The 57,671-nt window shown below is 67.9% G+C and carries 49 protein-coding genes and 1 tRNA gene (1 of these 50 only partly in view); 32 read left to right on the forward strand and 18 right to left on the reverse strand.

Annotated features, from left to right (window positions below):
* The 3 genes from L5G33_RS00270 to L5G33_RS00280 all read left to right on the forward strand — a co-directional run.
* Positions 1-51, forward strand: partial view of an acyl carrier protein gene (locus L5G33_RS00270; RefSeq protein WP_236996139.1) — the end only. It extends 198 nt beyond the left edge of the window; only the last 51 of its 249 coding nucleotides appear in the window; its start codon lies beyond the left edge, outside the window; the stop codon is at positions 49-51.
* Positions 48-1,307, forward strand: a complete 1,260-nt coding sequence (locus L5G33_RS00275; protein WP_236996140.1) for a wax ester/triacylglycerol synthase domain-containing protein — start codon at positions 48-50, stop codon at positions 1,305-1,307. The genes L5G33_RS00270 and L5G33_RS00275 overlap by 4 nt, the downstream gene beginning before the upstream one ends.
* 84 nt (positions 1,308-1,391) lie before the next feature.
* Positions 1,392-2,330, forward strand: coding sequence for a carbohydrate kinase family protein (locus L5G33_RS00280; protein WP_236996141.1), 939 nt, complete (start codon positions 1,392-1,394; stop codon positions 2,328-2,330).
* A 26-nt stretch (positions 2,331-2,356) separates the two neighbouring features.
* On the opposite strand, the gene L5G33_RS00285 is transcribed toward L5G33_RS00280, so the two are convergent.
* The 8 genes from L5G33_RS00285 to L5G33_RS00320 form a co-directional block, all read right to left on the reverse strand.
* Positions 2,357-3,760: a condensation domain-containing protein gene (locus tag L5G33_RS00285; protein WP_236996142.1), complete on the reverse strand. Its 1,404-nt coding sequence runs from the start codon at positions 3,758-3,760 to the stop codon at positions 2,357-2,359.
* Positions 3,757-6,030 (reverse strand): penicillin acylase family protein, encoded by a 2,274-nt coding sequence (locus L5G33_RS00290; RefSeq protein ID WP_236996143.1) that lies wholly within the window; start codon positions 6,028-6,030, stop codon positions 3,757-3,759. Before L5G33_RS00290 ends, L5G33_RS00285 begins: the two co-directional genes overlap by 4 nt.
* A gap of 79 nt (positions 6,031-6,109) precedes the next feature.
* The gene (locus L5G33_RS00295) at positions 6,110-7,537 is read right to left on the reverse strand and encodes a condensation domain-containing protein (protein ID WP_236996144.1); all 1,428 of its coding nucleotides are present in this window, start codon (positions 7,535-7,537) and stop codon (positions 6,110-6,112) included.
* Positions 7,537-10,998: a non-ribosomal peptide synthetase gene (locus L5G33_RS00300; protein ID WP_236996145.1), complete on the reverse strand. Its 3,462-nt coding sequence runs from the start codon at positions 10,996-10,998 to the stop codon at positions 7,537-7,539. The genes L5G33_RS00295 and L5G33_RS00300 overlap by 1 nt, the downstream gene beginning before the upstream one ends.
* A gap of 98 nt (positions 10,999-11,096) precedes the next feature.
* The gene (locus L5G33_RS00305; protein ID WP_236996146.1) at positions 11,097-12,425 is read right to left on the reverse strand and encodes a lysine N(6)-hydroxylase/L-ornithine N(5)-oxygenase family protein; all 1,329 of its coding nucleotides are present in this window, start codon (positions 12,423-12,425) and stop codon (positions 11,097-11,099) included.
* Positions 12,418-13,938, reverse strand: a complete 1,521-nt coding sequence (locus L5G33_RS00310; protein WP_236996147.1) for a pyridoxal phosphate-dependent decarboxylase family protein — start codon at positions 13,936-13,938, stop codon at positions 12,418-12,420. Before L5G33_RS00310 ends, L5G33_RS00305 begins: the two co-directional genes overlap by 8 nt.
* Positions 13,931-15,748 (reverse strand): IucA/IucC family protein, encoded by a 1,818-nt coding sequence (locus L5G33_RS00315; protein ID WP_236996148.1) that lies wholly within the window; start codon positions 15,746-15,748, stop codon positions 13,931-13,933. Before L5G33_RS00315 ends, L5G33_RS00310 begins: the two co-directional genes overlap by 8 nt.
* Entirely contained in the window at positions 15,745-16,350 is a 606-nt protein-coding gene (locus L5G33_RS00320) for a GNAT family N-acetyltransferase (RefSeq protein WP_236996149.1), read from the reverse strand. The genes L5G33_RS00315 and L5G33_RS00320 overlap by 4 nt, the downstream gene beginning before the upstream one ends.
* Positions 16,351-16,549: 199 nt before the next feature.
* Between L5G33_RS00320 and L5G33_RS00325 the strand changes: the two genes are divergently transcribed.
* Positions 16,550-18,406, forward strand: coding sequence for an ABC transporter ATP-binding protein (locus L5G33_RS00325; RefSeq protein WP_236996150.1), 1,857 nt, complete (start codon positions 16,550-16,552; stop codon positions 18,404-18,406).
* A complete protein-coding gene (locus L5G33_RS00330; protein WP_236996151.1) occupies positions 18,403-20,157 on the forward strand; it encodes an ABC transporter ATP-binding protein in 1,755 nt (584 codons plus the stop codon). Before L5G33_RS00325 ends, L5G33_RS00330 begins: the two co-directional genes overlap by 4 nt.
* Here the strand turns inward: L5G33_RS00330 and L5G33_RS00335 are convergent.
* Positions 20,132-20,830 (reverse strand): siderophore-interacting protein, encoded by a 699-nt coding sequence (locus tag L5G33_RS00335; protein ID WP_236996152.1) that lies wholly within the window; start codon positions 20,828-20,830, stop codon positions 20,132-20,134. The two genes, L5G33_RS00330 and L5G33_RS00335, sit on opposite strands and share 26 nt — an antisense overlap.
* 122 nt (positions 20,831-20,952) lie before the next feature.
* On the opposite strand from L5G33_RS00335, the gene L5G33_RS00340 reads away from it, so the two are divergent.
* The 12 genes from L5G33_RS00340 (at position 20,953) to L5G33_RS00395 (ending at position 34,642) form a co-directional block, all read left to right on the forward strand.
* Complete coding sequence (locus L5G33_RS00340; RefSeq protein ID WP_236996153.1) at positions 20,953-22,680, forward strand: (2,3-dihydroxybenzoyl)adenylate synthase; 1,728 nt, start codon at positions 20,953-20,955, stop codon at positions 22,678-22,680.
* A 7-nt stretch (positions 22,681-22,687) separates the two neighbouring features.
* A complete protein-coding gene (locus L5G33_RS00345) occupies positions 22,688-24,172 on the forward strand; it encodes an AMP-binding protein (protein ID WP_236996154.1) in 1,485 nt (494 codons plus the stop codon).
* Positions 24,169-24,447 (forward strand): acyl carrier protein, encoded by a 279-nt coding sequence (locus tag L5G33_RS00350; RefSeq protein ID WP_236996155.1) that lies wholly within the window; start codon positions 24,169-24,171, stop codon positions 24,445-24,447. The genes L5G33_RS00345 and L5G33_RS00350 overlap by 4 nt, the downstream gene beginning before the upstream one ends.
* On the forward strand, positions 24,447-25,625 hold the full coding sequence (locus tag L5G33_RS00355; protein ID WP_236996156.1) for an acyl-CoA dehydrogenase family protein: 1,179 nt from the start codon (positions 24,447-24,449) through the stop codon (positions 25,623-25,625). Before L5G33_RS00350 ends, L5G33_RS00355 begins: the two co-directional genes overlap by 1 nt.
* Before the next feature lies 1 nt (position 25,626).
* A complete protein-coding gene (locus L5G33_RS00360; RefSeq protein ID WP_236996157.1) occupies positions 25,627-26,811 on the forward strand; it encodes an acyl-CoA dehydrogenase family protein in 1,185 nt (394 codons plus the stop codon).
* A 6-nt stretch (positions 26,812-26,817) separates the two neighbouring features.
* Positions 26,818-27,699 (forward strand): alpha/beta fold hydrolase, encoded by an 882-nt coding sequence (locus tag L5G33_RS00365; protein ID WP_236996158.1) that lies wholly within the window; start codon positions 26,818-26,820, stop codon positions 27,697-27,699.
* Positions 27,590-29,242 (forward strand): long-chain-fatty acid--ACP ligase MbtM, encoded by a 1,653-nt coding sequence (gene mbtM, locus L5G33_RS00370; protein ID WP_236996159.1) that lies wholly within the window; start codon positions 27,590-27,592, stop codon positions 29,240-29,242. The genes L5G33_RS00365 and mbtM overlap by 110 nt, the downstream gene beginning before the upstream one ends.
* On the forward strand, positions 29,239-30,429 hold the full coding sequence (locus tag L5G33_RS00375; RefSeq protein ID WP_236996160.1) for an acyl-CoA dehydrogenase family protein: 1,191 nt from the start codon (positions 29,239-29,241) through the stop codon (positions 30,427-30,429). Before mbtM ends, L5G33_RS00375 begins: the two co-directional genes overlap by 4 nt.
* 153 nt (positions 30,430-30,582) lie before the next feature.
* Complete coding sequence (locus L5G33_RS00380) at positions 30,583-31,437, forward strand: MTB12 C-terminal domain-containing protein (RefSeq protein WP_236996161.1); 855 nt, start codon at positions 30,583-30,585, stop codon at positions 31,435-31,437.
* A gap of 50 nt (positions 31,438-31,487) precedes the next feature.
* Positions 31,488-32,459, forward strand: coding sequence for an ABC transporter substrate-binding protein (locus tag L5G33_RS00385; protein WP_236996162.1), 972 nt, complete (start codon positions 31,488-31,490; stop codon positions 32,457-32,459).
* A 75-nt stretch (positions 32,460-32,534) separates the two neighbouring features.
* Positions 32,535-33,533 carry a FecCD family ABC transporter permease gene (locus tag L5G33_RS00390; protein WP_236996163.1) on the forward strand — a complete coding sequence of 333 codons (999 nt, stop codon included), beginning with the start codon at positions 32,535-32,537 and terminating at the stop codon, positions 33,531-33,533.
* Entirely contained in the window at positions 33,533-34,642 is a 1,110-nt protein-coding gene (locus L5G33_RS00395) for a FecCD family ABC transporter permease (protein ID WP_236996164.1), read from the forward strand. Before L5G33_RS00390 ends, L5G33_RS00395 begins: the two co-directional genes overlap by 1 nt.
* Before the next feature lie 233 nt (positions 34,643-34,875).
* On the opposite strand, the gene L5G33_RS00400 is transcribed toward L5G33_RS00395, so the two are convergent.
* Positions 34,876-35,334 carry an HNH endonuclease gene (locus L5G33_RS00400; protein WP_236996165.1) on the reverse strand — a complete coding sequence of 153 codons (459 nt, stop codon included), beginning with the start codon at positions 35,332-35,334 and terminating at the stop codon, positions 34,876-34,878.
* A 222-nt stretch (positions 35,335-35,556) separates the two neighbouring features.
* Here L5G33_RS00400 and L5G33_RS00405 point away from each other — a divergent pair.
* The 3 genes from L5G33_RS00405 (at position 35,557) to cobF (ending at position 37,268) form a co-directional block, all read left to right on the forward strand.
* Positions 35,557-35,629: transfer RNA gene (locus L5G33_RS00405), tRNA-Arg, on the forward strand.
* 59 nt (positions 35,630-35,688) lie between these two features.
* Positions 35,689-36,513: an SDR family oxidoreductase gene (locus L5G33_RS00410; RefSeq protein WP_236996166.1), complete on the forward strand. Its 825-nt coding sequence runs from the start codon at positions 35,689-35,691 to the stop codon at positions 36,511-36,513.
* Complete coding sequence (gene cobF / locus L5G33_RS00415; RefSeq protein ID WP_236996167.1) at positions 36,510-37,268, forward strand: precorrin-6A synthase (deacetylating); 759 nt, start codon at positions 36,510-36,512, stop codon at positions 37,266-37,268. The genes L5G33_RS00410 and cobF overlap by 4 nt, the downstream gene beginning before the upstream one ends.
* A 16-nt stretch (positions 37,269-37,284) precedes the next feature.
* Here cobF and L5G33_RS00420 read toward each other — a convergent pair whose 3' ends face one another.
* On the reverse strand, positions 37,285-38,025 hold the full coding sequence (locus tag L5G33_RS00420; protein WP_236996168.1) for a 3'(2'),5'-bisphosphate nucleotidase CysQ: 741 nt from the start codon (positions 38,023-38,025) through the stop codon (positions 37,285-37,287).
* Between the two features lie 60 nt (positions 38,026-38,085).
* Here L5G33_RS00420 and L5G33_RS00425 point away from each other — a divergent pair, with 60 nt between their 5' ends.
* A complete protein-coding gene (locus tag L5G33_RS00425) occupies positions 38,086-38,982 on the forward strand; it encodes a DNA-formamidopyrimidine glycosylase family protein (RefSeq protein WP_236996169.1) in 897 nt (298 codons plus the stop codon).
* A gap of 143 nt (positions 38,983-39,125) precedes the next feature.
* On the opposite strand, the gene L5G33_RS00430 is transcribed toward L5G33_RS00425, so the two are convergent.
* A complete protein-coding gene (locus L5G33_RS00430) occupies positions 39,126-40,337 on the reverse strand; it encodes a glycoside hydrolase family 183 protein (protein WP_236996170.1) in 1,212 nt (403 codons plus the stop codon).
* 135 nt (positions 40,338-40,472) lie between these two features.
* On the opposite strand from L5G33_RS00430, the gene L5G33_RS00435 reads away from it, so the two are divergent.
* Together L5G33_RS00435 and pgi are read left to right on the forward strand one after the other, a co-directional pair.
* The gene (locus L5G33_RS00435; RefSeq protein WP_236996171.1) at positions 40,473-41,213 is read left to right on the forward strand and encodes an SDR family oxidoreductase; all 741 of its coding nucleotides are present in this window, start codon (positions 40,473-40,475) and stop codon (positions 41,211-41,213) included.
* Positions 41,214-41,258: 45 nt separating this feature from the next.
* The gene (gene pgi, locus L5G33_RS00440) at positions 41,259-42,941 is read left to right on the forward strand and encodes a glucose-6-phosphate isomerase (protein WP_236996172.1); all 1,683 of its coding nucleotides are present in this window, start codon (positions 41,259-41,261) and stop codon (positions 42,939-42,941) included.
* A 9-nt stretch (positions 42,942-42,950) separates the two neighbouring features.
* Here pgi and L5G33_RS00445 read toward each other — a convergent pair whose 3' ends face one another.
* A complete protein-coding gene (locus L5G33_RS00445) occupies positions 42,951-43,265 on the reverse strand; it encodes a chorismate mutase (protein ID WP_236996173.1) in 315 nt (104 codons plus the stop codon).
* Between the two features lie 92 nt (positions 43,266-43,357).
* Here L5G33_RS00445 and L5G33_RS00450 point away from each other — a divergent pair, with 92 nt between their 5' ends.
* Positions 43,358-45,217: a hypothetical protein gene (locus L5G33_RS00450; RefSeq protein WP_236996174.1), complete on the forward strand. Its 1,860-nt coding sequence runs from the start codon at positions 43,358-43,360 to the stop codon at positions 45,215-45,217.
* 10 nt (positions 45,218-45,227) lie between these two features.
* On the opposite strand, the gene L5G33_RS00455 is transcribed toward L5G33_RS00450, so the two are convergent.
* Positions 45,228-45,827 carry a hypothetical protein gene (locus tag L5G33_RS00455; RefSeq protein WP_236996175.1) on the reverse strand — a complete coding sequence of 200 codons (600 nt, stop codon included), beginning with the start codon at positions 45,825-45,827 and terminating at the stop codon, positions 45,228-45,230.
* A gap of 95 nt (positions 45,828-45,922) precedes the next feature.
* On the opposite strand from L5G33_RS00455, the gene L5G33_RS00460 reads away from it, so the two are divergent.
* Positions 45,923-48,442, forward strand: a complete 2,520-nt coding sequence (locus L5G33_RS00460; protein WP_236996176.1) for a UvrD-helicase domain-containing protein — start codon at positions 45,923-45,925, stop codon at positions 48,440-48,442.
* 162 nt (positions 48,443-48,604) lie between these two features.
* Here the strand turns inward: L5G33_RS00460 and L5G33_RS00465 are convergent, their stop codons facing one another.
* Entirely contained in the window at positions 48,605-49,540 is a 936-nt protein-coding gene (locus tag L5G33_RS00465) for a M23 family metallopeptidase (RefSeq protein ID WP_236996177.1), read from the reverse strand.
* A 222-nt stretch (positions 49,541-49,762) separates the two neighbouring features.
* Between L5G33_RS00465 and sucC the strand changes: the two genes are divergently transcribed.
* The 6 genes from sucC (at position 49,763) to L5G33_RS00495 (ending at position 54,444) form a co-directional block, all read left to right on the forward strand.
* Positions 49,763-50,926 carry an ADP-forming succinate--CoA ligase subunit beta gene (gene sucC / locus L5G33_RS00470; protein ID WP_236996178.1) on the forward strand — a complete coding sequence of 388 codons (1,164 nt, stop codon included), beginning with the start codon at positions 49,763-49,765 and terminating at the stop codon, positions 50,924-50,926.
* Positions 50,927-50,938: 12 nt separating this feature from the next.
* Entirely contained in the window at positions 50,939-51,841 is a 903-nt protein-coding gene (gene sucD / locus L5G33_RS00475) for a succinate--CoA ligase subunit alpha (RefSeq protein ID WP_236996179.1), read from the forward strand.
* A gap of 98 nt (positions 51,842-51,939) precedes the next feature.
* The gene (locus tag L5G33_RS00480; protein ID WP_236996180.1) at positions 51,940-52,464 is read left to right on the forward strand and encodes a hypothetical protein; all 525 of its coding nucleotides are present in this window, start codon (positions 51,940-51,942) and stop codon (positions 52,462-52,464) included.
* Positions 52,457-52,897, forward strand: a complete 441-nt coding sequence (locus L5G33_RS00485; protein WP_236996181.1) for an RDD family protein — start codon at positions 52,457-52,459, stop codon at positions 52,895-52,897. Before L5G33_RS00480 ends, L5G33_RS00485 begins: the two co-directional genes overlap by 8 nt.
* A gap of 59 nt (positions 52,898-52,956) precedes the next feature.
* Positions 52,957-53,592 (forward strand): TetR/AcrR family transcriptional regulator, encoded by a 636-nt coding sequence (locus L5G33_RS00490; protein ID WP_236996182.1) that lies wholly within the window; start codon positions 52,957-52,959, stop codon positions 53,590-53,592.
* 51 nt (positions 53,593-53,643) lie between these two features.
* Complete coding sequence (locus tag L5G33_RS00495; protein ID WP_236996183.1) at positions 53,644-54,444, forward strand: mycofactocin-coupled SDR family oxidoreductase; 801 nt, start codon at positions 53,644-53,646, stop codon at positions 54,442-54,444.
* A 16-nt stretch (positions 54,445-54,460) separates the two neighbouring features.
* Here L5G33_RS00495 and L5G33_RS00500 read toward each other — a convergent pair whose 3' ends face one another.
* The gene (locus L5G33_RS00500) at positions 54,461-54,787 is read right to left on the reverse strand and encodes a nuclear transport factor 2 family protein (RefSeq protein WP_236996184.1); all 327 of its coding nucleotides are present in this window, start codon (positions 54,785-54,787) and stop codon (positions 54,461-54,463) included.
* Positions 54,788-54,815: 28 nt separating this feature from the next.
* Positions 54,816-55,571 carry an SDR family oxidoreductase gene (locus tag L5G33_RS00505; protein WP_236996185.1) on the reverse strand — a complete coding sequence of 252 codons (756 nt, stop codon included), beginning with the start codon at positions 55,569-55,571 and terminating at the stop codon, positions 54,816-54,818.
* A 63-nt stretch (positions 55,572-55,634) separates the two neighbouring features.
* On the opposite strand from L5G33_RS00505, the gene L5G33_RS00510 reads away from it, so the two are divergent.
* On the forward strand, positions 55,635-56,324 hold the full coding sequence (locus L5G33_RS00510) for a TetR/AcrR family transcriptional regulator (RefSeq protein WP_236996186.1): 690 nt from the start codon (positions 55,635-55,637) through the stop codon (positions 56,322-56,324).
* Between the two features lie 93 nt (positions 56,325-56,417).
* On the opposite strand, the gene L5G33_RS00515 is transcribed toward L5G33_RS00510, so the two are convergent.
* Positions 56,418-57,533 carry a CaiB/BaiF CoA transferase family protein gene (locus L5G33_RS00515; protein ID WP_236996187.1) on the reverse strand — a complete coding sequence of 372 codons (1,116 nt, stop codon included), beginning with the start codon at positions 57,531-57,533 and terminating at the stop codon, positions 56,418-56,420.
* Between the last annotated feature and the right edge of the window lie 138 nt (positions 57,534-57,671).

The following is a 57,671-nucleotide window of genomic DNA, read 5'->3' on the forward strand; positions in this document are numbered from 1 at the left end:
GTCGGCGACCTCGAAGAAGCGATCCGCGCCAAGTTGGGCGTCACGCAGTGACTGCTGCCGCCGAACCGTCTGTCGCCGAATTCGGTCCTTCAGACTTCACCTATCTGCATTCGGACGGCCCGGGCGCACCCGCCCACTGGGGAATGCTGCTGACCCTGGCCGGCGGCGAACCGTTGACGCTCGACGCCGTGCGTCAGCGGGTGGCCGACCGTGTCGGACGGTACGAACTGTTCCACGTCGGTGTGCGGGGCGGACGCGACGAGGCCCCCGAGATCGTGGTCGCCGACGTCGTCGACGTACCCGCTCACGTCACCGAGGTGCACTTCGACGGGGACGTGGCGGTGCCGGTGGCCACTCTCCTCGAACAGCCGTTGCCGCAGCCGCGACCGTACTGGCACCTGACCCTGTTGACCTCGCCGGACACGCAGCACGTCCTGCTCAAGGTCCACCACAGTCTGTCGGACGGTATCGCCGGTGCGGCGTTCTCGGCGCTGCTCGCCGACGGGTCGGACGACGACCTGGCGAGTTTCGACCGCTTCGCCACCAGCCCTCGGTTCCGAGTCGGCGATCCCGACGAGGACGTGCTGGCGACGGCTCGGGCGGCGTTCGAGAAGCAGTGGATGGACGGTGCGGAAGGCCGCGCGTGGCCGACGCTCACCGGGCACGGGCGCCGCGAGACCGCGGTGTTCTCGGCGTCGACCCGTGCCCTTCGACGGGCCGCCCGCGCGCACGACGCGTCGGTCCACGAGTTCCTCATCGCGGCGATCGGGCGCGCCGTAAGCATCGCGCCGCCTGCCTCTGACGGTCCGCAGTCGTCGAACATCCGGGTCACGTTGCCCGTGACCCTCGACCCGGCGTTTCGGCACACCGGCAACGCCGTCGCAGTGTCCCTGCTCAACCTGCCGGGCGACGACGCCGACCTCGCCAGTCAGATCGCGCATGCCCGTTCGGAGTTGGCCCTCATTGACGAGGGACGGTTAGGCCTCGCGTTGGCCGCTGTCGACGGCGCTCCGCCGATCGAGTGGTCGGACATGCGCACGATCGTCGCCGAGTCCATGAAGCGGATGAGCCCAGACATCCACATCGGCATCAACCCTGGGTTCACTCGCGTGCACGCGGTGCTGGGGCGCGACATCGCCGAATTGACCGCGCTGTCGCCGTTGATCGGCTACTCGTTCTCGGTGACCGGCCTGATCCTCGGGACCCGGACGACGCTGGGCATCGTCGCCGACCCCGACGCCCTGCCGGGGTACCCCGCACGTTTCGTCGAGGTGCTGACCGAAGTGATCGCGTCCGCCTCTGCATGAGGCTGCACGTCGCGTCCCGTCGGCCGGATGCTGCGGCCCCGAACCCCGCGACGTGAGACGGTGGAGTCCGGAGGTGGTCGAGACATGATTGTGGTCGGTGGCGAAGCGCTGGTGGACCTGGTCCCAGTGATGGCAGACGACGGGGCGCCCGCGTTGCGGCCCGCGTTGGGCGGCGGTCCGTTCAACGCGGCGATCGCGGCGGCGCGACTCGGGGCCCGGACCGGTTTCCTGTCACGGATATCGACCGACGGTTTCGGTGACTCGCTGGTGGCGCGACTACGTGCCGAGGGCGTCGACCTCGGGCTCCTGCAACGCGGAGACGAACTGACGACCCTCGCGGTCGCGGACACCTCGGACCCGGGCGCGGTCCAGTACGGGTTCTACGTCGACGGCACCGCCGACCGGCTCATCACCGATCCAGGTGCGCTCCCCGACGAGGTGCGCGCCGTCGTGTTCGGCACGGTGTCGATGGTGCTCGAACCCGGGGCCTCCGTGTACGACGCGGTGCTCGCGCGCGAAGCAGCCGCCGGACGCGTCACGGTGGTCGATCCCAACATCCGAGCCGCCCTCGTCGACGACCCCGCCGCGTACCGCGCCAGGTTCGCCGAACGCCTGGCGCACACCACGATCGTGAAAGCCTCGATCGACGACATCGCCTGGCTCACCGATCGTCCCGAGGCTTCGACCTTCGACGACGTCGCGCCGACTCTGCTCGCGTGGGTGGACGCCGGGGTCGAAGCCGTCGTCGTGACGCTCGGCGGTGACGGTATCGCGGCGATCACGCCTGCCGGTGTGGTGCGCGTGCCCGGGGTGGCGGCGGAGGTCGTCGACACCATCGGCGCGGGCGACACCGTCGTCGGCGCCGTCGTCGCGCGACTCGATCTCGAACACGACCTGACTGTCGCCGGGATCGCGTCGATGTCCGCCGATGCGTGGGCCGACGTCCTCGGTTTCGCGGCGAAAGCAGCTGCGGTCACCGTCTCGCGTCCCGGCGCGGACCCGCCGCGAGCCGCCCAGATGTGAACTGGGCCGCGTTTACTGCGCGGCCGTCAGCCGACGAACTGTGCGAGAGGGACGTCGGCGGAGTCGGGGAGTCGTGAGGTCAGTGTGTCCACCACGTCGGCGACCTGCTCGGCGTAGGCGCCGTCGAGGACGTCGGTCCGGTACTCGAGTTCCAGATGCACCGCGTCGTGCTCGTCGAACTCGAACGAGATGCTCAGCGGATAGTGGACGACGTCCTTGAAGACCGTCTCACACGTGACACGAGCATCGTCGGGGACCGGGACGCCGCGCAACGGAGCGTTCTTGACCAGCGTCATGATCTCGGCGACGGGGAATCGTCCACCGGACCCACGCAGGGCCGTCAGGATCGTGCCGTAGTCGACCGATGAATGCTCCATCGACTCGAACACCGTCGCGACGGCGGACCGGACCGCGTCGCCGACCGTCGCGGCCGGGTCGAACGTGAACCGCATCGGCACGATGTTGCCGCTGTAGCCGACGCGGTCGACGGTCTCGGCTGGTGCGCGATTGTCGGCGGGCACCAGGATCACGAAGTCGGTCGTGCCGGTCACCGCGTAGACGGTGAGCGCCGACACCGCGACGAACAGTGAGTTCGGTGTCGCGTCGACTGTGCGGGCGAACCCGATCAGACGTGCGACCACCTCGTCGGGCAGCCGGCGGTGCAGGAGCGCGCCGCGGCCCTCACCCATCACCGACACCCAACTCTCCTCCGGAGTGGTCGACGGCAGTTCCCCCGACAGCGGATAGCGGACCCCGTCGGCGGCCCACGTGGACTGGGCATGGCGTACTGCGGCATCGGCGTGGACGCCGGTGCGTGTCGACGGGTCGACGGCGGTGCCGCCGCCCGACCACGAGGCGGCCCTTCCGGACACGAGAGCGGTCAGTACCGGCGGCAGGATCGTCTCGTCGCCGCCGATGTGGTGGATCACCAGGATCACCGAGACCGTGCCGTCGTCGAGCGCCCGCACCCGGACCCGCCACGGTTGTTCGCGCGTCAACTCGAACGGCGCCTGTGCGACGACCCGCGCGGAGGCGCCGACGTCGGCGGCGATGTCACCGAACTCCCATACCCGTCCGGGCACCGTCCACCGGCCAACGCGTGGCGCAGGGCGACGGCGCGGTCCGTCGTCGGTCACGTCGATCACCGATCCGACGACCGCGGACGAGGCGATGAGCTTCGCCATCGACTCGACGAGTCGCTCGAGCGTGTACGGCGCACCGAACGTCAGATGCACCGCGAAGTTGTGCGAGTCGGACGTCGGGTCGATCTCGTAGATCTTCCACATCCGGCGTTCGGCGATACCGAGCGTACCGTCGGCAGCCGCCGGCTCCGACGGTGCAGACGCGGTGTCTTCGACCGGTGCGTCGATGCCTGCCGCGGCCAACCGTCGACGCATCAGTTCGCGTTGGGTGTCGTTCAGAATGCTCACGAGATCTCCTCTGCTGCAGCGGTACGGGCGAGGACATCCCAATCGGAGACCACCCCGATGAGGTCGCCGCGCGCCCACACCCGTGTCTGGTCTTGAAAATGGTCGGACGACGGGTCGCCGCTCACGCCGAGCGGGACGATCCATCGGCTGGCGTCCCGGTCGGCGACGTCCCACACGTACCGGGCAACCGAGCCGAGACGGCACACGTGGGAGAAGCCGACGGCGCTCGCGTTCGCGAGCACGCATTCGGCGTCGCCGCCGAGCGGCACCTGCTCGGGCCGCATCAACGCGGACAATTCCGGATACGACGCGGTGACGCCTGCGAAGTCCATGCCGTGAAACGGGGCGAGCACGTGGACGTCGCCCCACGCGGTCGCGGTGCCCCCAGTGTCGCCCCCGGTGTCGACCGCTAGCTCTTCGAGAACTCGCACGGCGATGGCCTGCACATCCACACCGATTCGTGGTGCTCCCGCGATTGCCGCGTCGAGGCCTGCGGCGATTCGTGTCCCGGCCACGAAGTAGGGGGTCATCCACAGCGGAAAACCGTTCGGCTCGCCGAGCGGGGCCAGCGCGTCGTCGGCGGTGATCGCGGTGACGAACCTGCTGCGGAACTCGGCGAACAGATACGCGTCGACGCTGTCGGGGTGCATCGCACCGTCCCACGAGGCCAGACGCGACTGAAGTCTGGACGCGTCGTCGCTCAGATCGCGCAGTCCGGACACCAGGCCGATGAGCCCGCGGACGTGCCCGTTCGCGACGTCGCGGTGGATGTCGGCGCAGCCGTCCACCGACACCGGAACATCGTCGGAGAGCAGGGCGTCGATTCGCTTCGCGCGCGCGTCCGGAGCGCACTCGGTGGTGATCGGTTGCATCGGCGGGCATTCGGCGATCCGCTGGTTCGCGATCACGGCGTGGGTCGGCACGTCGGCGTCGTAGCCGCTCAGCGACGTCGCGGCGTACCCCTGCCAGGTGTACCGCTCGTCCCACCCGGGCACCGGCAGCCAGTAGTTCTCGTCGGCGCGGACCGGGTACCGGCCGACCGTGTGGTGGCGCAGGCCGCCGGACGAGTCGCCGATGACGATCCGGTTGGGTGGCTCCACCCAGTTCGTCAACGCCTGTTCGACGTCGTCGATCGACGACGCGAACAAGAGATCGAGGACCGCGTCGAACGTCGACGCCGCGTCGGAGAGCATCGGCGTCCGCAGGCTCATCGCCCACCGGTCGTCCGCGCCGCCGACGATCACCGAACCGTTGGCGGTCGCGATGATCTCCACATCGACTGGGTCGCCGCCGCGCACTCGGACTTGTTCGATCCACACCTCGCACGGTGCGTCGCCGTCGGAGGTAGCCGCGACGATCGACTCGCCGACTCGTCGCAGCTTCTCGACATAGACGTCTTGGTAGTCGGCCATCGCATTGGTGATGCCCCACGCCACCGACGACGCGTGTGCGAAGTGGGGGAGGCCGGGGACGCCCGCGAACGAGAGTCCGACGACGTCGAACTCGTCACACGCCAGGTGATACTGCTGGTAGACGCCGGGGATCTCGATGAACCGGTGTGGGTCGCCCGCGATCAACGGTGCGCCGGTGTCGGTGCCCGCCGCGGCGACCCCCCACGCGTTGCTGCCGGAGATCGCGTCACCGAGCGCAGGCACGTCGGGCTCGGGCACGTCGGGGTCGGGCACATCGTCGTCTGGGTCGGGCGCGGTCAGCGGGATGTGGCGAAGCAGCTCGTCCATGAACTCCGCGGACGGCATCGCGGGGACACGGTCGTGCGAGGGTTCGCCTGCCTCGGTGTTGAGCAACGCCAGCGCGTCGGCGCCGAGCACCCGCCGTGCGTGCAGCCGCCACAGCTTGGTCGCGAACCGACCGAACATCAGATGCTGGACGATGAAGATCGCGATCGGCGTCCACGGACTCCACGCGGTCGGCTCGTGATCGAACTCGGTCAGCTCGACGGCGTACGCGTCGGCGTGCGACCGGTTGACGCCGTCGGCGTACGCCCGCAACAGCGTCCGCGTGCGGTCGGACGACGCGTCGTGGATCCGTCGGGCCGCCCGATCGATCTGGGCCCGCCGGGCGAACTCGTCCCAGCCGACGCCGGCCGGCCCGAACACCTCCGCTGTCCGACCCTCGGCGCGCAGACGCAGGAACTCGACCTGCCATGCGCGGTCGACACCTGTGGTGTACCCCTGGGTGAAGATCGCCTCCCGGGCGGACGCGGCGCGGATGTGGGGAATGCCGTGGGCGTCACGGAGGACAGTGCTCATGCTGGAACGGTCTTTCGTCGGACTGGTGGAGGTGTCGGGTAGTGGAGCGTGGCGGGGCCGAGATGTTCGCGGGCCGATGTCAGTGGGCAGTGACCGTCGCTGCGGCAGACGGCGTCGAGACCGCCGCCGTGCCGAGCACGTCGTCGATCAGGCCGTGCAGCCGGTCGATGGTGGACGCGTCAAACAGGTCGACCTGATAGCCGATCTGCACCTCGGTGCGATCGGGGTGCATGAACGCCTCGACAGTCAACGGCAGGGCGACGCGCCCCTTGTCGGCGAGCTCCCACGTCATCGTCGTGTCGGGGATATGTATGCCGTCGATCTTCTGGTCGAGGAACAGCACCAGCGAGTCGAAGGGGTACGCGTTCTCGTCACCGGTGACCTGGCGCGCGATCTCGATGATCTCGTCGAACGGGAACGTTCGATGCTCGAACGCCGCATCGGTCACCGCGCGCACCCGCCGCACGAGATCGCCGAACGTGTCGTCGGCTCGGCCACGGATGCGCAGGGCGATCGAATTGCTGAAGTTGCCGATCAAGGCTTGGGCGCCGTGCTCCTCGCGGTTCGCGACGGTGCTGCCGATCAGCAGATCGTCGCGCCCCGACATCTGGCGCAGCGCCAGGTAGTAGGCGGCGAGGAACACCGAGAACGGCGGCATCCGAAGTTCTGCGGCCAACGCGCGCAAGCCCTTCTCCGCGGCCGGGCTCAGTGTTCGGTCCGCGCGGGCGCTCACCTCTGACGGATTCTCCGGCCGCCGGTCGTAGGGGAGCGACGCGGTCGCGGCGTCGCCGCGGAACTGGTCCTCCCAGAATGCGACGTCCGTCGAATGGTCGGTGTCGTCGAAGCGGTCGCGTTCCCAGTCGGCGAAGTCGGCGATCTGCGGCGACAACGCGTCCACCGTCAACTCCTGGTCCGGAGCCTCGCGAGCTGCCGTGTAGAAGCGCGCGACGTCGCGTGCCATCGCGGGCAACGTCATACCGTCCCAGACGATGTGCTGCATCGCGATCACCACCGCCAGCCGCTTCTGTCCGTCGGCGGGCGGCAGCGTCACGAACGTCAACCGAATAGACGACTCGGTCGCCAGATCGAATACCTCGGTCGCGGCGTCCTCGACGAGACGTCGAAGACGCTCGTCCGGGTCGGCCGCGTCGCCGAGGTCGACGGTCACCACCGGCGGAGGGAAACTGGCGTGGATCCGCTGAAACGGTTCGCCGCCGTCCTCACCGGGGTGATAGGTCGTCCGCAGGACCTCGTGCCGCTGCACTACCGCGAGCAGCGCGCGTCCGAGCGCGTCGGCGTCGACATCACCGGTATAGGTAAAGGTGAGGCAGATGTTGTTCGCGGTGCTGTCGGGGACCCGCTGCTGATGGGCCCACACCAGACGCTGGCTGAACGACAGCCGCGCCCGCTCGGGGTCGCGTCGCGTCGGGACACCCGATTCGACGGTGATCCCGGCATCAGACAGTCGGGCGGCCATCGCCGCCTGCAACTCGTCGAGAGTCGGCATCAGTTCGACGCTCCGACCAGATCGCCCGCGGGCGCCTCGACGCCCGCCACCTCCAGGAAGATCTCGGCGACCTGGGCGAGCTGGCCGGGGACCGGCTCGCGGTCGGCCAGGAGCGCGGCGAACCCGCGAACGGTCCGCGCCTTGAAGACCGCAGTGATCCCGACGCCTTCCACGGCGAGCAGGCTGCGCACGTTCGCGACGAATGTCGTCGCCAGGATCGAGTTGGCGCCCGCGTCGAAGAAGTCGGTGCTCACTCCGAGGCGATCGACGCCCAGCACCTGCTCGGCGATGTATGCGACGGCTGCCTCGACGGCGTTGCAGGGCGCGACGTATTCGCCCGGCGTGGTGCCTGCGACGGCCCGCTGCAGGGTGCCGCGGATCGACGCCCGATCGACCTTGCCGTTGGCGGTCAGCGGGACCTCGTCGACGGCGAGGACGATCTCGGGGACCATGTAGTCGGGCAGCAGCCCGCTCAGCGATTCGGTCACCACGTCCGGGTCGGGCGCGGCGCCACCGTGTTCGCCGGTCGCCGCGAGACTGAGCCGTCCGCCGATCAGCGCGGCGACCGCGTCACCGACGCCGTCGACGCTGCGTGCGGCCGACTCGACCTCGCCGAGTTCCACGCGGTAGCCGCGGATCTTGACCTGATGGTCGGCGCGCCCGAGGAACTCGATGGTCCCGTCGGGACGGTAGCGGGCCAGGTCGCCCGTCCGGTACCAGCGGATCCCGTCGACGGTGACGAACCGGTCGGCACTGCGTTCGGGGTCCCCGCGGTAGCCGTCGGCGACACCGGCGCCACCGATCCAGAGTTCGCCGGTCACCCAGTCGGGGGCATCCTCGCCGCGCTCGTTGACGACTCGGCACGCCGAGCCCGCCATCGGGCGGCCGTACGGGACGGTGTCCCAGTCGGCTGGGAACTCGTCGGTCACTTCGAACACCGTCGAGTGGATGGCCGTCTCGGTGGTACCACCGAGGCCGGCGAAGCGCAGTCCCGGGACGGCGGCGCGCGCACGACGCCCCAGTTCGGCGTCGACGCGGTCGCCGCCGGTGATCACCGTGCGCAGGCTCGCCAGCTGGTCGTTCGACGCGGTGTCGAGCAGCATGCCGATCAGGCCGGGCGCCGCGTTGAGGACGGTGACGCGATGCGCCGCGATCTGCGCCGCCCACGCTTGTGCGTCGCGGGTCCGCCCGGCGTCGATGCAGACGAGGGCTCCACCGAGCGACAGCGGGCTGAACACGTCGAACACCGACAGGTCGAACTCAAGGGCAGACAGACCGATGGTGCGGTCGTCGGCGCGGAGACCGAACTCGTGGGCGATCGCGTCGAGTGTGTTCGCCGCGGCCCGATGGCTCACCTCCACACCCTTCGGCTCGCCCGTCGACCCGGAGGTGAACAGCACGTACGCGAGACCTGCCGGGTCGCCAGCACGAACGTCGTCGATCGGGTCCGCGGCGAGCGCGGTGGCGAACGAGATGGGCTTCGGCTCGCTCGGAGAGGCGTCCGTTTCGTCACCGATGACGACGGCCTTCACGTCGCCGCGCGCGAGGATCCGATCGCGGCGTGCCGCGGGCTGGTCGACTCCGATTGGGAGGTAGGCGGCCCCGGCGGCGAGGACGCCGAGCACCGAGATCACCTGGGCGTGTCCCTTCGGCACGATCACCGCGACGGTGTCGCCTCCGACCACGCCGTCTGAGGCGAGTGCACCGGCGATCGCGCGGGCCTGCGCGGCGACATCGCCGTAGGAGAGTTCGCGGCCGTCCGCGGTCACCAGCGCGACGCGCTCGGGTTCGCGGGCGGCCACGTCGAAGAACGCGCCGTGCAGAGTGCGCGGTTCGCTGACTGCCGCGGTCGAGGTGACCGTGTCCCGGACGTCGCGTTGTGCGCTCGGGAGCGCGATCGACAGCGTGTCGTTCCAGTCGGCGTCCTCGGCGACGAGGCCGGTCAGGATCGCGCGAAACTCGGCGAACATCGCGTCCATCACGCCGTCGGGCAGTGCGTCGCGGCGCACGTCCCAGTTGACGAGCAGACCGCCGTCGAGCTCGACGACCTGTGCGTCCAGGTCGACCTGCGGGCCCTGGGAGAGGATCCACACCGGCTCGCCGAACAGGGTGCGGACGCGGTCGGAGAACAGTTCGCCGAAGCCCAGACCGGACGTGAACACCAGCGACGGCGTAACGGGCGCTCCGCGGAGGCGACCCAGGTCACGGAGGACGTCGAGGCCCTCGTACGCGGCGTGGCCCGCGCAGTCGTGCAGTTCGCGCTGCAGCCTGCGGCCGCGGTCGATCATCGACTCGGTGTGGGAGGCGTCCGCGTCGATCAGCACCGAGTTCGTGAAGTCGCCGACCACCTGGTCGATATTGGCGTGTGTCGGTTCCCGGTTGAACAACGGGACGTTCAGTAGGAAACGCTGGTGGGTCGACCAGCGGGCGATGACCTCGGAGAACACTGCCGCGAACGTGACGGCGGGTGTAATGCCGTTGTCGTAGGCCACCGCGTACAGGCGGTCCTTCTCCTGCGCGTTCAACTGGTGGTGGTAGCGGACACTGCGATCGGGTTCGGCACGGCGGTCCTCCGGGATCGTCGGGAGCGTCGGAGTGTCCGGCAGCGTCGGCTCCTTGGCGGCCCACCACTCACGGGCGCCCTCGTACTCGTCGGCCGAGATGTGGTCGCCGCGGGCGGCGAGGTATTCGCGGAACGTGTAATCCGTCGACGGCAGGGCGGCGTCGGTCTCGTATGCGGTCGCGAGATCGTCGAGGACCCGGCGATAGCTCATCGCGTCGGCGGCAAGCATGTCGACGTCCAGGTGCAGCCGGTGACGGCCCTCCGGCAGCAGCGTCAAGACGAACTCGACCACACTGCCCGCCGCGGTGTCCAACAGCTGATGGCTCATCCGGTCGCGGGTGCGCTCGGTCTGCGCGTCCACGTCCACGCCGTCGCGCAGGTCGACGACGCTGAACACCGGGGTCGGCGGAGCGTCGAGGATCCGCTGCTTACCGGTGTCGCCGAACGCGGCCCGGAGCATCTCGTGACGGTCGACGACGTGTCCGACTGCGCGCTCGAGCCGAGCGGCGTCGACGCCCTCCCCGTCGAACTCGGCGAACAGGTGGGCGGCGACACCACCGAGCGCCTGACCGTCCTGCCGCCCCACCCAGTACGCGTGCTGCATGGTGGCCAGCGAGAACTCCGGGTCGTCGTCCTGCGTCGCGGGCACCGGAGCGGGTGCGGGTTCGGGGGTCACCGTGTGGGCGCCCAACAGCGCCGCCCACGCCTCGATCGTCGGATTCTCGGCGAGCTGCGAACTGCGCACCCGGTGCCCGGCGCGACGCCACGTGCTCGTCAGCTTGATCACGAGCAGCGAATGCATGCCGTGACGGACCAGGTCGTCGGTGTCGCTGATCGTCTCGGGATCTACGTCCAGCAGCGATGCGACGTCGGCGCGGATCTGTTCGAGGGAAATCACGTCAACTCCTTGTGAGTCTTCAGGTGGTCTGTGAGTCTTCTGCAGGTGGTCTGTGTGTCGGTCGAGCGGGTCCGGCCCCGCTCACGCGGCGGAAGCCGTCAGGTCTGGGCGGCGGCGAAACTCGTGAACGCCGTCTTCTGGGGCAGCCGGTACACCTCGCGGCGGGCGACGGTGTTGAGGATGCGAGCGTTGCGGACGGCGCCGATATCCAGATTCGGTGCGGAGACGCCGTGGGCGTGCATCTCGGCGTTCACGACGAACACGCGGTCACCGAGGGGGCCGTCGGCGACGACCGAATGGTTCGCCGCGATCTCCCGGCGCCCCTGCGAATCACGGTGCAGCCGGGATTCGATCGGTGCCAGAAACGGTTGTGCCCGTTCGCGGTAGCCGGTGGCCGTGACGACGAGGTCGGCGTCGTGGGCGAGCGTGTCGCCGGAGTCGAGGTGCCGGCCGCGGACCGTGAAGCGTCCGCCGCCGCTGTCGAGTCCTTCGACCACGACACCGTTGCGGAGTTCGACCGGAGCGAGCCCGTCGTGCAATTGACGCCGATACAGCAGGTCGTGGATCCGGTCGAGGGTGTCGGTGGAGATGCCCTTGTGGAACTGCCAGTGGCCGTCGCGCACGCGATCGCGCGTCGCCTCGGGCAGGGAGTGGAAGTAGTCCATGTACGCGGGCGTCGTCATCTCCAACGACAGTTTGGTGAAGTCGAGCGGCGCGAACCATGGCGTGCGAGTCCACCACGTGACCGCGGGCCCTCCGTCGAGGTTCGCTTCGAGCAGGTCGACGACGATCTCGGCGCCGGACTGGCCGGACCCGATCACGGTCACCGCGTCCGCGGCGTGCGCGTCGTCTCGCCGGTACAGGTACTCGCTGCTGTGCAGCACGCCCGCCGCATCCGAGTCCATCGCAGCGGGGACCGACGGCTCGGTTCCGACGCCGACGACGACGTGGCCGGCGTGGATCACCGACTGTGCCCCGCCCGAGGTGACGAGCACGTCGAAACGGTGCGCGTCGTCGTCCCAGCGGACTTCGTCCACCGTGGTGCCGAACCGGAGCGAGTCGAGCTTGCCGACGACCCACAACAGGTATGCCTCGTACTCCCGGCGGGTCGGGAAGAACTGTTCGCGCACGAGGAACGGGTACAGCCGGTCGACGTCGGCGAGGTACGCCAGGAACGACATCGGATGTGTCGGGTCGACGAGGGTCACCAGGTCGGACAGGAAGCTGACCTGCAGGGTGGCCTCCTCGAACAGGAGACCGGGATGCCAGCGGAACTCGTCGACCGAATCGACGACGAGGACGTCGACGTCGTCGGCGGTGGCGGCCATCGCGGCCAGACCGAGGTTGAACGGGCCGCAGCCGATGGCCAACACGTCGACGGCTAGAACATCGACGGGCAGAACATCGACGGGGGTGGGGTCACTCATGCGCGCGCACCTTCTCTGTGGTCGCGTACCCGGGCCCGTCGATCGTGCTCTCCGACTCCACTTCGAGAGCGTGGCGCAGGAGCTCGTCGAAGAGCTCGTCGATGTCCGTCCCGGTGGCCGTCGGGTTGAGCAGGGTGAGTTTGAGGCACGTCGACGGCTCGGCGTCACCGGCGATCTGCACACGGGTCCGACCGATCAACGCGGTCCCCGAGCTGATCAGGCGACGCCGGAGTTCGGCGTTCACCGCGTCGAGGTCCTGGCAGCGGTACCGGAACACGACAGTCGTCAAGGTGACCGACGCGACCAGTTCGAGCTGCGGTTCGGCGACGATGCGGGCTTGGGCGTGCCGGGCGACGTCGTGGCATGCCTCGAGCATCTCGCCGAGTCCCGAACGTCCGTAGGCCAGGAATGTGGTCAAGACCTTCAGGACGTCGGGTCGGCGCGTGGTCTGGAGGGTGTGGCCGAGGAGACCGCCGAAGCCGGCCTCCTCGTCGTCCTCCGGGTTGAGGTACGCGACGTTCCGGTTGAGGGCCGCGAAGAGATTCTCGTCGCGCAGGAGCAGCAAGCTCGCCGCCGCGGGCTGCCAGCCGATCTTGTGCAGGTCGAGGGTCACCGAGTCGGCCCGGTCGATGCCGTGCACGAGGTGCGCGAGGCGGTCGGAGAACAACGACCCGAATCCGTAGGCAGCGTCGACGTGCAACCACACGTCGTGCCGCGCGGCGATGTCGGCGATCTCCGGAAGCGGGTCGACGGTCCCGAAGTCGGTCGTGCCAGCCGTCGCGACGATCGCGACCGGCGTCCCGTCAGTGGAGGCGAGCGCGGCGTCGAGCGCGGCGGGGATCATCCGATGGTCCTCGTCGACGTCGACGGCGACGACGGCGGCCTCACCGAGACCGAGGGTGGCGCACGCGCGGTTGATCGAGAAGTGCGCGATCCGCGAGCAGAACACCACCGGACGCGTCAGCCCGGCGACACCGTGATGCCTGGTGTCGATACGGAGTTTGGCGGCGGCGTGGTCACGGGCGATCAGCATGGCGAGAAGGTTCGAGAACGATCCGCCCGGCCCGAAGACGCCGCCCGCGGAGGGGCCGAACCCGGCGAGGCGGGCGAGCGCCGCGATCGTCCACTTCTCGATCGCAAGAGTCGCGGGGCCGGAGTCGTAGGTGTCGAGCGACGCGTTCGTGGCGCTCGCGAGCGCGTCTGCCGCGACCGACACCGTCAACGGTGGCGGTTGTAGGTGCGCGGCGGTGAGCCGGTGCGTCAGATCCAGGCCGTAGACGGCGACGAGCTCGGCGACCCTCGTCAGCGCGTCGTCCTCGCCGATGCCGTCGTCGGGGAGGCGCTGAGGACCGAGCACCGCTGCGACGGCGCCGAGCATGTCGCCCGGGGCGCCGTAGGGGAGGGGCGATCCGTGGTGGCGTCCGGCGACGGCCGTCGCCATCCGGGTCAGGGACGCACCGACGTCCGACCATCCGACGCCTGGCGTCGCGAAACGGTTGAAGTCATCAGACACGGTGAGCCCCTTGAGGATCGGCGGGTGGATCGGCGAGTGGATCGGCGATCGGGTTGGTCAGTCGGTGGTCGGCGTCGAGGATGGAGCCGTACGAGTCGCCCGCGTTCACCATCCGACGGTTGTCACCGAGCTGCAGTCCGTTCAGATGGACGGCGGGGAACGTCGGCGCGAACAGGTCCCACGCCGCGAAGCGATCGGACAGGTCGGGATGGTCGGCGACGAATGCACGCACGCTGTCGGCGACCACTGCCCAGAACCGCGCATCGTCGAGTAGCCCGTGGCGGTGCATGATCGCGGCGAGCGGCCGCAGGAAGTCGTCGAACACGTCAGAGAGGACGCCGAGGTTTCTGATGGCGTCGGGTTCGACGGTCAGCGCGCGTCGGCACGACTCGGGGAGGTCAGCGGGCTCATCGAAGATGCAGACCTCCTCGCCGATGTCCTTGAGGATTGCGCGGATCGGGACGCCGTCGCGCAGGACGAGGATCAGGTTCTCGCCGTGTGGAGAGAATTTGAGCTCGTACCGGTAGAGCAGATACGCGATCGGGTGCAGGTAGGCGCGCAGGTATCGGGCGAGCCACTCGTCGGCGGCCAGCCCGGACCGGTCGATGAACGCGCCGACCAGCGGTGCGCCGAGATGGTCGATGTGCAGCAGGGCGGCCATCGTGGCGAGCTGCTCGTCGTCGGTGACGCGGGGGACTGGGCTCTGGCGCCACAGTGCCGACAACACCTTGCGGTACTCCGAACCCGGCTCGGTGATCGCGGTGAACATCCGGTTGCGGTAGCCGACCGCCGCCACCTCGTACAGCATCTCGAAGCCGAGCACGCGCAGGTACTCGTCGTCGCCGACACGAGTGCGGACCCAGTCGTTGATGAGCGGGGTGGTGCGCATGTAGTCGGCCGACATGCCGCGAGTGAATCCCATGTTGACGATCGACAGCGCCGTCTTCACGTAGTGGCGCGTGGGGGTCGACGCGTTGAACTGGGTTCGGATCGACTGCTGCGGCTGGTATCGGTCCGGCGACGGACCGAGGATCACCAGCCGCTGCCGCGCGATATCGTCCGCGTACAGGCGCGCGGCCTTCTCCGTCCACTGCCACGGGTGCACCGGCAGATAGGTGTAGTCGTTCGGATCGAGTCCGTGGAACAGCAGGACGTCGGAGAACTTCTCGAGGGTCTCGCCACCGAGTTCGTGACGGAGCAGGTCGTCGTAGGAGACGTCGCTCATCGACGCGAAGTCGCAGTCGTCGCGGAGCGCGGCGACCCAGATGAGGTGGTAGCGACCGCCCGATTCTGGGGCGTACGCCACCACGTCGTGCGCGCTGAAGCCGAGTCGGCCCGCGTTGGCGACGAAGCACGGGTGGCCTTCGGTCATCGTGCGCTCGATGGTCTGGAAGTCGGCCGTGGCGAGGTCGGCGGCGCTGATGCGTCGGTCGTCGGACCGGTCCGCGCCGATCGCGACCGTGTGCACGAGTTCTTCGAGATATTCGGGCAGCTTCTCACGGGTGATGCCGAGTTGCTCGTGCAGATCGACGACCAGTTCGACCGAGCTCACCGGCAGGTCGCGCCCGGCGCGGGTGCGACGCACCGACGTCTCGTCGACTGCCCAGCTGTCGAGCGACAGGAGGTCGGCGGTGAACGCGTACTCGGTCCGGCGGTCATCGGAGAAGAGGATGAACTGGCCGGGGCCCGTCTCCAACGGCGCGAGAGCGCGTTCATGACAGAACTCGGCGATCACCTTGGCCGCGATCCGGCGGTCGTAGACCTCGCGCAGTGAGCGCGCGGCGATGCCGGTGTCGGGAGAAGCACTCATCGGACGGCCGCCCGTTTGCCGATGTCGACCCTCGTGCCGTTGTCGGTGACGCGGACGAAGTCCGCACGTGTGCAGTAGCTCAGGCGGCCGGTCTTGTTCCCCACCGGGTAGTCGCCCGCCACCTCGAATCCGACGGCGGCGTTGAGCGCCTGCACGTCGACGTTGCGCTCGTCCGGCTCGACGACGACGCGCGCAGTGCCGACGTCGAAGAAGGCGGTGCGCATGATGTGCAGCATCACTTCGCCGGTGAATCCGGATATCGGTCGGTCGGCCGGCGCCACCAGCAGGTGCATGCCGATATCGCCGTCGGCGTGCACGTACCCGGTGTCGGGCTCGGCGAGTTCGCTGGTCAACGGGTCGTACAGCTCGAACATGAACTCGTCACGGCCGTCGGTGCGACCGATGCGCAGACCGTAGTCGGTGCCGTCGGCTGCGCGCATCGTCTCGTCGAGAAAGGCGTGGACCTCGTCGACAGACGACGACAGCATGTCCCAGTACTTCGACTTCGGATGGGTCAGCCAGGTGTGCACGAGCGGTGCATCGCGATCGGCGTCGATCCTGGTGGACGACAGGTGCCGGATCGACACGGGAGAAGAACTCATCGGCCCCACTTCGGTAGAGGAACCGCCTCCGGGGCGTGCGTGGAATGCACGTTCGGAGCACGGTATCGGGCGATTACTTAGGTTAGGCTACATCACTTAGGTTAGGCTAACGGATGCGTCTCCCTATACGGTCAGGGGGTGCGCGGACGTCACCGGTTCGCGCGGTATCGCACACCTCGTGACCGACAGGAGACTTGAGATGGCCGAGACCGTCGAACAGGGCGACGGCTGGAATCTGACGAGCGCGTCCGGCGCGCGGATTCCCGACCAAGTCGCCCTGCGCGCCCAGGCGAAACGAGACAAGATCGCGGCCAAGGATCTGCTGGCCCCGGTCAGCTCGGCGATCTCACTCGCCTCGATCCTCGTCGCGATGTCGGCCGTCGCCTCGGTGGTGCCATTCATTCTCGTCGTCGAGGTCTGCAGGCAACTCCTGCGCGACGACACCGACACCGGCACCGTCACCGCTCTCGTCGTCGCCGCCTTCGTGGTGGCCGTCCTCCGCGGGTTCCTGCAGATCATCGGACTCGTCTGGACGCACCGAGTCGACGCAGGCTTCCAGCTCACGCTGCGTCGTCGTCTCGCGGCGAAGGCGAGCAGGCTGCCCCTGGGGTGGTTCAGCGCCCGGACATCCGGCGACGTCAAACGGCTGCTGTCCGACGACGTCGAAGCGCTGCACTATCTGATCGCCCACGTCCGGCTGGAGTACGTGAACGCGATGGTGACGCCACTGGTCATCCTCGTGTACCTGTTCGTCGCCGACTGGCGGCTGGCGCTCGTCACTCTGATCCCCGTGATCGGGTATGCGTTCGCACTGAAGGCCATGACCAGTCCGGAGTTCACCCGGCTGCTCGGCGGTTTCACCGCGGGCCAGCGCGCCGTCGACAGCACCGCGGTCGAGTTCGTCGACGGCATCGCCGTTATCCGCGCGTTCGGTCAGACGCGCAAGGCGTCCGCGGCGTTCTCCGCAGCCGTCGACGGTTACGCCGACGCGCTCGACGCGTGGAAGACACCGATGACACGGCTCCAGGCGATGGCCGACATGCTGTTGGCACCCGTCTTCTCGACGCTCGTCGTGACCGCCGCCGCCGTCGGCATGACCACCCTCGACTGGATCGACCCGCTCGACCTCATTCCGTTCCTGCTCGTCGGCGTCGGACTGGGGGCAGGGTTCCTCGGCTTCGCGTACGCCGGGCAGTCGCTCCGCCAAGGGGCGGCCGCCGCGCGCCGGATCACCGAGCTCGAAGCACTGCCCGAACTCGCGCAGACCGCGGCGAGCTCCGGTGTCGTCGACGTCGCCGGGGCTGTTCGCTTCCACGACGTCACGTTCGGATACCACGTCGACACTCCGGTGCTCCACGGCATCGATCTGACGCTCGAACCGGGCACCGTCACCGCACTCGTCGGCCCGAGCGGCTCCGGCAAGACGACGCTCGCGCGTCTCCTCGCGCGGTTCCACGACGTCGACGCGGGCACGATCACGATCGACGGCCGCGACATCGCGGCCATGCCGCTCGCCGACCTGTACTCGATCGTCGGATTCGTCTTCCAGGACGTGCACTTGATCGCGGGCACCGTCGCCGACAATCTCCGTCTGGCGCGACCGGACGCGAGCCCCGTCGACCTCGAGGATGCGGCGCGGCTCGCGCAGATCCACGATCGGATCGTCGAACTCCCGCGCGGCTACGACTCGGTGATCGGCTCCGACGTGAACTTCTCCGGCGGCGAGGCGCAACGCCTGTCCATCGCGCGCACGCTGCTCGCAGACAGCCGGGTCCTGGTGCTCGACGAGGCGACCGCTTTCGCCGACCCCGAGTCGGAGGCCGCTGTGCAGGACGCGCTCGCGTCGGTGATCGCCGACCGCACGGTCCTGGTGATCGCGCACCGTCTGCACACCATCACCGACGTCGACCAGATCGTGGTGCTCGACGCCGGAGCCGTCGTCGAACGCGGCGTCCACGACGCGCTGGTGGCTTCCGGCGGCCTGTACCGACGACTGTGGCAGTCCAATGAGAACGCGATGGCGACTCTCGCCGACGAGCAGGAGGTCCCCCGATGATCCGCAGAGCTTTCGAGCTGGTCCCCGCCGACCGGCAGCATCTGATTCCGTTTCACCTGGTGGCGACGCTGATCTACGGTGTCGCGCAGGCCGCGGCCTTCGTCCTGCTCATCCCGCTGCTCGAGTCGCTGTTCGACGGTGACACCGGCGCGGCCGGGGTGTGGCTCGCCGTGATGGCCGGCGTGGTCGTCGTCGCGGCGGTCGCAGGCTACTTCCAGTCACTGCTCGGATTGAAACTGGGCGTCGGCATGCTGCGCGGTGTCTCGCATCGTCTCGGCGATCATCTTGCGGCCTTGCCGCTCGGCTGGTTCTCCGGTCGCACCACCGCGTCGATCACACGCACGGTGGTGGCGGACGTCCGCGAGATCGTCGAGTTCTTCGCCCATCTGCTCGCAGTGATGGTGACCGGCGTCGTCGTCCCGATCGGCATCGGGATCGGCGTCCTGTTCATCGACTGGCGCCTCGGAGTCATCATGCTCGTCTCGCTGCCCGTCATGGCTGCGGTCGACAAGCTGGCGGGTCGCTCGTACCGGAGCGCCGACGACCGGCTGCACGCGAGTGCCGCCGAGGTGGACGCTGGTGTCCTCGAGTTCACCACCGCTCAGCCGGTCCTGCGCGCGTTCGGCGCGGTCGGCGAGCGTAACCGTGCGTTGGAGTCGGCGCTGGCCCGGCATCGTCGTGCGTCGGGCGGATTGATCGCGGCGAGCGTGCCCGGGCTGGCTGCTTTCGCGATCGTCGTGCAGATCGTGTTCGTCGCGCTCGTGTACGCGGTCGCGGTGTGGGCGACCGACGGCGACTTCGCCGCCGCGACGGCGGTCGGCTTGATCGTGGTGGCGTCGCGGTTCATCGATCCGGTGTCTGCGCTCGCGCAGGTGTCGACGTCCACGCGCCGTGCGAGCGCGGCGGTCGACCGCGTCCACGATCTGTTGGCCGCGCCCGAACTCCGTGACCCGGCGCAGAGTGCGGTGCCGGTAGACAACTCGCTCTCTTTCGACGGCGTCTCGTTCGGGTATCAGCCCGGCGTCCGGGTGGCGTGCGACGTCTCGTTCACGGTTCCGGCGGGTACGACGACGGCGATCGTCGGGCCGAGCGGATCGGGCAAGACGACATTGCTGCGGCTGGCGGCTCGGTTCTACCCGGCGGACGGGGGAGCGGTCCGGATCGGTGGCGTCGACGTCGCCGACATGTCGTTGGAGGATCTGATGGCGCAGGTGTCGCCGGTCTTCCAAGACGTCTACCTCTTCAATCAGACTATCGAGGAGAACATTCGGATCGGTCGGCCGGACGCGTCCGACGAGGACGTCCGCCGGGCTGCGCGGGTCGCCGCCGTCGACGAGATCGTCGAACGGCTGCCGCAGGGGTGGGAGACGATGGTCGGCGAGCGCGGCGCGAACCTGTCCGGTGGTGAACGCCAGCGGGTGTCGATCGCTCGAGCGCTCCTCAAGGATGCGCCGATCGTGCTGCTCGACGAGGCGACGAGTGCGTTGGATCCGCACAACGAGGCGGTGGTGGTGCACGGCCTGCGCGAGTTGACGCAGGGCAAGACGGTCGTGGTGGTGGCCCACAAGTTGTCGACGGTCGCGCACGCCGACCAGATCGTGGTGGTCGACGACGGCACAGTGGTCGACCGCGGAACGCATGCCGAGCTCGCGTCCCGGGAGGGGCGTTACGCCGACTTCGTCGCCCAGCGCGACCGTGCCCGCGGCTGGCGCCTAGCTGTACGGCCTACTTCCAGTAGGCGCGGCCCTTGATCGAGGCCTTGTCGATGCCGTGGCCGCGGAGAGACTTGGTCACCGACCGAGTGGTCATCGCATCGCAGGCGACCCACGCGAAGGCGCCGGGGGCCGGGGTGAGCTGGTCGGCGGCTTCGCGGAGGAGTTGGCCGTCGTTGACGCGCTCGACCCAGGTGACGTCGGTCGTCGGGGTCGCGCGGAGCGGGAGGCTCTGGTCGGACGGGTACTGCCATTCGATCCAGACGCGCGCGGGTACGCCGCCGATCGCGTCGAGCAGCGAATTGATCGCGGGGAGCGACGCGGTGTCGCCGAAGATCAGGTACTCGCTTGGCGTGACGGTGGGGATCTCGAACTTGGATCCCATCACGGTCGCGGCGATCTCGTCGCCGGGCTCCGCGGCGAGCGCCCACCGGGCCGCCGGGCCGTTGTGGATCGCGAACTCCACGTCGAAGGTGTCGGCGTCGGCATTCGGGTCGCACAGGGTGTAGCCGCGCTGCGCTACGTCGTCGCCGTCCGGGATCCAGAGTCGGACCCACTGGGTCGGATGAATCGGATGGTCGGCCAGCAGTCCGCCGCCGGTGAAGCCGAGGCGCACGTACTCGTCCGTGATCTTCTGCGTGGATGTCACGGTCAGGACGTAGTCGCTGCCGCCCATCGCTTTCAAGACGAGCCCGCTGAAACCTTTACCCATGAGGCCACCCTAACCTGACTTCGATCGAGATGCTAAGTTTAGGCTAGCCTCATTCCCTCATTCGGGGTCGGGCTGGGTGGCAACCCGACTTCACGCTCCCTCTCACGCAGAAAGGCTGACCGATGACCACTGTCGACGATCACGCGCAGACCGCTACGATCCGGAGCCTGATTCCGGACTGGCCCGCTGACTTCGCCCAGCGCTACCGCGATCTCGGGCTGTGGGAGGGCAAGACCTTCAGCACTCGCCTCGACGAGTGGGCCGACCTCTACGGGGAGTCGACGGCGGTGGTCGACGGCGACCGCCGGTTCACCTACCGCGACCTCGCGACGCGTGCGACGCGTCTCGCGCACGGCCTGCGGAACATCGGCGTCGGCCGGGGCGACGCCGTGCTCCTCCAGTTGCCGAACTCGGCCGAGTTCGTCATCGGCTGGTTCGCGTTGCAGCGTCTCGGCGCGGTGCCCGTCCACACCCAGCCCGGACACCGCCACCTCGAGGTCAGCTACCTCGCCGGCGCGACTCGGGCCGTCGCGTACATCACCACCGACGAGTTCGCCCGCTTCGACCACCGTGCCCTCGCGAGCCAGGTGGCCGACGAAGTGGAGTCCATGACCTCGGTGATCATCGCCGGTGATCTCGGCGACCACGCCGCCGACGACCGCTTCCACACCTTCGACTCGCTGTACGTCAACGACGACAGGGGACTGGGCGACGACAGGGGGCTGGGCGACGACAGGGGCCTCAACGACGACGGGGGGCTCAACGACGGTGGGCTGGGCGACCCGGCGGACCCGTCGGACATCGCCCTGCTCCTGCTGTCCGGCGGAACGACGGGCATGCCCAAGCTCATCGGGCGAACGCACGACGACTACGCGTACAACTCGCGGGTCGCGGGGGACCGGAGCCGTCTCGACGCCGACAGCGTGTACCTCGCGATCCTGCCGATCGCGTTCAACTACACCTGGAACTGCCCGGGCATCCTGTCGACGTTCCGCGTCGGTGGCACCGTGGTCCTCGCACCGAACCAGGATCCAGCGGTGTGCTTCGAGCTGATCGAACGCGAGAAGGTCACCATGACCGCGATCAACCCGCAGCTCGCGCCGATGTGGCTCGACGAGCGAGAGTTCACCGAGAACGACCTCAGCTCCCTGAAGATCATCGAGATCGGTTCGGCACGTCTGGCCGACTACGAGGCCCGCCGCATCATCGACGAGTTCGATGCGACGCTCCAGCAGATCCTCGGCATGTCCGAGGGACTGTTCTGCGCCACCCACCTCGACGACGACCCCGAACTTCTCGCCACCACCCAGGGCGTCCCGGTTTCCGAGTACGACGAGATCCGCGTGATCGACGCCGAGGGCGTCGTGGTCCCGAACGGCGAGATCGGCGAACTGACCGTCCGCGGCCCGTACACGCTGCGCGGCTACTTCGACGCTCCGGAACAGACGGCGAAGGCCATCACCGCCGACGGCTTCTACTGCACCGGCGACCTCGTCCGCCGACTCGACAGCGGGCACCTCATCGTCTCCGGCCGCATCAAGGACCAGATCAACCGCGGCGGCGAGAAGATCGCCGCGACCGAGGTCGAGGGTGCGCTGCTCGAACACCCCGACATCCGAGCGCTGGCGATCCTCGGCGAACCCGACGAGACGCTCGGCGAGCGGTCGGTGGCCTTCGTCGTCATCGACGACGGCGCCCCCGAGCTGACGCGTCGGGACCTCCAGACGTTCACCGAGTCGGTCGGCCTGTCCGCCTATAAGGCGCCCGATGTCGTGCGGATCATCGACGAGATGCCGTTGACGCCGCTCGGCAAGATGGACAAGAACGCGCTCCGCGCCCATCTCGGCTGAGACGCACATGGACACCCTCTCGACTTCTTCGACGGTCAGTGAACTCGCGACGATCCTCGGCGCCGCCGTGGCCGACCATCCCGAACGCTGCGCGATCGCCACCGAAGCGGAGCGCATCACCTACCGTGAATTGGGGACACGGGTCGCCGATCTCGCCGGGCGCCTCCGTGAAGCGGGTATCGGCCCCGGCCGTGCCGTCGCCGTTCACGTGCCGCGTTCGCCTTCCGCCCTCATCGCGATCCACGCCGTCATCGCCACCGGAGCCGTCGTCGCACCCCTGGACGTCAACGATCCGTCCGAACGCGTCCGCGCGCTCCTGGAGCAGGCGGGCATCTCGCATCTGCTGGTGCGCAGCGGCGAACCGTCGTCCGTCGACGTCGGGGAGGGGCTCGCCGTGGTCGTTCGCGACGCGTCGCCGTCCCGCCTCGAGGGCGGCTACCTGCTGTTCACGTCGGGCAGCACCGGCGTCCCAAAGGGGGTGCTCCTCTCGGGTGAGGCCGTCGCGCACTTCGCGCGGTGGGCCGCCCGATCCGCCGGCCTGACCTTCGAGGACCGGGTGGCTGCCCAGGCCGCCCTGACCTTCGACCTCAGCACGTTCGACGTCTTCGCCACGGCGGTCGCCGGAGCTACGGCCGTCATCCTCCCGGACTGGTTGAAGCCGTTCCCCGCGGACACCGTCGACTGGCTCGCCGAACAACGGATCACCGCCGTCTACGCGGTCCCGACCCTGATGAAGGGGATCGTCGCGGCAGGCGGACGGTCGGCGACGCTGCCCGCGCTGGCGACCATCATGTTCGCGGGCGAACCGTATCCGGTGGCCGCGCTGACCGACCTTCTCGCCGCATTCCCCGACGCCCGAGTACTCAACTGGTACGGGCCAACCGAGACCAACGTGTGCACCGCGCAAGATGTCCGGCAGTGGCGGCCCGGGACGCCGGTGCCCATCGGCGAGGCCGTCGACGGGGTGCTCGTCGAGATCGTCGACGCCGAGCTCGTCGTAGCCGGTCCCACGTTGCTGACCGGCTACGTCGTCGACGGAGTCGTCTTCGATCCCGCCGTCGACGTCGTCTTCGGCGACGGGAAGTGCAGACGCGCTTACCGGACCGGCGACCGCGCGTACCGCGACGATGACGGTCGCCTGGTTCTCGTCGGTCGCGTCGACCGCCAGATCAAACGTCGCGGCTATCGCATTGACCTGTCCGGGATCGAGGCGATCGCCGCCGAAGCCGGTGCCACACACGGGGCGGCCGCCGTCGCCACCGGCGCCGACCAATACCTCACCCTCTTCGTCGACGTCGATGCGACGTCGCCGACCACTGTGCTCGACACCGTCGAGCACGCTCTGCGAGAACGGCTGCCAACCTATTCGCAGCCCGACCGGGTCGTCGCGCACTCCCCGTTGCCGACGAACCGTCGCGGCAAGGTCGACCGGCCCCGCTTGGAAGAACTCGCAGCGGACATGCTCACCAACCAGCAGGAGGCACACTCATGACGCAGGACGATCTCGGACAGCTCGCCATCGACGACGTGTGCGAGGTGGTGTCGGAGGCGATCGTCCGCAGGCACGGCAAGGCCGAGCCGATCGATGCGGACACGCAGATGCTGATCACCGGCATGCTCGACTCGCTCACCCTGGTGAACATCGTCGCCGAACTCGAGAAGCGGCTCGGTCGGAAACTTCCCGAAGACATGGTCGTCGCTCGCAACTTCCGCACGCCGACCACGCTGCACACCGCGGTGACCGCCGTGCTCGCGGAGCGCGTCTGATGACGGCGGTGCCTCGTCTAGTCGAGGCCTCCCCAGCCGCTGTGCCCCCAGCCGATGTACCTGCAGCTGTAGAGGCGGAGGCCGCCGACATCGCCGCGGCCTTGGCCGACATGAGGTTCCGGGACGCGTGGCGCGCCTTGCTGGCCCTCCCGTCGGTCTCGGCTGTCATGGCCGACTCGCTGCGCGGTGCGACCGGCGACGGCATAGTCACCAACGCGGTCGCGGTGATCGAAGGACTCGGCCGCGCAGGCGTTCCCGCCGGCCTCTGCTATGCGTTCACGTCGCAGATCTTCGGCATCCAGTGGCCGCTGGCGTCGTCGGCGCGCAACCCGCTCGCTCCCTACGTCGACGGTCTCATCGACGGCTCGCTCGTCCTGTGCCACGCGCTCACCGAGGAGACCGGCGGCTCCGACCCGCTGTCCATGCGGACCGCGGCCACGGTCACCGACAGCGGGTACCGGCTCGACGGCCGCAAGGCGTATGTGACCGCCGCGCCCGAAGCCGATCTGATCCTGACGTTCGCGCGCACCGACGAGGCGCGTCACCCGTTCGCGCTGAGCGCGTTCCTGATCCCCTCGGGTCGAGCGGGCGTCGTCCGTTCCGAGCCGTTCGCCAAGGTCGCGCTCACCGAAGTGCCGATGGGTGCCGTCGACTTCGACGGCGTCGCCGTGGCCGATGCTGACCTGGTGGCTGCGGAAGGATCAGGGCTCGCCTTCCTGTCGAGCACGACGACGTGGGAGCGCGCGTTGCTGATGAGTTACGCACTCGGCGGCATGCACGCCACGATCGAACGGGTCGTCGGGTGGCTGCGTGATCGGGAGCAGTTCGGCCGGAGTCTCGGCTCGAACCCGCTTGTCGCGTCGCGCGTCTCGGACCTCGCGACCATCCGCTACCGTGTCCGCGCCCTCGTCTACGACATGGCACGCCGCATCGACGAGGGCGCCACCCCGCTGAGCGCGCTGTCGACGGACGCGGCACAGGTCAAGATCTCCTGCGCGCAGGACCTACTCGCGTTCGAGACGGCTGCCGCGCCGCTGTTCGGCGCACGCTCGGTGATCGCCGATTCGGGATACGGAATCAACATGACGAGTGCGATCGCGGCATCCATCTATGCGGGCACCAACGACCTGTTGCGGGTGTCCATCGCCCGTGACCTCGGACTTCCGGTGGAGAACTGACATGACGATCGCTGTACACCCGGTCGACGCCGCGCTGGACCTCGCCGCGTCGATCACGCCGCGCCTGACCGAACTCGCCGATCCGATCGATCGGGGCGAGACGCCGCCACAGGAGGCCTACGACCTGATCCGGGAGTCCGGACTGCTCGCCGCGATGATCCCGATCGAGAACGGCGGGCTCGGCCTCGACTTCGCCGACTACACACGGCTTCTCGCCGAACTCGCCGCCGCCAACGGTGCGATCGCGCTCGGCTTCAACATGCACAACGTCGCGATCGGATCCCTGTTCGAAGCCGACGTCGACGCTCTCGGATCGACCGGTGTCGCCTTCCGCGACTGGGTGATCGACCAGGTCGTGGTAGGCCGCACGATGTTCGCATCGGCGGCGTCCGAGCCGGCGACCGGCGCGCGCCTGCGCGGCATCTCGACCGTCTACCGCCGCGACGGCGACGGCTACGTCCTCGACGGACACAAGTCGTTCGTGTCGCTCTCCGGAGTCGCCGACCACTATGTGGTGACCGCACGGCCCCACGACGACGACTCCGACGTCGAGGTGTCGCACTTCGTGGTGAGCGCCGGTGATCCGGGCGTCTCCTTCTCGACGGAATGGGCGGGTACCGCGCTCCGCGGCACGTCGACTGCACAGATGTTCCTGGCCGACACCAGGATTCACGCCGACCGGTTGTTCCTCGGGGTCGAGGGGATGTCGCTGTTCAAAGCCGTCCGTGACCCGCACTGGATGGCGGCTGGCTACCTCGGGGCCTATCTGGGCCTGTCGGAGGCGATCGTCGACTTCGCGGCGCAACGACTCGGCGCCGACGAGCGACGACGGAGCCAGGCCGCCGACGTCCAACGTCTCGGCGCGATGACGGTCGCGCTGCAGGCGACCCGAGCACTGACGACGGCTGCTGCGCGCGGCGTCGTCGACCGGCGCTCGGATCAGGCGACCAACGCGACCGTGTACGCGGCCAAGCATCACCTGGGCGAGACCGCGCAGTCGCTGGCCGCGCAGGCCGTCGCCCTCGTCGGATCGGCGGCGATGGCCGCCGACCAACCGCTGCAGCGACTGCTCCGGGAAGTCCAGTTCTGCTCGATCATGCCCGCGAAACCCGCCGACTGCCTCGACTACGTCGGCAAGTCGACGTTGGGCGCCAACATGTTCGACGTCTCCAACCACGGGTGGTGACGCGCGATGCCGACTCTGCCGCACCCGCTCGGTGACCTCGAATACGTGTTGCTCGACGGCGACCCCGACTTGCCGACCCTGGTGTTCCTGCACGAGGGACTCGGATCGGCCGGCCAGTGGGGGCGGCTCCCGTCGCTGGTCAGCGACGCCACCGGGATGCGTGCGCTCGTCTACTCGCGCCACGGGTACGGCGGTTCGGCCGGCGACGGTCCGCAGGGCGCCGACTACCTGCACCGCGAGGGGACCGACGTCCTCCCGGAAGTGCTCGACGCGCTCGGCATCGACACACCGTTCCTCGTCGGGCACAGCGACGGTGCGTCGATCGCGGTCGTCAACGCCGGCACACACCCGGTGCGGGCCGCCGTGCTCATCGCGCCCCACCTCGTCGTCGAGGACACGACGTTGACCGGGATCCGCGCCACCGCGGCCCGCTTCGACGAGCAGGTCCGTCCGTCGCTGGCGATGTTCCACGACGATCCCGACGGTCTGTTCGCGCGATGGTCTGGCGTGTGGCTGTCCGAGGAGTTCGCCTCGCTCGACCTCACCGATTTGCTGCCGCGGATCGACGTCCCGCTGCTCGTCGTCCAAGGAGTCGACGACGAGTACGGCACTTCGATCCACCTCGACGCCGTCGCCGAACACGCGTCGGGGCCGGTCCAGACGCGCCTGCTCGCCGGCCACGGACACCATCCGCACCTGAAAGACCCCGAGGCGATCGCCAGGCTGATCGCCGACTTCGCACACGCCCCCTCTCGATGGGTTCGACGAAAGAAGCGCTATGACGCCGACGACTGTGATCGACGAGACCGGAACGCCCAGCGCGTTCACCGCACCGTTCAGCAGGGCCATGCTCACCAGCGACCGGTCGCTGTCCGTCCTCGACTCTGAGACGGGTGCGTGGGAGACCCGCACCTGGCGCGACGTGCACGCTCGCGCCGTCGAGATCGCCGCGACCCTCGTCGCGGCGCGGGGCGATGAGGGGCAGGTCGAACACGTCGGCTTGATCGGCGACCCGACCGTCGACCTGATCGCCGCGATCCAGGGTGCCTGGCTCGCGGGCGCAGCCGTGGCGATCCTGCCCGGTCCGATCCGAGGTGCCGACGAGAATCGGTGGGCGCAGGCCACGTACACGCGGTTCGCGGGCATCGGCGTCGGGACGGTCCTCGGCGACGGCCCGCAGTTCGATCTCCTCACGGCCGTCGACGGCGACCTGCACCTGGCTCCGGCCCGCGAGTACGGGGTCGGAGCCGACACCGCCGGGTTCGTCCCGGTCGTCGCGGGCCCCGACGCGCCGGCCGTCCTTCAGGGCACCGCGGGTTCCACCGGCGACCCGAAGACGGCCGCGCTGCCGGAGTCCTCGGTCCACACCAACACCGGCGAACTCGTCGCCCGTCTCGGCATGCACCACAGTCGAGACATCGGATTCAGTTGGCTTCCGCTCTATCACGACATGGGCCTGACCTTTCTGCTTGCGGGCATGGGGGCGGGATTCCAGACGTACATCGTGCCCAACTCAGCGTTCGCGGCCGCACCGTTCAAATGGTTGGAATGGCTCACCGAGACCAAAGCGACCGTCACTGCGGCGCCCAACTTCGCCTACGACATCCTGGGCCGCTACGGGCGGCTCCTGCAGTCGGCTGACCTGAGCAACCTGCGCGTCGCGATCAGCGGTGGCGAGCCCATCGACCCGGATGCCTTCGACAAGTTCCTCGCCGAGACCGAACGCTTCGGGTTCGACCCGGCCGCAGCGGCGCCCGCGTACGGCATGGCCGAGTCGACCTGCGCGGTCACCATGCCCGCGACCGGCGAAGGCGCGGCCTACGACGAGGTGACCGTCACGCCGCCCGGCGACGGCTCTGAACCCCGGCGTCGCCGCTACGCGGTGCTCGGAAAGCCGTTGGACGGCATGGAGATCCGCATCGTCGAACCCAACGTCGATGTTCCGCTGATCGATGACCGGGAGGTCGGCCGCGTCGAGATCCGCGGTACGTCGATGATGAGCGGCTACCTCGGCCACCCGCAGCTCGGCGAGGACGAATGGTTCGACACCGGCGACCTCGGCTACCTCCTCGACGGACGTCTCGTGATCTGTGGGCGCGCGAAAGAGATCGTGATCGTCGCCGGACGGAACCTGTTCCCCGTCGAGGTGGAGCGAGCCGCGGCGTCGGTCGACGGCGTCAAACGCGGCGGTGTGGTCGCGATGGCGCGCGACGAGGACTCGTCGCGACCGGGGCTCGTCGTGGTCGCCGAGTACCGCGGTTCGGACCGTGTCGCGACCCGGTCGGCGGTCGTCTCGGCGGTCGCCTCCGAATGCGGCATCGTCCCCGCCGACGTGATCCTGCTCGATCCCGGCACCGTGCCGCGCACGACGTCGGGCAAGCTGCGTCGACTCGAGACCAAGCAGATGGTGACCGCGGGAGCCCTGTCATGACGATGCCGCTCGACGAGTATCGCTCGCTCCTCGACGACGTCTTCGACGACGAGATCCGATCGTGGGTCGAGGAAGCCGAGACCGCGGAGCGCTTCCCACGCAAGCTTCTGGAGAAGCTCGGCGCCGCGGGCGTCTTCACCCACAAGTGGGGCGACGACAAGAAGCCGGATCTGGCGAAACTGTTCGCCCTGGGCAGCAGCCTCGGCCGTCAGGGGTCGGCCGGGATCAGTGTCGGTGTGAGCCTGCACGATTCGGCGATCGCGGTGCTTCGCCGTTTCGGCGGACGATCGCAGACATTGAGCCGGGTCGCCGAAGAAGCAATTCGCGGGGAGTCCGTGCTGTGTCTGGCCGCCTCGGAGTCCTCCGGCGGATCGGATCTTCAGATCGTCGAGACGACCGTCCGCACCGGCGACGACGGACTGCGCGTCGTCGGACGTAAGAAGTTCGTGTCGCTCTCGCCGATCGCCGACTACATCCTGGTGGTGGCCCGCAGCGTCGAGCACGACCCGAACAGCACGCACGACCCGAACAGCACGCACGGGCCGGACAGCACGCACGGGAATGTGGCGCTCGTGCTCGTCCCGACGTCCCAGGTCGTCGTCGAACCGCCCTATCGCAAGGCCAGCGCGGGACCCCTGGACACCGCAGCCGTCAGCATCGACACCGTCGTGCCGACCGACCATCTGATCGCGCGGGCCGGAACCGGGCTCGCCGCTGTCAGCTGGGGTCTCGCGCACGAGCGACTGTCGATCGCGGCGCAGGTGGCGTCGTCGTGCGACACCGTGATCGGCGTGACGCTCGCGCGGATGAACGATCGCACCCAGTTCGGCAAGACCTTGTTCGAGCACCAGGCATTGCGGCTGCGCGTCGCTGACCTGCAGTCGCGTGTCGACATGCTCCGGTACGCGCTCGATGGAATCGCGGCGGGCCGCAAGATGGACCTGCGAACCGCTGCAGCTATGAAGGTGTCCGCGGCGCGGCTGGGGGAGGAGGTGGTCTCCGAGTGCATGCACCTGTTCGGCGGTTCGGGATTCCTCACCGACGAGACGCCGCTCGCACGGTGGTGGCGGGATATGAAGCTCGCCCGCGTGGGCGGCGGCACCGACGAGGTGCTCTGGGAACTCGTCGCGGCGTCGATGCGCCCCGACGTCGTCGGCTACCGACGGTTCGCGGGATCCATCACGTGACATCCCAGTCGTGCGACCGCGGCCGACATGTGACGCGGATCGTATTGCTCGAATCCGACAGGTCGGGTTTGAATGTTACCTGAGATTCAGGTTAGCCTGACCTATATTATGCGAGCGGGGCTTTCGGTGCCTCGACGATGAATGGAGACGCACATGTCGCAGGGAGACTCGTTCGGGGAGCAGCCGTACGCTGACGAGCCCTACGCGCAGCCGGGGGAGTACGCCCAGCCAGGGGAGTACACGCAGCCGGAGCGTTCCGCCCAATCCGAGGGATCGTCGGGCTCGAAGGTCAACGTCCCAACCATCCTGGCGTCTGCGGGCATCGCGGCCGTCATCTCGGCGCTAATCGTCACCATCGGTGTCGTCGGGCTCGCCACGTCGGACAAGTTCGGGACCGACACGGCGGCCGCTCAGCCGACGGTTGTTAACCTCGGCAACGCTCAGGGCACGCAGACGCCCAACGGGGTCACCACCCCGCAGAACACCGGCGACCAGGCGGCCGGCACGCCGATCGCCGGCGCGCCGACGGAGAACGTCCCCGAGAGCAATGGTGACGCGGGCACCGGGACGGGCACTCAGGGCACCCAGGGCACCGGCACCGCACCGCAGACGGGCGACGCAGGTCAGAACGCTCCGACACAGCCGCAGTCGTCGACGCCCGCACCGTTGACCGCGGGACAGCTCAACACCAAGGTCAAGACCATCATGAACACCGGCGCGTCGAACGCCACCCGTGCCGATGAACTCCAGGGCGGTCAGCAGGCTGTCGGTTCGGTGAACGCCGTGGCTCAGATGCTGAAGGTCAGCGGAGCCGGATTCAGCTACAAAGTCGTCGGGCCGATCACCCAGAACGGTACCACCCTGAACGCTCGCCTGCAGATGTCGCTGGTCGGTAACGGCTCGCGCTACCTCGATCTGAGCTGGGTGTGGACGGACAACAAATGGAAGCTGTCCAACACGAGCGTCTGCACCATCGCCGAATACGCGATGCTCAAGTGCACGGTCTGACCCATCGAATCGGTCGTCTCTCGAGGCGTCCCTAGAGTAGGAGAATCCCGATGACCAGGCTGAAGTCGAGTCTCGTTCTCATCATCGTCGCAGTCGTCGCACTCGTCATCGGCGGATGCTCGTCGCCGGACGACGCGGATGCCGCGCCCGTCAAGATCAATCTGCCCGACGGCCGCACGGTCGACATCCCGGATACGCCGACACGCATCGTGACGCTCGGCGGACAGTGGACCGACGTCGCGTTGTCGTTCGGTGTCACACCCGTCGGGTACTACGACGCGCAAGAGGTCCAGACCGGGAAGAAGGCTCCGTGGTTCGGTGACAAGCTCAACGACTCGGTATTGGTGAACCCGAACGACGACGTCGTCGGATCGGTCGCCAAGCTCGAACCCGACCTGATCCTGGCTCCCGGCTTCGCGTCCATGGCCGAAGGCTTCGACAAGCTCGAGGCGATGGCTCCGACGATCGACAAGATCAGCGGTCAACAGGTCGATCCCTGGCAGGACATGGTGACTCTGATGGGCACCATCTTGCACCAGCCGGAGAAGGCCAAGGAGATCATCGGCGGCGTCGACGCCAAGATCAAGGCGCTCGCCGACGAATTTCCCGGTCTCAAGGGCAAGACCTACTCGTTCGCGTACCTCTACGGCTCGGACCAGATCTCGGTTCTCGGAGACGAGTCCGACGGATCGGCCAAGCTGTTCTCGCAGCTCGGTCTGAAGATGTCGCCGACGGCGATCCGCGAGTCGACCAAGACGGGGCAGCCGCGTTTCCAGATCAGTACCGAGAACGTCAACCTCCTCGACTCCGATCTCCTCGTCGCCGCTAGCCAGACGCCGAAGCTGCAGGAGCGGGTCGAAGGCCTACCCGGCTACAAGAACCTGACCTCGGTGAAGACCGGCGCGGTCGCGATGCTGTCGACACTCGAGATCACCGGTCTCAACGAGCCGTCGCCGAACTCGATCCCGTACGCCTTCGACCACATGAAGCCGGCTCTGCAGGCCGCGTCCGACGCGAAGTAGCGTCGTCTGCTGGTCGACGCGAAGGCGAGACACGCCAACCATCGCGCGCTCACCGATAGACAAGGTTCGTACACGTTGGGAAAGACGCCACAGAGACTCGGCGGACTGCTGTTGCTCCTGGCAGCTCTGGTCGCGGCGGCGGTGGCGTCGATCGCTTTCGGTTCGCGGGCGATCCCGGTCGGAGATGTCTGGCACATCCTCTGGAACGAGGACGGCACTGACATCTCCGGCATCGTGCACGGTCTGCGGATCCCGCGGACCGTGCTCGGTCTCGTCGCAGGCGCCGCGATCGGCGCCGCGGGAGCGCTGACTCAGGGGCACACGCGTAACCCGATGGCCGATCCGGGTCTGCTGGGCGTCAACGCGGGCGCCGCGTGCACGGTGGTCGTGGGCGTCTACGTCATCGGCATCACGACGCCGATCCAGTACATGGCGTTCGGGCTGGTCGGTGCGTTGGTCGCGTCGAGTCTGATGTTCCTGATCGCGTCGGCGGGCAAGGGTGCGAACCCGTTGACGTTGATTCTCGCGGGTACGGGTCTGTCGGTGCTGTTGATGGCGATCACGTCGGCGATCGTCCTGATCGACACCGCGTCGTTGGACGCGTGGCGTTTCTGGCAGGTCGGTTCGACGGAGGGGCGCGGCTGGGACGTCATCGTCGCGACGTTGCCGTTCATCGTCCCGGGCATGGTCCTCGCGGTGGCGAGCGGATTCTTCTTGAACATCCTGTCGCTGGGCGACGACATCGCGCACGCGTTGGGCACTCGGGTCCGGCAGGCTCGCATCATCGGGATCATCGGGATCACGTTGCTCGTCGGCGCGGCGACCGCGGCGTGCGGCCCGATCGTGTTCCTCGGCCTGGTGGCTCCGCATATCGCGCGGTTCATCACGGGCCCCGACTATCGGTGGATCGTCCCGTATTCGGCGTTGATCGGCGGACTGTTGCTGGTCGGCAGCGACGTGGTCGGCCGCGTCATAGCACGTCCGGGCGAAGTCCAGGCGGGCATCATTCTCGCGGCGATCGGCGCCCCGTTCTTCATCGTTCTGGTCCAGGCGAAGAAGCTGGTGGCCGTCTGATGGACCTCACGAAGCATTCCGGCGATGAGCCGGTCGCCGTCGAACGCCCGCTCGACGCTCCGCGGGCCCGCCGCACGATCGTGCGGGCGGGCAGTGTGCAGTTCGTCGTCAACCCGTGGGCTGCGGGTCTCGGCGTGGTGCTCGCCGCCGTCGCCCTCGTGCTGTTCGCAGTGAGTATCGGCACCAGTTCGTTGCCGATGACGCCGATCGACGTCGGGCGGATCCTGCTCGGCGGCGGCACCAAGTTCGAGAACGTCGTCGTCTTCGACTCGCAGCTCCCGATCGGTCTCGTGAGTCTCCTCGTCGGGTTCGCGCTCGGCGCGTCGGGCGCATTGACACAGGTCACGCTGCGCAATCCGCTCGCTACCGCAGACATGCTGGGCATCACCTCGGGGGCCAGCGCGGGGGCTGTCGTCGTCATCACGTTCGGTGCGACGTGGGCGTCGTGGCTCGCCGACCTCGGGTTGACGGTGGCCGCGCTTCTCGGCGGGCTGTTGACCGCACTCGCGATGTTCTTGATGACGTGGCGGCGCGGCATCGATCCGATCCGGCTGGTCCTCGTCGGTGTCGCGATGACCGCGGGCATGCAGGCGTTCATCGCGTATCTGTTGACGCGTGCCGAGGTCAATCAGGTGCAGCAGGCGCAACTGTGGATCGTCGGCTCGGTGTCCGGGGCGACGTGGAGCAAAGTGTGGCCGCTGGTCGCCGTCGTCGCGGTCGCGTTGGTGATCATCGCCGCCAATGCGCGGAACCTCGCGATCATCAGTCTGGGCGACGAGGTGAGCCGCAGCCTCGGCGTCCGCACCAGTGCGGTGACGGGCGTTGTCTTCGTGACGGCGGTCGTCCTGGCTGCGGTCGCGGTGTCGGCTGCGGGCCCGATCGCGTTCGTCGCGCTCCTCGCGCCGCAGGTCGCGGTGCGCCTGGCGCGTGCCGAGATCCCCGGTGCGATCACGTCGGGGCTGATGGGTTCGGTGCTGGTGATCGGCGGCGAAGTACTCTGCCGCACCGTCCTGCCCGCCGGTCTGCCGGTGGGTGTCGTCACTGCGGGCGTCGGTGGTCTCGCGTTGATCTATCTGATGGTTCAGATCACCCGGAAGGCGTCGGTGTAGACCGGCGTTCGACCGCCGGTGGTGCTGAGATCAGTACGCTCACTGCCCCGTTTCGGCTATTTGCCGGAGCGGAGCGATGAGACGACTGATCTCAGCGGTGCAGGGCATCAGCCCTTTACGCACATCAGCGTCGTCAGACGGGTGACGACCTCGACGAGCGGCGACGGACCGGTTGACTGCGCGTCGATCACCGCCCCAGAAAGTTATGCCCCAGAAAGTTATGCCCCAGAAAGTTATGCCCAAGTAGGGCGGTATGGCTCCCACAGCAGGCGGATGCCCGCTTCTTCAGGGGTCCGATCGCCTTTGGCCCAGTTGCACGGGCCGCACGCGGCGACACAGTTCACCCAGGTGTTGCCGCCGCCGCGTGACTGCGGCATCACGTGGTCCCACGTCTGCGCGTGTTCGCCGCAGTAGGCACAGAGGTGTTTGTCGCGCCGTAGCACCTTCTCGCGAGTGGTGTGCTCGCGTTCGACGTACGGGCGGTACACGTATTCGCGCAGGATCACTTCGCGGGGGACTTCGACCTGCATCGAGACCGAGTGGGCGATGATCGGCGGGTCGAAGCGCTCGACCATCCACATCTTGTTCTCGAGGAGGTTGGCGACGACGTCGCGGAACGGCCGACGGTGCAGCACAGCGTTGTCGGCGTTGCGGACTATCACAGGTATCGCATCGATCGCTTGAATCGCCATGGCGGGCCTACCTCCCCTCAAGAAAATAGCCCAGACGAGGCCTTCTCGCTGGGTAAGGCGGCGACGGCGCGTTCGCGACGTAGAAACGTACGGGGACGGCCGACTCCGGTCAACGGGTTTTTCTGCCTGATGCGGGATTGATTCGAGCGGACGGCGGTGCGGGCGTCGCCTGCACGCTGTCGTAGACTTCTCGCGACGGCCGAATCCCCACCACGGCCGCCTGCTCTCGTAGCTCAGGGGATAGAGCACCGCTCTCCTAAAGCGGGTGTCGCAGGTTCGAATCCTGCCGGGAGCACAAGTTCGGCCGCGGATGGTCGTGCCACCCGCGTGCGATCCCCGGATACGGTAGACGCCATGACTGCACAGACATCGGGCGCACTCACGGTTCTCGTGACCGGCGCCAGCAGCGGAATCGGCGCGGACGTGGCACGGCAGATTGTCGCTGCCGGCCACCGCGTGTACGGCACGAGCCGCAATCCGGCCACCGTCGAAGACCCGATCGCGGGCGTCACCTATGTGCGGCTCGACAACGCCGACTACGCCTCGGCCGCCGCATGTGCCGCCGAAGTCGGCGCCGTCGACATTCTCATCAACAACGCGGGAGAGAGTGCGGCAGGCGCCTTCGAAGACACCCCGATGGACGCCGTCGAGCACCTGTTCGCCGTCAACGTGTTCGGTCCCGTCGCACTCACCAAGGCCGTCCTTCCCGGCATGCGGGAACGAGGCCGCGGCACCGTCGTGATGGTCGGCTCGATGCTCGCGAGCTTCCCCGTCGCCTTCCGCACCAACTACGCCGCTACCAAAGCCGCGCTCAAGGGGTACGCGATGGCGTTGCGTCGAGAAGTCGCGCCCTACGGGATCCGCGTCGTGACCGTCGAACCCGGCACCATCGCGACCGGCATAGGGGAGCGACGTACCATCCACATCGGTGACGACTCGCCGTATCGCGCCGAGTACGAGACGGTCGCCGCAGCCACCCGCGCCAACGAAGCCAAGGGCATCTCGAGCACCGCGATGGCGAAAACCGTCGTGCAGGCTGCGCTCTCGGAACAGCCGAAACCGTTCTACGCCAGAGGAAACCGTGCGCCGGTCGTGTTCGCGCTGCAACGGGTCGCGCCGCGTCAGCTGGTACTCGACCTCACCGCGCGCATCCACGGCCTCGCGAAGATCCGTCCGTGAAGCCGGTAGTCCTCCGCGTCATCGGAATAGGCCCCGGAGGGCCGCGCCAGATCACGCTCGACGCTGTCGACGCCATCGCCGCGACGGACGTGTTCCTGATCCTCGACAAAGGCGACCGCACCTCCGAGCTGACCGGTGTGCGGCAGCAGATGCTCGACGCACATGCTGCGCCCGGGCACACCGTCGTCGCCGTGCCGGATCCGCCGCGCGACCGCGACCCCGCCGACTACGCGGCCGAAGTGCGCCGCTGGCACGCCGCCCGAGTCGACGCCATCGACGCCGCCCTCACCGCGCACTTGCCCGACGGCGGGACCGCGGCGTTCCTCGTCTGGGGCGACCCGGCGCTCTACGATTCGACGCTGCGTCTGACCGACGCCCTCGCGCGCCGGCGTCCGCTGTCCGTCGACGTCGTCCCCGGCGTCACGAGCGCATCGGCGCTCACCGCTGCGCACGGGATCGTCGCGCACGCGGTCGGCGAACCGATCCTCACCACTACCGGCCGACGACTCTCGTCCACACCGGACGGCGCCGACCAGAACCAGATCGTCATGCTCGACTCGTCACTCGCCTTCCGCGAGACCGCGGACCCCGACGACACCGTCTACTGGGGCGCCTGCCTCGGCACCGAGCACGAGATCCTCGTCAGCGGCCGCGTCGCCGACGTGGCCGATGAGATCGCCGCCAAACGTGCGCGAGTCCGCGAAGAACTCGGCTGGATCATGGACATCTACCTGCTGCAGAAGGGCCGCGGATAGGGTCTCGAGCTCCGAGCTACCAGGGAGTGGACAGGGCGTCGAGGACGGCGTCGGCGATCTCGCTGCGGCAGATGACGAAGTCCGGCATGTAGGGCTGCGGATTGTTGTAGGTGATCGGGCGGCCGTCGATCCGGCTGCAGTGCAGGCCCGCGGCGAGCGCCACGCCGACCGGAGCGCAGTTGTCCCACTCGTACTGGCCACCGGAATGCACGTACGCGTCGACGTCGCCGCGGACCACGGCCATCGCCTTCGCACCGGCCGAACCGATCTGCACCGCACCCATCCGCAGACGGTCGGCGACGGCGGCCGAATGGTACGAATGCCCGTACCGCGAGACGGCGAGCCGACCGGTGAGCGGCCCCGTCACCTCGTCGACCGTGTCGCTGCGGAACAATTCGCCCTGCGCGGGCAACGACACCGCAGCCACCTCGGGGTCGCCGTCGACGGCGAGCGCGACATGCACCGCCCAGTTGTCGGTACCCAACGAAAACTCGTTGGTGCCGTCCAACGGGTCGATGATCCAGACACGACTCGTCGTCGACCGGTCGCCGACGTCCTCAGCCTCCTCCGAGAGCACCGCGTCGTGCGGGCGGTGCACGCGCAACACAGTCGAGATCCACGCCTGCGCGAGCATGTCTCCGACATCGCCGACGACACGGCCGTCGAGTAGATCGCGGTGGCGGATGCCGTTCAAGATCTCACCCGCACCCTCGGCGAGACGGGCGGCGAGGTCGGCATCGGAGAGGCGGACGGGCATCCGTCTACCAAATCACATCGGGTGCAAGACATGCCGCCGATACCGGTCCACACTGGATACATGCCGGAACTTCCCGAGGTCTCAGCGATCGCCGCATACCTCGACTCGCGCACCGCGGGTCTGCCGATTCGTCGCGTGGACGTCGCATCACTGTCGGTCCTCAAGACTGCCGACCCGCAGTACACGGACCTGCCTGGGCGCACCGTGAGCGCCGTCGACCGCATCGGGAAATACTTGGTGATCCGCACCGTCCCCGGCCCCGACAGCGGTCCGGGCGCGAGCGACCCGGAGATAGACCTGGTGATCCACCTCTCGCGCGCCGGATGGGTCCGATGGAGCAACACCCTGTCGCAGACGCCGCCCCGGCCCGGCGGGAAGAGTCCCATCGCGCTGCGCGTGCACTGCGGACTGCCCGGTGAAGGCTTCGACGTGACCGAGGCAGGCACCCAGAAGCGGCTCGCCGCGTGGATCGTTCGCGACCCGTCCGATGTCGAACGCATCGCGACCCTCGGGCCCGATGTCCTCGCCGTCTCCCGCGACGAGTTCGCTGCGATCCTGGGTGCGACGACGTCGCGCCTCAAGACCGTCCTCACCGACCAACGCACCATCAGCGGTGTTGGGAACGCCTACTCCGACGAGATCCTGCACACGGCGAGACTCTCCCCGTTCGCGTCCGCCAAGACCCTGGACGACGACCAGATCGACAACCTCTACGAGACGACGCGGACCGTCCTTACCGAGGCTGTGCAGCGACTCGAGAGCCGCGAGGTCGCGACCATGAAATCGGAGAAGCGGACGGGGCTGCGCGTCCACGCCCGGACCGGGCTGCCCTGCCCGGTGTGCGGCGACACGGTTCGCGAGGTGTCGTACACCGACCGCTCGTTCCAGTATTGCCCTACCTGTCAGACCGGCGGGAAGGTTCTCGCCGACCGTAGGATGTCGCGGCTGTTGAAGTAGGAGGCCCGATACCGCTCGAGCAGCGGTGCGGACATCGCAAACCAACACCGCTCAGGCGATGCGACCGGCTAGAGGCCGATGTGCGCGCTGAGCGGTGTTGGTTTGGGGGCTGGCGGTGTTCGGTGTTGTTCGGGTGCTGCTGGTCAGCGCACCTTGGTGCGGATCAGGGCGACGTTGTAGTCGTCCCACCGGGAAGCGTTGAAGTACAGTTCCGGTCCCGTACCGCGCAACGCGGGCGACGACGGCAGCATCATCGGCGCGTACAACTCGAGACTCGACGGAGCGATCCGTCGCCCCGCGCTCCACGGCCCCTGCGGGTGGTTCGCGGTGCGCAACTTGACGCCGTTCGGGCTGTCGAGCATCACGTACTTGTTCAGGTACGGGCTCCACGCCACCGACAGTTCGGTCACCGGGCCGCGGACGATCGCCGCGGGCCGAGCCGCGCCACCCGCCCAGCGGGTACCGGTCCAATACTGGTACTTGCCCGGATCGAGGATGTCGCCCGGGCGGAACCTCGCGATGTGCGCCGCGCCGAACCGGCCGTTCGGCGTGCCGTACTGGTAGACCCAGCCTGCGTCGTCACCGACGCCCTTCAGGTAGGCGCTCTGCTGGAACAGCGGGTTCACGTGGTTCACCGACGGCCACCCGGCGGGCAGTGCCACGTCGACGCCTGCGTTCACCCGGATCGTGCTCTGCGGCGTGAACCAGCTGCGCCCGTTGTTCGACGACACGGCGGTCGCCGAATAGTTCGTGAACCAGCGGCTCGGCGGTCCCCACGCGCGGACCGACATGTAGTTGACGTACTGCTTGCCGCCGATCGAAATGCCCGCGGTCGGGATCTTCGTCTTCTCGATACCGCTGAACCCGAAGGCGCCGAACATCGGCCCCGCGTATCCGCGACGCTGCAGGGTGAGACCGTTCTCCAGATTCGTGTCCGTCGACCGCAGCAACGTGTTGTTGCGCCATCCGCGGTCCTGCCGCAGGCAGTTCCCGAACGTGTCGCCGAACGCCATCAGCGTCTGGCCTCGCCCGTTGTCCCACGCGACGCCGACGTCGGTGCCGGAGATGCCGAACCGCGTGAACGTCTTGTTGCGGCTGAGCGGTCCGGTGACCCAGGAGATCGTCTTGGTGCGTCCGTTGTCGAAGTGCGGCAGCGGCTTCTGCGGACCTTGCGCGGCGCCGCCGCGCGGGAAGCCGAGCGATCCGAAGTCGAACGGGAGCGGGATGCCCGTGCCGGAGTTGCTGCACGCGCCCGACGCCTGTGCGGGTGGCGGTGTGACGACGGCGGTCAGTGCTGCCGCGGCCATCGCGGCGCTGAGCGCGAGGGTCGTGATAGTGCGGGTGATTCGTCGCATCGCGTTCGGTCCTCTACCGGGGGAGGGGATAATACGGTCCCAATCAGTTGTACAGGCGAAGATCGTCGGAATGAAGTGATACCGCGAAGATCGTCGCATCACGATCTGGCAACCCGCGCAGGTATATTCGCTGGCATGTCGCGCGACAAGATCATCATCACCGGTGCCAGCTCAGGACTCGGCGAGGGCATGGCGCGTCAGTTCGCGGCCCGCGGACGCAGTCTCGGGCTCGCCGCCCGGCGGCTCGACCGACTCGAATCGCTCGCCGCCGAACTCGAGCCGACCGCGCGGAAAGTCGCTGTCGCACAGCTCGACGTGACCGACGTCGACGCAGTCCCCGTCGCATTCGGGAAGCTCGCCGACGAACTCGGCGGCGTCGACCGGGTGATCGTCAACGCCGGACTGGGCAAGGGCGCGCCGATCGGGACGGGGAAGGCCGCCGCCAACATCGAGACCGTCCAGACCAACCTCGTCGGCGCCCTCACCCAGATCGAGGCCGCGCTGGCGATCTTCCGCGCACAGGGCAGCGGCCACCTCGTCCTGGTCAGTTCCATGAGCGCCGTCCGCGGGCTCCCCAAGGCGCAGGCCGCGTACTCGGCGTCCAAGGCCGGCTTGGCCACGCTCGGCCAGGGACTGCAGGCGGAACTGAAAGGCACCGGCATCGTCGTCACCGTGCTGCTGCCCGGCTACATCGCGACCGACATCAACCGGGGCGTCAAGACATCGATGATGACCGACACCGATGCGGGTGTCGCGGCGATGGTCAAAGCCATCGAAGCCGAGCCCGCGCGCGCCGCCGTCCCCGGATGGCCGTGGACGCCGATCTCGTGGGCGCTGCGGTATCTCCCTGACGCGATCAGCGCACGCCTCATCTGACCCCGTCGAACGGCGAATTGCCGTGCGACAACATAGGGTTGAAGCATGTTGGGCTCCCGTACCGATGCCACCGGCGAATACGACATAACAGCGACTGTGTCGTGGCACGCGCTCGCCGCCCACTACCCGCACGTCTACGCACTGCATCTTCGTGAACTGTTCGCCATGGACCCCGAGCGCGGTTCGACGCTCGTGGTGGATGCGGGCGACCTGCACATCGACTACTCGAAGCACCTCGTCACCGGCGAGACGATCGAACTGCTGTTGAGTCTGGCACGCGAAGCGGGCCTGGAAGACCGGCGCGACGCCATGCTCGCGGGCGAGCACGTCAACACGTCCGAGGATCGGGCCGCCCTCCACACCGCGCTGCGTCTGCCGCGCGACGCGGAACTCGTCGTCGACGGCCAGGACGTGGTGTCCGACGTGCACGCCGTCCTCGACGCGATGGGCGACTTCGCCGACCGGGTCCGCAGCGGCGACTGGGTCGGGCACACCGGCAAGCCGATCACCGACATCGTCAACATCGGGATCGGCGGCAGCGATCTCGGGCCCGCGATGGCCTACGAAGCGCTCCGCCACTATCGGCAGGACGGCCTGCACTGCCACTTCGTCTCCAACATCGACCCGGTCGACGTGGTGTCCACTCTCGACGATCTGAACCCAGAGACGACGGTCGTCGTCGTCGCTTCGAAGACGTTCACCACGTTGGAGACCATCACCAACGCCGTCGCCGCGCGACGCTGGCTGCTCGCCGGCCTCGGCGTCGACGACGGTGCCGCCGACGTCGTCGCCAAGCATTTCGTCGCCGTCAGCACCAATGCCGACGAGGTCGCGAAGTTCGGTATCGACACCGCTAACATGTTCGGGTTCTGGGGGTGGGTCGGCGGCCGCTACTCGGTCGACTCGGCGATCGGCCTGAGCCTGATGATCGCCGTCGGCCGGGAACGGTTCGCCGAGTTCCTCGACGGCTTCCACACCGTCGACGAGCATTTCGCGACGCAGCCGCTCGAACGCAATGCGCCGGTCCTGCTCGGCATGATCGGCATCTGGTACTCGAACTTCTTCCAAGCACAGTCGCAGGCGGTCCTGCCGTACGCGCAGGATCTCGCCCGATTCCCCGCGTATCTGCAACAGTTGACGATGGAGTCGAACGGCAAGTCGGTGACCGCGGGCGGACGACCGGTCACCACCCCGACCGGCACCGTCTACTGGGGCGAGCCCGGCACCAACGGACAGCACGCGTTCTATCAGCTCCTGCACCAGGGCACGTGGCTGGTGCCCGCTGACTTCATCGGGTTCGCTCGGCCGACCGACGACCTCGACGGCGCCTCCGGCGGTTCGATGCACGACATCCTGATGGCGAACTTCTTCGCACAGACCGAGGTGCTGGCGTTCGGGAAGCCCGCAGACGACCTCGCCGCCGAAGGCGTGCCCGCCGACCGCATCCCGCACAAGGTGATGCCGGGGAACCGGCCGTCGACGACGGTCCTCGCGCCACGGCTCACCCCGGCAGTCCTCGGCCAGCTCATCGCGCTCTACGAGCACATCACGTTCGTCAAAGCGACGATCTGGGGCATCGACCCCTTCGACCAGTGGGGCGTCGAGCTCGGCAAGGAGAAGGCGAACGCCCTCGTCGAGGGCCTCACCGACGACTCGGCGCCCGCGGCGTCGCACGATTCGTCGACCGACGCACTGGTCCGCTGGTATCGCGACCAGCGGGGACGCTGACTGTACTAGTCAGCGGCCGAGCGGTCCGCGTCCCAGACGCAGCAGCAGCATCGCGAGGGTGTGCCCCTCCGAACCGAGGGCCGAGAAGCGGTCGAGAACCTTGACCTCGCGGCTGTGCACCAGCCGGGGCCCGCCGGTCGCCATCCGGTACGCGCCGATCTTCTTCGAGACGGCGCTGCGCCGCTGGATCGCGGCCAGGATGACCGCGTCCATCCGGTCGATCTCCAAGCGCAGGGTGTCGATGTCGTCGGGGAGGTCGGCGACGTCGGCGCTCAGGCCGTCGATTCCCAGGTCCCGGTTCGCCGGGTCGGTTGGCTCAGTCACGTCTATCGATTTTGCCACGCGTCGACCGCCGCGTGTCGCGAGACCGGCGTGGGACCGGCACCACGGCGCGCGGGGTGCGCGACAATGCTGGAATGCCGCACGCCCGCACGCTCGTCCCCGCCGCTGTCGTCCCTGCAGCCGCCGTCGTCCCCATCGCCGGAGCCCTCCTCGTCGCGCAACTCGTCGTACGCGCGTGGCTCGTCGCTCGCGGCAACTTCTACTGGGACGATCTCGTTCTCATCTCGCAGGCGTCGAGCGATCCGATCCTCAGCTGGGACTACCTCGGCAGCAGCCACGACGGGCACTTCATGCCGGGAGCGTTCCTGGTGGCCGGAGTGTCGACGGTGATCGCGCCCGTCCAATGGTGGCTGCCCGCGGCGACCCTCGTCGTGCTGCAGGCGATCGCGTCCCTCGCGGTGTGGCGGATGATCCGGATCATCACGCCGCGTGCGGGCGTGGCGGCGCTCGCAGCGTTCGCGTTCTATCTCTTCGTCCCGATGACGATCAGTGCGTATGTGTGGTGGGCGGCGGGCCTGAACACCCTGCCGATGCAGGCAGCGCTCGCGTACGTCGTCGGCAACGCGATCCTGTTGGTGCGCGACGACGTGTCCGACGCTCGCCGGACCCGGCTCGTCGTCTGCGCGGTGGCCGCCTTCGTGATCGCGCTCACGTTCTTCGAGAAGTCGCTGCTGATACTCCCCGTCGCATTCGTCGCGGCACTGCTCGCGACGCGCCGGCGGACCAACCGATTCGAGCATCCCGACACCGACTATCGGACGTCAGCGTTGACGGTGACGTTTACCCGGGCGCGCAACTTGTGGGCGATCCTCGGGACGGTGTTCGTGGCGTGGGCCGTCCTGTTCTTCGCGACCACCACCGCGACGGAGGGCAGCCATTCGTTCTCGCAGACGGCGCACCTGGTGTGGCGGAGCATCAACAACGCGATCGTCCCGTCATTTGCGGGCGGGCCGTGGAATTGGGAGAGGTGGGTGCCGTCGCCGCCGATGGGTCTCGCGCCTGTCTGGATGATCGTGCTCGGTTGGGTGATCATCGCGGTACTCGTCGTGTCGACGGTGCGCGCGACGCGCGGTGCCGTCGCCGTCTGGGTGTGCGCCGCGCTCTACGCAGTGCTCGCGCAGGCCCCCGTCCTGTGGACTCGGTCCGGCGAGTTCACCTCGCTCGAACTCGCGCAGACGATGAGGTATCTGCCCGATACCGCGCTCGTGTTCACCATCGCGTTCGCATTGATTGCGGCAGCTCCGAGCGCCAGCGGAACGCACGCCGCCGCATCCGAACCCGATCGGCGTCCGACGATCGCGGTGGCCGTCGGAGCAGTGCTGCTGGTCGTTTCGTCGATGATCGCCACGAGCGCGTACTCGACGTCGTGGCGCGAGGACCCCACCGCCGACTATCTCGCGAACGCGCGCCAGGCGATGAAGGACAACGCGGGGCGCACCATGTTCGACCAGGCGGTCCCGTTGGAGGTGCTGCTCCCGGTGGCCTACCCGGACAACCAGATCAGTCGGATCTTCGGGCGCCTCCCCGAACGGCCGGAGTTCGGGTCGTACACCGACGACCTCGTCGTCCTCGACCCGACCGGTAAGGCGACGCAGGGGGCGGTCACGCGAGCACGGACAATCGAGCCAAGTGCGGGCTCGTGCCGCAGGCCGGGCATCGCGGGACCGGAGCGGTTGGCGCTCGACGGGCCGCTCCTCGACCTCCAGTGGACCTTGCAGATCAGCTATTGCGCGGACCGCGACGGCGAGATCGAAGTGCGGCTTGACGGAGGCGATCCGTTGCAGATACCTGTCCAGTCGGGTCTGCACGTGGTGTATGCGCAGTTGACCGGGCACGGCGACGGCGTGCAGATCCGTCCGGTCACGCCCGGACTGCACCTGCACACGGGTGAGGGCCGGGTCGGGAACGCGGTCATGGCCGGACTGGCGCCGTAGTCGCTCGGGACTAACTCTCCGCGAAGCGGCGCAACAGCAGGTCGGAGCCGGTGCCGGGCTCATCATGCTGACTGTGTCTGCCGAGATCGTAGCCGGATCGGACGACGTCGTCGTGCGCTTCGGTGAGTACGACGCGACACCAGCCGTCGTCGTCCTTGGTCAGCGTGTCCGCAGCGGCGAAGGCGTAGATCTGCCACACCGAACCGTCGACGAAATCGTCGAGTGACGGCGCTACGACGAGGTCCGCGATCAGCGCCTCGACCTCCTGCCCGTCGACGTCGAACGCGACGCGGACGAGCACGTACGGTGCGATCTCGCTCTCCGGCTCGGGTTCGGTGTTGAAGTGGTCGCGGCCGATCACCCGAGCCGGTCGGGGAGTCCGATCGAGGGCGGGAAGCTGCTTCCGGAATCCCATCGTCCCGATGACGAGTACACCGAAGCAGGAGGCGAGCCCACCGACGATGATGCGTTCGATCCAGGTCGAGGCGGGGTGGCGGAACAGACCGATCACCAGCCACAGGAGAAGGACGACGCAGATCACGGACGCCGCTCTCATCAACCTGCGATCGGCGGCCAGCCGTTCCTGGGCGGTCGGCAGAGGATCGGGCACGATTACTCCTTCCCCGAGCCGAGGTCGTGCTCAGACTATCGCGAGGCGACCGTCGAGAGGGACTTGTCGGACCTCGCGGGTAGCCTGGCTAGGCGATGAACTCCTCGAACTCTCCTGCGCCCGGGCCAGCTGCCGCCGAACTCACCGACCGCGGTCGAGAGCTGCTCGACGGGCTCAACCCGCAGCAGCGCGCGGCCGTCCTCCACCAGGGTGTGCCGCTGTTGATTGTGGCGGGTGCGGGTTCGGGGAAGACCGCGGTGCTCACGCGCCGCATCGCGTTTCTGCTCGCCGAACGGGATGTGACGCCCGGCCAGATCCTGGCGATCACGTTCACCAACAAAGCGGCGGCCGAGATGCGCGAACGCGTCATCGACCTGGTCGGTCCGCGGGCCGCCTACATGTGGGTGTCCACGTTCCACTCGACGTGCGTCCGAATTCTCCGCGCGCAGTCTGGACTGCTGGGCAGCCGCAACTCGAACTTCTCGATCTACGACGCCGACGACTCTCGTCGGCTCCTCGGCATGGTGATCCGCGACCTCGGGCTCGACGCGAAGAAGTTCAGTCCGCGCGGCGTCGGCACCGTGATCTCCAACCACAAGAACGAGCTCGTCGAGCCCGACGAGGCCGCCGCGCAGGCCTCGGCAGGCGACCAGCCTGATCCGACGGCGCAGACGATCGCCGAGATCTACGCCGAGTACCAGCGTCGCCTCGCCTCGGCTAACGCCTTCGACTTCGACGACTTGATCGGCGAGACGGTGTCGCTGCTGCAGCGGCATCCGGAGGTCGCCGAATACTATCGTCGCCGCTTCCGCCACGTGCTGATCGACGAGTACCAGGACACCAACCACGCCCAGTACGTCCTCGTCCGCGAACTCGTCGGCGACGAGCCGACCGCATCGGATAGCCCCGGAGGGGCGGTCGCACCGTCCGAACTATGCGTTGTCGGCGACGCCGACCAGTCGATCTATGCCTTCCGTGGCGCGACGATCCGCAACATCGAAGAGTTCGAACGCGACTACCCGAACGCCGAGACGATCCTCCTCGAACAGAACTACCGGTCCACGCAGACCATCCTGTCGGCGGCCAACGCCGTCATCTCCCGTAACACGGGGCGTCGCGACAAGCGCCTGTGGACCGACTCCGGCGACGGCGAACTCATCACCGGGTACGTCGCGGACTCCGACCGCGAGGAGGCCGCGTTCATCGCCAAGGAGATCGAGCAGCTCGTCGACTACTCGATCGGTGGTTCGGCGAGCCACACCTACGCCGACGTCGCCGTCTTCTACCGAACCAACACGGGTTCGCGCGCACTGGAAGAAGTCTTCGTGCGGCACGGCATGCCGTACAAGGTGGTCGGCGGGACCAAATTCTACGAACGCAAAGAGGTGCGCGACATCGTCGCCTACCTGCGTGTGGTCTCCAACCCCGATGACCAGGTGAGCCTGCGCCGGATCCTCAACACTCCGCGACGCGGCATCGGCGACCGTGCCGAAGCGTGCGTGGCGGTCCACGCGGAGAACCTCGGCGTCAGCTTCTATCAAGGCCTGCTCGACGCCACGGAGAACCGCGTCGCACTGCTCAATACACGCGCCGTCAAACAGATCACGGCATTCGTCGAGCTCATCGAAGGGCTCCGCAACGACTTCCTCATGTCGTTCGGTGCGGTCGGCGGCGCAGCGGACGAAGCGGTCGCCGACGCGACCACCGAGGGCGCCGACATCGGCGACCTCGTCGACGCGATCATCGACCGGTCCGGGTATCGCAGTGAACTCGAAGCGTCCAACGACCCGCAGGACGGCGCCCGACTGGACAACATCAACGAACTCGTCGCCGTCGCCCGCGACTTCAGTCTGGAGGCCGCGCAGCGCGCCGAAGCCGACGACGAAACCGACATCGACCCGGACGCGCCCGCTCCCGCGGAGGAGGGCGAGCCCGAACCCGGTTCGCTTGCCGCCTTCCTGGAGAAGGTGTCCCTCGTCGCCGACGCCGACCAGGTGCCCGACGAAGGCGACGGTGTCGTCACCATGATGACGCTGCACACCGCGAAGGGGCTTGAGTTCCCGGTCGTGTTCGTCACCGGCTGGGAGGACGGACACTTCCCGCACATGCGCGCGCTCGGCGACCCGAACGAGCTCAGCGAGGAACGACGACTCGCCTACGTCGGGATCACCCGAGCCCGGCAGCGCCTCTATCTGACGCGCGCGATGTCCAGAGCCTCCTGGGGGCAACCAGTGTCGAACCCGGAATCGCGTTTCCTGCAAGAGATCCCGCAACACCTCATCGATTGGCGACGCACCGAGCCGCGTCGCGCACCGCGGGAGTCACGGGGTGCGTTCGGCTACTCGTCGAGCAGTGGTTCCGGCTTCGGCAGTTCAGGCTTCGGGGACTCGGGGAATCGCAGGTCGTCGTTCGGCTCGCCCGATCCCACACGTGCCCGCAGCAAGGCCGTGCACTACGACATCGGGGACCGCATGAACCACCCCAAGTTCGGGATGGGCAAGGCCGTCGCGAAGGAGGGCAGTGGAATCACCGAGCGGATCACGTTCGACTTCGGCGGCTCCGTCGGACGGGTCACACTGATGACCGCCGGCGGTCTGCCGGGCGAGAAGTTGTAGGGCGCTCAGCGCTCGATTTCCGCACACTCGCCTACGTTGTTGCAGCCTCAATGCATCTTAGCCGCCTGAGCTTAGCTTGCTAAGACGCATTGAGGCTGCGACGAGAGAATTGAGGCTGCGGCAACAGGGTTGAGGGTGTGTGGCCGGCCGGTGTGCGGCGGGTCAGCCGTGGAGGGCGGACAGGCGGACGCCCTTCGCGGCGAGCCAGACGGCGGGATCGATCTTCATCTTGCCGTCCTTCCACACCTCGAAGTGGACGTGCGGTCCGGTGGAGAAGCCTTCGCTGCCGACGACGGCGATCGTATCGCCCGCGGTGACGTGCTGGCCCTTCGAGACGTGCACACCCGATGACGACATGTGGCCGTACATCGTGATCGTGCCGTCCGGAGCCTTGATCTGCACCCAGTTGCCGTACCCTGACGCCGGGCCCGCCTCGACGACGACGCCGTCGGTCGCCGCGTGGATCGGGGTGCCGAGCGGCGCGGCCAAGTCGATGCCCCCGTGGAAGGCGCCCCATCGCGGCGCGAACGCCGACGTCAGGTCGTAGACGCCCAACGGGATCGGGCTCATCACTTCGGGCCTGAGCTTCGCTTCGCGGGCGGCGGCCTTCGCCTTGGCGAGCTTCGCGCCCTGCGGAAGCTGATCGTCGAAGACGCTCATGTCTGATTCGGGGGTCGACGCGGCGATGCCGGGACCGAGGTCTGTGCCGGTGCCCGACGCGGCGAGCGTCACATCGGGGGCGGGCGGTTCGGCGGCCGGCGTCGACTGCTGCGCGCCCGAGCCGGAGAGTGCGAACGCGCCCGCGCCTGCGGCCATCGCGACCAGTGCGGTGCGCGCTTTCAACGCGGAGGACGGCGCCCGGAGGCGGTGGCGACCGCGAGGTTCGGGATGCGACGTCGTCGTGGTCACCGAAGCGGTGGGCGTCGGAATGTCGCCGTCGGCGACGGGGATCTCGGTGGTGGACACCGCGTCGTTGCACGGGGTGGCGCCGAGCCCGAGCCGGAGGCTGCGGGACGGAAGCGGAATGTCGAGGGTGGCGGGTTCTTCGACGACGGGAGCGGTGGGGTTCTCCGAGCGCAAAGCGCTACCTGCTGCCACCGTCTACTCACCTCGTATCGTGCCTGGTCTCTGTGACCATCCTGTTACCAACCCAGTTGACGGTAACCAACAGTCCGCCTGAAGTCCACCTTGGGCGAGGACTGAGTGAGATGGGGCACAAGGTTCGCACCGAGTGCGAAGCGACGCGGGCAACAGGATTACAGTCCGTTATGGTCCGCGTTACACCGAAGCGGACGAAACTTACTTCAGATGGTGAGCTGAATGGATCTCTTCGAATACCAGGCGAAGGAACTGTTCGCCAAGCATGGGGTACCCACCACACCGGGTCGGGTGACCGATACTGCAGCTGATGCACGGGCGATCGCCGAGGAAATCGGCAAGCCCGTCATGATCAAGGCGCAGGTCAAGGTCGGCGGACGTGGCAAGGCGGGTGGCGTCAAGTACGCCGCGACCCCCGATGACGCACAGACACACGCTGAAAACATCCTCGGGCTCGATATCAAGGGCCACGTCGTCAAGCGACTTCTCGTCGCGGAAGCCAGCGACATCGCCGAGGAGTACTACATCTCGTTCCTGCTCGATCGGTCCAACCGCACCTACCTGGCCATGTGCTCGGTGGAAGGCGGCATGGAGATCGAAGAGGTCGCCGCGACGAAGCCGGACCGACTGGCCCGCATCGCCGTCGACGCGGTCAAGGGCGTCGACCTGGCGTTCGCGCGTCAGATCGCTGAGGCAGGCCACCTGCCCGCCGAGGTCCTCGACGCAGCAGCCGTGACCATCCAGAAGCTGTGGGAAGTCTTTGTCAACGAAGACGCCAGCCTGGTCGAGGTCAACCCGCTGGTCCGCACCCCCAATGACGAGATCCTCGCCCTCGACGGCAAGGTGACCCTCGACGAGAACGCCGACTTCCGTCAGCCCGGCCACGCCGAGTTCGCCGACAAGGAAGCGACCGATCCCCTTGAGCTCAAGGCCAAGGAGAACGACCTCAACTACGTCAAGCTCGACGGACAGGTCGGCATCATCGGCAACGGTGCGGGTCTGGTCATGTCGACGCTGGACGTCGTCGCATACGCAGGCGAGAACCACGGCGGCGTGAAGCCCGCCAACTTCCTCGACATCGGCGGCGGCGCATCGGCCGACGTCATGGCCGCGGGCCTGGACGTCATCCTCGGTGACGAGCAGGTCAAGAGTGTCTTCGTGAACGTCTTCGGTGGCATCACCGCGTGCGACGCGGTCGCCAACGGCATCGTGGGCGCCCTCGAGAAGTTGGGCGACGGCGCGAGCAAGCCGCTCGTCGTCCGCCTGGACGGCAACAAGGTCGAAGAGGGTCGCAAGATCCTGGCCGACGCCAACCACCCGCTGGTGACCCTGGCGGAGACCATGGACGCCGGCGCCGACAAGGCCGCCGAGCTGGCGAGCAAGTAGGAGCCGGAAAACATGTCGATCTACCTGAACAAGAACAACAAGGTCATCGTCCAGGGCATCACCGGCGGCGAGGGCACCAAGCACACCGCGCTGATGCTCAAGGCCGGCACCAACGTCGTCGGCGGCGTCAACGCCCGCAAGGCAGGCACCACCGTGTCGCACGTGGACGCTGACGGCAACGACGTCGAGCTGCCTGTCTTCGGCTCCGTCGCCGAAGCCATGGAGTCCACCGGCGCCGACACGTCGATCGCCTTCGTTCCGCCCGCGTTCTCCAAGGATGCGATCATCGAAGCCATCGACGCCGAGATCCCGCTGCTCGTGGTGATCACCGAGGGCATCCCGGTGCAGGACTCGGCGTACGCCTGGGCCTACAACGTGGAGAAGGGCGCCAAGACCCGCATCATCGGTCCGAACTGCCCGGGTGTCATCACCCCGGGTGAGGCGCTGGTCGGCATCACGCCGAACAACATCACCGACAAGGGCCCCATCGGCCTGGTCTCCAAGTCGGGCACCCTCACCTACCAGATGATGTACGAGCTGCGTGACCTCGGCTTCTCGACCGCCATCGGTATCGGCGGCGACCCGGTCATCGGCACCACGCACATCGACGCCATCGAGGCGTTCGAGGCCGACCCCGAGACGAAGCTGATCGTCATGATCGGTGAGATCGGCGGCGATGCCGAAGAGCGTGCGGCCGAGTACATCAAGGCGAACGTCTCCAAGCCGGTCGTCGGCTACGTCGCGGGCTTCACCGCCCCCGAAGGCAAGACGATGGGTCACGCGGGCGCGATCGTGTCCGGCAGCGCCGGCACCGCGCAGGCGAAGAAGGAAGCTCTCGAAGCCGCAGGCGTGAAGGTCGGCAAGACCCCGAGCGAGACCGCTCGACTCGCACGCGAACTCTTCGAAGCCCTGTGATTCGGTAACGAGGATCGCGTTCACCCGAACGCACGCCACGACGCCCCGATCGGCCGCAAGCCGATCGGGGCGTCGTGCATTTCTGGCATGATCAGTCAATGATCCAGAGCCTGATCGCGGAGACCGTGGGGCGGGCGGTCGCGTTGCCGGGCAAGACGATCCGCTTCGTCCTGTCCGAAGCGCTCACCTATCTCACCGAGGAGATCGATCTGACCGGGGTTCTATTGACCGGTGTCGACCTGAACCGGATCGTCGCAACCCTCGACGTCAATGCGGTGATCGAGAAGATCGATCTGAACATGCTCCTCGAGACTGTGGACCTGAACGCGCTCCTCGAGACTGTCGACCTGAACGCTGTCCTGGACTCCGTTGACCTGCCCAGGCTCCTCGCCCGACTCGACTTGGACGCGCTGCTCGCCGACCTCGACTTGGATGCGCTGCTCGACCGGGTGGACGTCGACGCTCTTCTCGACGGTGTCGACATTTCGTCCATGGTGCGCGGTGCGAGCACCACGGTGACCACGGAGATGATCACCGACGTCCGCGGCGGGAGCGAACGCGCCGACGACGCCGTCGAGAACCTCGTGGGACGGATGCTCCGGCGGAAGACACGCGATGAATGACCGGCAAGCGCCGGTACCGGTGCGCGATGCGGGCATCGTCAGCCGGTCACTGGCGGCAGGCGTCGACCTCGTCGTGGTCCTCGTGCTGATGAGCGGCAGCTATCTCACAATCGCGTTCGTCATGTTCGCCGTCGACGTGCGCGACTTCAGCTTCCCGACCGTTCCGTGGATCTTCACCGCGACCGGCTTCTTCGTCGCATCGGCCGCCTACCTGTTCGTGTGCTGGTCCGTCACCGATCGCTCAGTGGGCCACGCGGTGCTCGGGTTGCGCGTCGCGAATTCGAAAGGCGGCCGCGTGCGGGTGCACTGGCTTCTGGTGCGCGCCGTGTTCTGCACGGTGTTCCCCTTCGGGTTGGCGTGGGTCGCGCTGTCGCCGCGCAGGCGATCGCTCCAGGACATCGTGCTGCGGACCAGGGTGGTGTACGCGGAGTGACGCCGACGCCGGGATAGAGTTCACCTCGACGATCCCTTACGATCCGGCGAGGAGCGGCGGTGCCCGAGCGTGCTGAACCCGATGCGGTGCCGGGGACGCGTCGTTCGCAGGCCAAAGCCGCACGACGGGCCGAGCTGATCTCCGCGGCCGCGCGACAGATGGCGCGAAGCGGATTCGCCGCCGTCCGGTTGGAGGACATCGGTGCGGAGGCGGGCGTCAGCGGCCCCGCGATGTACCGACACTTCAAATCGAAGATCGATCTCCTCGACCAGATGCTGCTGGACATCAGTGAGCGGCTGCACGAGGGTGGTGAGAGGGTCGTCGCCGCAGGCGGTGAGCCCGCCGCCGTCCTGGTGCGGCTCATCGAATTCCACATCGACGTCCTCGTCACCAAGCCCGACCTGATCACCGTGCAGGACCGTGATCTCACGTCGATGACGCCCGACGCCAACCGGACCGTCCGTTCGCTGCAGCGTCGGTACGTCGAGCGCTGGGTGGACGTCCTCGTCGACGCGGTGGGGGACGGCCTCGCCCGGGACGAGGCGCGGGTACGTGTCCATGCGGGCTTCGGTCTCCTCAACTCGTCGCCCCGACTGCCGCGGTATCCCGAGCCGGCGCTGCGCGAGTTGTTGACCGCGATGGCGCTGGGTGCGCTGTACGCGGGTTCGGGAGCGGAACCCGATCACCCGAACTAGAACGTGTTACAGTTTACCCATCTGCTGAGTGATTCGGGAAGGCGTACGCCAATGGGACGGTTCGACGGTCAGGTCGTGTACATCACGGGCATCGCACGAGGTCAGGGGCGCAATCATGCGATCCGATTCGCGCGTGAAGGTGCGGCGATCATCGGGATGGACATCGCCGATCGCGTCGCTGACCACACGACGTACCCGCCGGCGACGGCCGACGATCTCGCCGAGACGATCAAGCTCGTCGAACTGGAGGGCGGCAAGGTCTTGGCCCGCCGGGGCGACACTCGCGACCTGGCCTTCCAGCAGGAACTCGTCGCCGACGGCGTCGAACAATTCGGGCGCCTCGACCACGTCGTCGCGAATGCGGGCATTCTGTCGTGGGGCCTGTCGTGGGAGCAGACCGAAGAGCAGTTCACTGACCTCATCGACGTCAACCTGGTCGGCACCTGGAAGACGCTCAAGGCGTCCATCCCCGCGATGCTCGAAGCCCGCAACGGCGGCAGCATCACGGTGATCTCGTCGTGCGCCGGACTCAAGGCGATGCCCGCACAGGTCGGGTACGCGTCGTCGAAGTTCGGTCTGCGTGGGCTCGCGCAGGCCGTCGCAAAAGAGCTGGGCGACAAGCATATCCGTGTCAACTCGGTGCACCCGTACGCCGTCAACACCCCGATGGGCGTCGAAGACAAGTCGGCCTTCGAAGCCTTCGAGACCTGGGGTCGGCACTTCCCGTCGATGATGGATCACTACCCGGTCGCCAGCGTCGACGACCTCAGCGACGCAGTCATCTACCTGGCGACCGCCAAGGCCGTCACCGGGGCCGAGTTCCAGATCGACATGGGCTCGTCCAAGGTCTGAGCGGCCCCGCTGCCGGTCAGCCTTCGCGGATTGTCATCGAGGCCAGCCGGTTGCCCGCGACGTCGAAGACGAACGTCGACAGTCCGTTCGCGTGGGTGCTGCGCCAGTCGGCGACGACGGTGACAACCGAGCCATCGACGTGCGTGTCGGTCACGGTCATCGTCCCCGTGGCTCCGATGAACTCCTTGTCACTCCACGCTTTGATCTCGTCGCGCCCGGTGAAGACGCGGCCCCAGTCGTCGACGAATCCGTCGTCGGCGAAGGCGTTCAGGAATCCTTGTTCGTCATGGCGATTGACCGCGTCGATGAAATCGGTGACTGGGACGGGGATCGGTGTAGTCATGCTCGTCCTTTCGTAGTTCGGCAGATGATCAGCGGGTCGTGTAGCCGCCGTTGGCGAAGATCGTCTGGCCGGTGATCCACCAGCCGTCCGTTGCCAGGAAGCTGACGATGGGGGCGATGTCCTCGATCTGGGTCAGCTGGTTGCCCATGGCCTGCGACTTGTGGAACTCGACGCGCTCGGGCGTCTCCTGGCCGTAGAAGAATGGAGTGTCCATCGGGCCGGGGGCGATCGCCGTCACCGAGATGCCGCGCGGTGCATACTCCTTGGCTGCGGCCCGGGTGAAGTGTTCGACGGGGCTCTTTCCGCCCGCGTACGTCGAGTAGCCGTCCGTGAAGGCGGCGAGCAGAGCGGTGACGATGGTGATGATCTTGCCGCCGTCGTGCAACGTGCGCCCGGCTTCCTTGATGAAGAAGTAGGCGGACTTCGCGTTGACATCGAACATGCCGTCGTACTCGGACTCGGTGGTCTCGGCGATCGGCTTGCGGAGCACTTTGCCGACGGTGTTGACGGCGACGTCGAGCCCGCCCAGCGCGGCGACTGCGTCATCGAAGACCCGAGCGACGGTGTCTGGGTCGGTCAGGTCACCGGTCAGTAGGGTGCCGGTGCGACCGGCGGCCTGCACTGCTGCGAGGGTCGCTTCGGCTTCGGGCCGCGAGCCTTCGCTGTTGTAGTGGATGGCGACGTCGGCGCCGGCGGAGGCCGCTTGACGGCTGATGAGTCCGCCGAGATTCTTTCCTCCGCCGGCGACGAGGATCTTGCGTCCTTCGAGTGGGTACACGGTCATGGTTCCTCCAATGTGTCGTCGATATGTAGAACTGTATCAACGATACATGATTAGTGTAGCGGTGTGCCCGAGGTAGCGAAGAGCGATACACGCGCGCAGTTGATGGAGGCTGCCGCGGAGTTGATCGCGGCCTCGCCGGGCGAGGACTTCTCCCTCCGGGACGTCTGCGACCGGGTCGGGGTGCGCATGCCGACGCTCTATCACTTCTTCGGCAGCAAGCAGGGATTGATCGACGCCGTCGTCGAGCACGGGTTCGAGTTGTATCTCGAGGCGAAGCGAGGTCAGGAATCCAGCGGAGATCCCATCGCGGACATCCGCGACGGTTGGGACGCGCACGTCCGTTTCGGGCTGGAGAACCCCGGGTTTTACACGCTCATGTACGGCAAGGTGAGGCCGGGCTATTCGCCTGCGGCCCAATCGAAGCCGACGATGCTGCTGATGAAGCTGACCGCACGGGCCGCGGCGGAGGGCAGGCTGGCAGTATCGCCGGAGCAGGCGGCGGCGCACATCCTGGCGGCGAACATCGGCGTGACCCTGCGCGGGATCATTCTTGCCGAGTCGGATCCGGAGCTGTCGGTTGCGATGCGGGAGGCGACGATTGCAGGCATTACTGGAGAGGGTGGCGGTAGTGCGTCGAGTGATGACGTCCGTCGAGTGGCCTCCCTCGCATCAGGGGTGCCGGAGGTGTTGGGGGAAGCCGAGACCGCCCTGCTGAGTCGATGGCTACGGCGGCTCGCCGATCACCTGGATTGACCGAGTGGCCTCAAGTTCCCCGCTCAGCGGCGGCATGCGCGCACAAGCCGATGTCGACCCTGAGCGGGGAACTTGAGGTCAGCTAGGCGGAAGTCAGTCCTGCCAGAGCGCGGCGGGATCGGTGGCGGTGCGGGCGGGCGGCTCCGGCGTGACGGTTGCCGAGCGGGAGAAGCGGGGCGCCACCTGTGCCTGGGTCACGCCGTCGATGTCCACCAGGGTGCCGCGGGCGGCCAGATGGGGATCGTTCGGCGCTTCCTGCCAGTCCAGGATCGGCGATGTGCACGCGTCGGTGCCCTCGAAGATCACGGTCCACTCGTCGCGCGTCTTCGTTTTGAACACGTCGGTGAAGATTTGCTTCAGCTCGCCCCACTTGGCGAAGTCGTTCTGGCCCGGAATCGCTTCCGGGTCCAAGCCGAGGCCGTTGAGTAGTTCCGCGTAGAACTGCGGTTCGATGGCACCGACTGCCATCCATTTGCCGTCCGAACATTCGTAGACTTCGTAGTAGGGGGCACCCGTGTCGAGGAGATTGACCCCGCGTGCGTCCTGCCACAGGCCGGTGCCACGGAACGCCCACATCATCTGGCCGAGTGCCGACGCGCCGTCGACCATCGCGGCGTCGATGACCTCGCCCTTGCCGGAGACGCTGCGTTCGACGAGCGCCGCGAGGACACCCATCACGAGGAACATCGAACCGCCGCCGAAGTCACCGACGAGGTTCAACGGCGGGGTCGGACGCTCATCCCTGCGCCCGATCGCGTGCAGCATGCCGGTCAGCGAGATGTAGTTCATGTCGTGTCCGGCGAGCTCGGAGCGCGGACCGTCCTGGCCCCAGCCGGTCATCCGGCCGTAGATCAGCCTGTCGTTGACCTTCGCGAGATCGTCCGGACCGAATCCGAGACGCTCCATGACGCCCGGACGGAAGCCTTCGAGGACGACGTCGGCCTTCCCGACGAGGTTCAAGATCGTCTCGCGGTCGGACGGGTTCTTCAAGTTCGCTTCGACGACGCGACGGCCGCGCAGCATGGCATCGGCCTTGCGGTTCGGATCCGGCAGGTCACCGGGGCGCTGGACGCGGATCACGTCGGCGCCGAGATCGGCGAGAAGCATCGCGGCGTGCGGTCCCGGGCCGATGCCCGCGAACTCGATGACACGGATGGAGGCCAGGGGGCCGGAACGGCCCGACGGGGCGCGATCGGTCGACGTAGACATGAGAATTCCTCTGCGAATCGGACGTGTGCTGAATCACCTACTCCGACTCAGCATTACACACACCGCATCGGTGTATCAGCTGCGGGCTGGGCTATGAGGAAACGTCGACGGGCCTATGGCGACGGCGGACACGTCGGT

This window comes from Gordonia liuliyuniae, from assembly GCF_021738805.1.
GTDB classification, from domain to species: domain Bacteria; phylum Actinomycetota; class Actinomycetes; order Mycobacteriales; family Mycobacteriaceae; genus Gordonia; species Gordonia liuliyuniae.

Coding starts and splice junctions, on each gene's coding strand:
- L5G33_RS00335 (WP_236996152.1), bottom strand. CDS start 20,830: ATGGGTAAAGGTTTCAGCGGGCTCGTCTTGAAAGCGATGGGCGGCAGC.
- L5G33_RS00425 (WP_236996169.1), top strand. CDS start 38,086: ATGCCGGAACTTCCCGAGGTCTCAGCGATCGCCGCATACCTCGACTCG.
- mbtM (WP_236996159.1), top strand. CDS start 27,590: ATGACGCCGACGACTGTGATCGACGAGACCGGAACGCCCAGCGCGTTC.
- pgi (WP_236996172.1), top strand. CDS start 41,259: ATGTTGGGCTCCCGTACCGATGCCACCGGCGAATACGACATAACAGCG.
- L5G33_RS00325 (WP_236996150.1), top strand. CDS start 16,550: ATGGCCGAGACCGTCGAACAGGGCGACGGCTGGAATCTGACGAGCGCG.
- L5G33_RS00365 (WP_236996158.1), top strand. CDS start 26,818: ATGCCGACTCTGCCGCACCCGCTCGGTGACCTCGAATACGTGTTGCTC.
- L5G33_RS00360 (WP_236996157.1), top strand. CDS start 25,627: ATGACGATCGCTGTACACCCGGTCGACGCCGCGCTGGACCTCGCCGCG.
- L5G33_RS00435 (WP_236996171.1), top strand. CDS start 40,473: ATGTCGCGCGACAAGATCATCATCACCGGTGCCAGCTCAGGACTCGGC.
- L5G33_RS00290 (WP_236996143.1), bottom strand. CDS start 6,030: ATGAGCACTGTCCTCCGTGACGCCCACGGCATTCCCCACATCCGCGCC.
- L5G33_RS00420 (WP_236996168.1), bottom strand. CDS start 38,025: ATGCCCGTCCGCCTCTCCGATGCCGACCTCGCCGCCCGTCTCGCCGAG.
- L5G33_RS00410 (WP_236996166.1), top strand. CDS start 35,689: ATGACTGCACAGACATCGGGCGCACTCACGGTTCTCGTGACCGGCGCC.
- L5G33_RS00340 (WP_236996153.1), top strand. CDS start 20,953: ATGACCACTGTCGACGATCACGCGCAGACCGCTACGATCCGGAGCCTG.
- L5G33_RS00375 (WP_236996160.1), top strand. CDS start 29,239: ATGACGATGCCGCTCGACGAGTATCGCTCGCTCCTCGACGACGTCTTC.
- L5G33_RS00485 (WP_236996181.1), top strand. CDS start 52,457: ATGAATGACCGGCAAGCGCCGGTACCGGTGCGCGATGCGGGCATCGTC.
- L5G33_RS00395 (WP_236996164.1), top strand. CDS start 33,533: ATGGACCTCACGAAGCATTCCGGCGATGAGCCGGTCGCCGTCGAACGC.
- L5G33_RS00515 (WP_236996187.1), bottom strand. CDS start 57,533: ATGTCTACGTCGACCGATCGCGCCCCGTCGGGCCGTTCCGGCCCCCTG.
- L5G33_RS00315 (WP_236996148.1), bottom strand. CDS start 15,748: ATGAGTGCTTCTCCCGACACCGGCATCGCCGCGCGCTCACTGCGCGAG.
- L5G33_RS00330 (WP_236996151.1), top strand. CDS start 18,403: ATGATCCGCAGAGCTTTCGAGCTGGTCCCCGCCGACCGGCAGCATCTG.
- L5G33_RS00505 (WP_236996185.1), bottom strand. CDS start 55,571: ATGACCGTGTACCCACTCGAAGGACGCAAGATCCTCGTCGCCGGCGGA.
- L5G33_RS00500 (WP_236996184.1), bottom strand. CDS start 54,787: ATGACTACACCGATCCCCGTCCCAGTCACCGATTTCATCGACGCGGTC.
- L5G33_RS00450 (WP_236996174.1), top strand. CDS start 43,358: ATGCCGCACGCCCGCACGCTCGTCCCCGCCGCTGTCGTCCCTGCAGCC.
- L5G33_RS00280 (WP_236996141.1), top strand. CDS start 1,392: ATGATTGTGGTCGGTGGCGAAGCGCTGGTGGACCTGGTCCCAGTGATG.
- L5G33_RS00355 (WP_236996156.1), top strand. CDS start 24,447: ATGACGGCGGTGCCTCGTCTAGTCGAGGCCTCCCCAGCCGCTGTGCCC.
- sucC (WP_236996178.1), top strand. CDS start 49,763: ATGGATCTCTTCGAATACCAGGCGAAGGAACTGTTCGCCAAGCATGGG.
- L5G33_RS00350 (WP_236996155.1), top strand. CDS start 24,169: ATGACGCAGGACGATCTCGGACAGCTCGCCATCGACGACGTGTGCGAG.
- L5G33_RS00345 (WP_236996154.1), top strand. CDS start 22,688: ATGGACACCCTCTCGACTTCTTCGACGGTCAGTGAACTCGCGACGATC.
- L5G33_RS00385 (WP_236996162.1), top strand. CDS start 31,488: ATGACCAGGCTGAAGTCGAGTCTCGTTCTCATCATCGTCGCAGTCGTC.
- L5G33_RS00380 (WP_236996161.1), top strand. CDS start 30,583: ATGTCGCAGGGAGACTCGTTCGGGGAGCAGCCGTACGCTGACGAGCCC.
- L5G33_RS00460 (WP_236996176.1), top strand. CDS start 45,923: ATGAACTCCTCGAACTCTCCTGCGCCCGGGCCAGCTGCCGCCGAACTC.
- L5G33_RS00430 (WP_236996170.1), bottom strand. CDS start 40,337: ATGCGACGAATCACCCGCACTATCACGACCCTCGCGCTCAGCGCCGCG.
- L5G33_RS00295 (WP_236996144.1), bottom strand. CDS start 7,537: ATGCCGACTCTCGACGAGTTGCAGGCGGCGATGGCCGCCCGACTGTCT.
- L5G33_RS00400 (WP_236996165.1), bottom strand. CDS start 35,334: ATGGCGATTCAAGCGATCGATGCGATACCTGTGATAGTCCGCAACGCC.
- sucD (WP_236996179.1), top strand. CDS start 50,939: ATGTCGATCTACCTGAACAAGAACAACAAGGTCATCGTCCAGGGCATC.
- L5G33_RS00305 (WP_236996146.1), bottom strand. CDS start 12,425: ATGAGTGACCCCACCCCCGTCGATGTTCTGCCCGTCGATGTTCTAGCC.
- L5G33_RS00495 (WP_236996183.1), top strand. CDS start 53,644: ATGGGACGGTTCGACGGTCAGGTCGTGTACATCACGGGCATCGCACGA.
- L5G33_RS00320 (WP_236996149.1), bottom strand. CDS start 16,350: ATGAGTTCTTCTCCCGTGTCGATCCGGCACCTGTCGTCCACCAGGATC.
- L5G33_RS00480 (WP_236996180.1), top strand. CDS start 51,940: ATGATCCAGAGCCTGATCGCGGAGACCGTGGGGCGGGCGGTCGCGTTG.